Genomic DNA, 56,608 nt, shown 5'->3' with positions numbered 1-56,608 from the left:
GGATCGATCGCGAAGGTAATCGAGTTGAGCCACCCCGAACAAGCCGCGAATTTTCCGACGGATTCACAGACCCGGGAGTTCGAGGGAATTCCGGTCACCCTGCGTCCATTACCGGCCGCCAACAACCGCTCCGGCCGGGCCATTCGACTTCGGCGATCAGGCACTCACGGTCACCGTATGATCTGGCTCACGGGGCTGCGCCCGATCTCGCCTCCCGCTACGGCAAGTTGGTCTCAAGCAGCTTAATTCGGACATCCCACGACGACGCGGAGGAGTTCCCGTGACCCAGCAGATACCCCAGCCCCCGCGGACGGAGCCCGTGCCGGAGCCCGAGCTGGCCGGAGTGCGCAACTTCCGTGACGTGGGCGGCTTGCCGACGGTCGACGGGCGGAGAGTCAAGCCGGGAAAACTGTTCCGTAGCGGACATCTGGCACATGCCACCGAAACCGATGCAGAATTCCTCGCATCGCTCGGCCTCCACACGATTTTCGACTTCCGCAACGGCGCCGACCACGCCTTGGAGGGACTCGACGTCGAGCTTCCCGGCGTGCGGAACGTCAACATCCCGCTGTCGGATCCGGCCGCCGGGAGCGAATTCTGGAAGATGGTTCGCGCCGGCGACCTCGAACAGCTCCGCGGAATCCTGGGCGAGGGGAAGGGTGCCGCCCGGATGACCGACTCGTACCGCTCGATGGTCGAGCACCGCACCGCCGAGCACGGCCGGGTCGTGCGCGCCCTCGCCGAGGACAGCATTCCGGCGCTCATGCACTGCGCGGCCGGCAAGGACCGGGCCGGCCTTTCGATCGCCGTCACCCTGCTCGCGCTGGGCGTCGAGCGCGAGGCGATCGTGGCGGACTACCTGGAGTCCAACGCTCCGCACCGCCGCTACCGGGTACGCCGGACCAGCGACGCCCCCGAGGCCCGTTCCCCCGAGGTGATGGAGCTGCTCGCGCCGCTCTTCGACGCCCGCGCCGAATACCTCACGGCCGCCTTCGACACCATCGACGAGCACTGGGGCGGGGTCGACCGGTACCTCGCCGAGGGCCTCGGACTCGCGCCCGAGACCCTCGGCCGGCTGCGGGAGCAGCTGCTCGACTGACGGCCCGAACCGGCCGTGGAGCAGGCCGTCAGCCGCCGGCGACGGCCTGCTTCACCAGCGTCCTGCCGAAGTCCCACATCAGGGCGCCCCCGCCGTGCGCCTCGTCCATGACCGCGCGGAAGGCGCCGACGAACCGGTCGACGTCACCCTCGTCCACGATCAGCGGCGGGATGAGCTTGATGACCTCCAGATGGTCGCCGGAGACCTGCGTCAGGATCCGGTGCTTCTGCAGCAGCGGCACCACGACCATCTGTGCGAAGAGCCCCTTGCGGGCCGCCTGGAGCATGGCCCACCGGCTGCGCAGCCCCAGCGAGGACGGCCGCCCGAACTCGATGCCGATCATCAGGCCGCGCCCCCGTACCTCGTGGAGCAGCTCGTACTCGTCCACGAGCGCCGCGAGCCGCCCGCGCAGCCGGTCGCCCATCGCGCGGGCGTTGGCGACCACCGACTCGTCCTCCATGACGGAGAGCACCGCCAGCCCGGCGGCCATCGCCTGCGCGTTGGACCCGAAGCTGGCGGAGTGCACCAGCACCCGGTCCATGGACGAATAGACCTTCCGGAAGATCCATTCCTTGCCCAGGGTCGCTCCGACCGGCACATAGCCGCCCGAAAGGGCCTTGGCCACGCACACCAGGTCCGGCTCCACGCCCGGCTCGTTCTGGTACGCGTAGAAATCGCCCGTCCGGCCGAGCCCCGTCTGCACCTCGTCCGCGATCAGCAACGCCTTGTGCCGGTGCAGCAGCTCCTGCGCCGCGAGCAGGAACCCGGGCGGGGCCGCGAGCACGCCCTTGCCCTGGACCGGCTCGACGACGAAGGCCGCGACGTCGCCCCGCTTCAGCTCCCGCTCCAGGGCGGCCAGGTCCCCCAGCGCGATCTTCGTATCGGGCAGCAGCGGCGCGAAGCCGTCCCGGAACCCCCCCTCCCCGTTGACCGAGAGCGAACCCGTGGTCAGCCCGTGGAAGGCGTGGTCGCAGTAGAGGACCCTCGGTCGCCCGGTGGCGTACCGGGCGAACTTCAGGGCGGTCTCCACGGCCTCGGTGCCGCTGTTGCCGAAGAAGACCCGGTCCAGGTGCGGGCTGTACGTCAGCAGCTTCTCCGCCAGCAGCCCCGGCAGCGGCTGGCAGTCGAACCGGGTCAGGTCGGCGAGCTGCGCGTCCAGGACGTCGTGCAGGGCCCGGCGGACCACCGGGTGGTGGCGGCCCAGGCCCATGACGCCGAACCCGGCCAGCATGTCCAGGTAGTCGTTCCCGTCGGCGTCCCAGAAGTGCGCGCCCTCGGCCCGTACGTAGACCTTGTCGAAACCGATCGTGTGCAGCATCCGCGGCAGCTGGTGGTTGAGGTGCTTGGCGTGCAGTTCGTACCGTTCCCCGCCCCGCTCGTCCAGCAGGGCGCGGAGGTCGAACCCGGTCACTTCTTCTCCCGGTTCCCCGAGACGGTCTCCCGGGCCGCACGCAGGGACTCCTTCAGGGAGCCCATGGTGGCGAGTACGGCGGTGGGCTCGTAGCCGCAGTGCGCCATGCAATTCGCGCAGCGCGGGTCCTTTCCGCGGCCGTACTTGCTCCAGTCGGTCTCCTCGATCAGTTCCCGGTACGTCGGCACGTAGCCGTCGCTCATCAGGTAGCAGGGGCGCTGCCAGCCGAAGAGGGAGTAATTGGGAATGGCCCAGGCGGTGCAGGGGAAATCGACCTTGCCTTCCAGGAAGTCGAGGAAGAGAGGGGAGTGGTTGAGCCGCCAGCGTCCCCGGTTTCCACCGGCGAAGGCCTTCTTGAAGAGTTCCCTGGTCTGTTCGACGCCCAGGAAGTGCTCCTGGTCGGGCGCCTTTTCGTAGGCGTAGGCGGGCGAGATCATCATTTCGTCGACCTTGAGGTCGTCATTGAGGTAGTTGAGCACCTCGATGATCGTCTGCGGAGTGTCGGTGTTGAAGAAGGTGGAGTTGGTGGTGACCCGGAACCCGCGGCGCTTCGCCTCCTTGATGGCGGCGACCGCCTCGTCGAAGACGCCCTCCTTGGCGACCGACTCGTCGTGCCGTTCGCGCAGCCCGTCGATGTGCACGGCGAAGGCGAAGTACGGGGACGGGGTGAACTTCTCGATCTTCTTGCGCAGCAGCATCGCGTTGGTGCACAGGAAGACGTACTTCCGCTTGGCCACCAACTGACGCACGATCTCGTGGATCTGCGGGTGCATCAGGGGCTCGCCGCCCGCGATGGACACCATGGGCGCGCCCGACTCCAGGACGGCGCCGACGGCCTGGGCGACCGGCATGCGCTGCTTGAGCACGCCGGCCGGGTGCTGGATCTTCCCGCACCCCTCACAGGCCAGGTTGCAGGCGTAGAGCGGTTCCAGCTCGACGATCAGCGGGAACTTCTCACGCTTGCGGAGCTTCTGTTCGAGAAGATACGTCCCGACCCTGATGGACTGTCGCAGTGGCATGGCCATCTGGCTCACCTCCTGGGGAGCAGCAAAGAACGGTGCCAGTCATGAAACGCGGGCAGTAGGGCACGCAGTACGCGGAAGGCCGATATTCCACCGCGGAACGTGCCGATACGGACGAGCTCGTGCTCCGGAGCGTCCACGATCACCCGGACGGCCGCAACCGGACGGTTCCAGCCATCAGCGGCGGCCCGGGTGGCCGTCCACAGGGTGGCCGCGGACTCCATGTCGACCGCGACGGCGCCGGTGGCGCGCAGCTGGGCGCGTTCCTGGCCCCGGACGACATGGTCGGATCCGGTCAGTGCGCCGGTGTGCACGGTCCGGCCGGGAGCGGCCCGGGCCAGTGCCTCGGCGAGCAGGGCGGTGCCGGCGCAGCCGACGGTGCCCCGCGGATCCCGGGTCTCCTCGGCGACGACCAGGTCGCCGGGGCTCATGCCGGGGACCAGCCCGGCGCAGAACCCGGTGGCGAGCACGGGGGCCCGGCGCAGCCCCGGCTCGGCGAGCGCCCGGCCGACGGCCCGCTCGGCGGCGCGCGGACCCATGCCCGTACGCAGCACGGCGTAGCCCGGTTCGGGGCGGGCCGCCCCGCGGCCGCCGCCGCTGCGCAGCGCCGCCTGCTCGATGCGCAGCGCGCAGGCGACCAGCAGCGGGGCGTGCGGTTCGGCGGGCGGCGGCGCGGGCCCGTCGGCCCGGTCGGCGGCGGCCATCAGGCCTCCCCGGGCGCGAACGGTTCTCCGTACAGGTAGCGGCCGAGCGCGGTGAGCGGGAACACCTGCCGGTACAGGTGGTAGTTGATGGAGAAGTCCCAGGGGAAGCCGGTGCCGGTGAAGTACGGCTCGTCCCAGGAGCCGTCCTCGCGCTGGGTCTCCACCAGGTACCCGATGCCGCGCTCGACGGCCTTGCCGTCCCGCTCCCCCGCCGAGAGCAGCGCCATGAGCGCCCAGGCGGTCTGCGAGGCGGTCGAGGCCCCCTTCCCGGCCCACTCCGGGTCCTTGTAGGAGCGCTGGTCCTCTCCCCACCCGCCGTCCTCGTTCTGTACGGATTCCAGCCAGCGCACGGCCCGCCGGATCGCGGGATGCCCCGGGGCGAAGCCCGCGGCCGTCAGGGCCGGGACCACCGACCCGGTGCCGTACACGTAGTTGGTGCCCCAGCGGCCGAACCAGGCGCCGCCGGGCTCCTGTTCGGCGAGCAGCCAGGCGATGCCGCGCCGGGTCCGCGGATCGGCGGCCTTGCCCTCGACGGCGAGCATCTCCACCACGTGGGCGGTGACGTCGGCCGACGGCGGGTCGATGACCTCGCCGAAGTCGCAGAACGGCAGCCGGTTCGGTAAGGGACTGGTGTTGTCGGCGTCGAAGGCGCCCCAGGCCCCGTTCCCGGACTGCATGCCGAGGTTCCAGGAGACCCCGCGGGCGATGGCCGCCTCCACCCTGGCCGGCTCCGGGTGCCGGATCCGGCGCAGGGCGAGGACCACCTCGGCGGTGTCGTCGATGTCGGGGTAGGTGTCGTTGTGGAACTCGAACGCCCAGCCGCCGGGGGCGAGTCCGGGCCTGCGGACCGCCCAGTCGCCGGTGCGGACGATCTCCTCGCCGAGCATCCAGTCGGCGGCCTTCACCAGGGCGGGGTGGTCGGGCGCGAGGCCCGCGTCGGCCAGGGCGATGGCGGCGAGGCAGGTGTCCCAGACCGGGGACTGGCAGGCTTCGACCATCCGGGCGCCGTCCTCGCGCCACACCGCGAACCGGTCCAGGGACTCCAGGCCGGCCCGCATCACCGGGTGCGCGAGGTCGTAGCCGAGCAGGTGCAGGGCGATGACGGAGTACACGGCGGGCGGCTGGATCCCGCCCCAGCAGCCGTCGTTCTCCTGGCGTTCGATGATCCAGCGGGCGGCGGTGTCCATCGCGGCCTTGCGCAGCCGGCGCGGGGCGAACCGCCGGTAGACGTGCAGGGCCTTGTCCATCCGCTGGAACACGCCCTCCCAACTCATGAGCGGGGCCGGGCGGTTGACGGGGGGATACGGCCGGCGCGCATCGGTGTGGAGCTCGTCGAGTGCGAACGGGGCAGGGCGGACGGGGCGCTTGGCGGAGACCACGGTCAGCGGCACGATGGTCTGGCGGGCCCAGCAGCCGAAGTCGTAGATGTTCAGCGGCACCCACGGCGGCAGGAAGACCAGCTCGGGCGGGAGTTCGGGCAGGTGGTCCCAGCTCCACCAGCCGAACAGGGCCAGCCAGATCCGGGTGAAGACGCGGGCGGCGGCGATCCCGCCGTGGGCCCGGACCCAGGCCGAGGCGCGGGCCATGTGCGGGGCGTCGGGCGCATCGCCGGCGAGCCGCAGGGCGACGTACGCCTCGATGGTGGCGGAGAGTTCGGGCGGTCCGCCGTGGAAGGTGGCCCAGGTGCCGTCCTCGCGCTGCTCGCCCCGGATGAAGAGGGCGGCGGCCTGTGTGGTCGCCTCGTCGCGGATCCCGAGGAACTGCCGCAGCAGCAGGTCCTCGGCGTCCATGGTGACGTTGGTCTCCAGGTCGCCCTTCCACCACCCGGCCGCGTCCTGGCGCGCCAGCAGGTGCCGGGTGGCCCGCGCAGCGGCCTCCTGCGCACCCTGCACCGTGTCCGGCGTGGTGGAACCCGGGTCGGCGCCGAGGGTACCGGCGCCGTCGGTCGTCGCTGTCATGGCTTCCCCTTACGTGGCAGTTGTCCTCTGCTGTGCTGGGGTATGCCGTCGGCCGGGCGCTGCTGTCAGCGGGCGCCGGCCGGCGACTCGCGAGTCATATCCCTGCTCGGGTGGCGATCACCTCTTGCGCACGACGACGAAGTCGGCGAGGGCGACGAGCTGTTCGCGCACCCGCTGCGGCATGTCCACGTCGTCCAGCGCCCGGATGGCGATCGCGTGCTGGCGCCGCGCCTCCTCGGCGGTCCACTCGCGCCCGCCCGCGGCCTCGATGAGCGCGGCGCGGGCCGCGAACTCCTCCTCCGAGAAGTTCTCGAAATCGTTGCTCTTGGCGTCGGCGGCGAGCAGCTTCGCGAGCTCCTCGCACGCGGGTCCGCCCGCGGCGAGGGCGGCGACGACCGGCAGGGACTTCTTGCGCTGGCGCAGGTCGCTCCAGGTCTGCTTGCCGGTGGACTCCGGGTCGCCCCAGATGCCGAGGAGGTCGTCGACGGCCTGGAAGGCGAGGCCGAGGTGGTAGCCGTACTCCTCCAGCTTGTCGGCCGTACGGTCATCCGCGCCGCCGAGGACGGCGCCGATGGAGACCGCGCAGGCGAGCAGGGCGCCGGTCTTGTTGCCCTCCATCTCCAGGCACTCCTCGACGCTGACGCGCTCGCGGTGCTCGTAGGAGATGTCCTGGGCCTGGCCGTCGATGAGCTTGCGGCTGGCGGTGGTCAGCCGGCGCGCGGCGCGGCCCGCCTCGACGGTGCCGAGTTCCAGCAGGACCTCGTTGGCGAGGGCGAACAGTGCGTCGCCGACCAGGATCGCGAGGGCCGGGCCGTGCACCTTCCACACCGTGTCGCGGTGGCGGCGCTGCTCGTCGCCGTCCATCAGGTCGTCGTGCAGCAGCGAGAAGTTGTGGACGAGCTCGACGGCGACCGCGCCGGGGATGCCGACCTCGGCCGCGGCTCCCGCGGCTTCGGCGGAGAGCAGCGCGAGGGCGGGGCGCACGGCCTTGCCGCCGTCGCCGTCGGCCGCGTTGCCCTGGGCGTCGATCCAGCCGAAGTGGTACGCGGCGACGGTGTCCATGGGCGCCGCGAGCCGGTCCACCGCGGCGCGGAGCACGGGGGTCGACAGCGCGCGGCCGCGCTCCAGGAGTGCCAGCGTGTCCGCCTTCTCCACGCCCCCTCCGGCTGCGCCGTTGCCGGCATCCGTGTTCTCGACAGCCGGGTTCCCCGGGTTCACTGGCTCTCCTCTGGTTCCTGTACGTGCTGCTGCGGTCGTGCTGGTGGTCGTCATGCCGCCTCCTGCAGGGGGTGCTCCCGGTGGCGGCCGAGTGCGGCGAGCGCGGCGTGCGCCGCGCTCAGTCCACTGCGGACAGCGCCCTCCATGGTCGCGGGCCAGCCGGTGGCGGTCCACGCACCGGCGAGGTAGAGGCCCGGCGTGTCGGTCCGCGCACCGGGGCGCAGCCGGCCGACGCCGGGGCTGGGGGCGAACGTGGCCGTCCGCTCCCGGGTGACGAAGAAGTCCCGTACCTTGGCGCCCCGCGCGGCCGGCAGCAGCCGTTCCAGCTCGGGCAGGTACTTGGTGCGCAGCACCGAGACGGGCTCGTCGATGTCGTCCTGGGCTGCCGACTGGGACAGGGCCAGGTACTGGCCGCCGTCGGGCAGCCCGGAGGCGTCGGTGCGGTCGAAGACCCACTGGACCGGGGAGCCGAGCGCGGCGAAGAAGGGCTGCTTGAGCACCTTGCGGTCGTAGACGACGTGGACGTTGAGGATGGGCGCGGTGCCGATGTCGAGCAGCTTGTCCGGGTCGGCGAGCGCGCCGGGCGGCAGCAGTCCGTGGGCCTCGCGCTGCGGGACGGCGAGGACGACGGTGCCCGCGCCGAGGGACGCGCCCTCGGTGTCGACGCGCCAGTTCCCGTCCTGCGTACGGGAGATGGACGTCACGCGGGTGCGCAGTTCGGTGCGTACGCCGGCGGCGTCGAGCTGCTTGCGGGCGAGGGTGTCGTGCAGGTCGCCGAGCGGGACCGACGCCCAGCCGATGTCGGCGGCGCCGTTCTCGGAGAGCAGACCGGTCTTGAAGACCATGGCGGCCAGGCCCAGCGAGGACTGGCCGGCGGTGGCGTTGAGCGTGGCGATGCCGACGAGGTCCCACAGGGCCTCGATGGTGCGCGGGCTCTGGCCGTACCGGCCGAGCCAGGTCGCGAAGTCCAGGCCGTCCAGCGCCGGGTCGGCGGGGTCGAGCCGGCGCAGCGCGAGGGCGGCGCGGCCGACGCTCACGCGCTCGGCGAGCGAGAGGTGCGGGTAGCGGGCCAGGGAGCCCGCCAGGTGCAGGGGTACGGGCAGGGCGGTGCGGCGCAGCCGGCCCAGGCGCGGTCCGCCGGGGTGGGCGACGTCGAGCACGGGTACGTCGAGCCGGTCCTGCAGCGGTGCGAGGGCGGCGCCCTCGACGCGGTCGAGGAACCACCGGTAGGCGGTGCAGCAGCGCAGGTAGACGTGCTGGCCGTTGTCGACGGTGAGCTCGCCGCGCTTGAAGGAGAACGCCAGCCCGCCGAGCCGTGGCCGGCCTTCGAGCAGGGTGACCTGCACTCCCGCGTCGGCGAGTTCGAGGGCTGCCGTCACTCCGGCGAGGCCGCCGCCGATGACGACGGCGCGGTTGTCGCTGCCGTTCATGAGCCCTCCCCGGTGCCGTGGCCTGCGGTGCCCGCCCGGAGGGACGCGGCCGCCCGGACCGGGGTTGCGTCCGCGACGGGCGCGGCGGGCGAGGGCATCGGCCGGGTCACGCGCGCCTCCGCGTGCTCTGGCGCGAGATGGTCCGCGCGTCGAGGCCGGACAGGCCGCGCACGGCGACGTACGCCTTCTCGTGCGTGGGCAGCGAGACGCGGCCGCGGAGCACCGCGTCGGGCTCCCGCTCGATCCGGTCGAGGAGGCGCCGGTAGATGCCGGCCATGGCGGCGACGCAGGCGCCGCTGCGCCGGTCGAGCATGGGCAGCAGCCGGTAGCCCTCGACGAACAGGGCGCGGGCGCGCCGGACTTCGTGGTGGACGAGCCCGGCGAAGTCGGCCCCGGCGGGCATCCGGTCGCTCCCGAACCCCTCCGAGCAGCCGAACTTGGCGAGGTCCTCGGCGGGCAGGTAGGTGCGCCCGTTGGCGGCGTCCTCGCGGACGTCGCGCAGGATGTTGGTGAGCTGGAGGGCGAGGCCGAGGGTGTCGGCGTACTCGTCGGCGCGCGCCGCGTCGGCTGCGCCGGGGCCTGCGGTGTCCACCGTGCCGAACACGCCGAGCGAGAGCCGCCCGATGGCTCCGGCCACGCAACGGCAGTAGGCCTTGAGGTCGTCCCAGGTTTCGTACGTCTCGCCGCGGACGTCCATCAGGACGCCGTCGATGAGCTCGTCGAGGCCGCCGAGCGGGATCGGGAAGCGGCGTGCCGCGTGGGCGAGGGCCACGGCGACCGGGTCGGTGTCGTCCTCGTCGATCTCTTCGGCCCGGATCCGGCCGAGCAGCGCGCGGGTCTCCTCCAGCCGGACGAGCTTGGCCTCGGGGGCCAGCGCGCCGTCGCCGATGTCGTCGACCCGTCGGGAGAAGGCGTAGAGCGCGGACATCGCCTGCCGCTTGTCGGAGGGCAGCAGCCGGATGCCGTACGCGAAGTTGCGCGCCTGCGAACCGGTGACGGCCTCGCAGTAGCTGTAGGCCGCCAGGACCGGTGCGGACGGTGCGGACGTGTGTGTGGAACCCTCCACGGTCGGGCTCACCCCTTTCTCGGCGCTGTGCGCAGGACGGCGGCCACCTCGCGGAGCAGGCCGCTCCTGGTGGGCTTGGGCGGGCCGGGGAGTACGTCGAAGCCGGCGGCGGTGACGGCTCGCAGGGCGGCACGCCCTCCTCCCACGAAGCCCGCGAGCAACAGCCGGAGCCTGCCGTGCACGCTACCCACGAGCGGGGTGCCTTCATTCAGGAGGCCGAGGGCGCGTTCGGCTTCGAACGCGACCAGGGACCGTACGGACGCCCCGGCGTGGTGGGCCTTGAGGTCGGCCTCGGCCACGTGGAAGCGGCGCATGTCCTCGGCCGGGAGGTAGATCCTGCCCCGGCCGAGGTCTTCCGCGACGTCCTGTACGTGTTCGACGATCTGCAGGGCGGTGCAGATCGCGTCGGAGCGGCGGATCCGCTCGGGGGTGCTGGTGCCGGTGAGGGACAGCACGAGGCGGCCGACCGGGTTCGCGGAGAGCTCGCAGTACGCGAGCAGGTCGCCGTACGTCTCGTAGCGCGTGACGTGCTGGTCCTGGCGGTTGGCCTCGATGAGCCCGAGGAAGGGCTCCGGGGTGAGGCCGTGGGCGCGGACCACGGGCCGCAGGCCCTGCAGCAGGGGGTGGCGCGGCGGGCCGTCGGAGCCGCCGAAGACGCGCCGCAGGTCCGCCTCGAAGGCGTCGAGCATCGCGAGCCGGTCGTCCGCCGCGGCCGGGTCGAGGCCGAGGAGCACGGCGTCGTGGCCGCCGGGGGCGAGGTCGCCGTCGCCGATGTCGTCGACCAGGCGGGCGTACCCGTACACCGCCGTCAGGCCGTCGCGCCAGGCGCGCGGGAGGAAGGACGGGGCGACGGGGAAGTTCTCCGTCCGTGCCTTGCCGAGGGTGGCGCGCGCGTGGGCGTCGAGGGCTGTGGGGGCCGCGTCCCGCCGTGGCCGGATACCGTGCCCGCGGGTCACCGCCCGCCGCCCGCGCGGGAGACGGCCGTAATGCCTGGGGGCCGGAGAATTCCCGTAGCCATTGCCGTCACATCTCCCGTTCTACACTGCCGACCCAATACATCCTATTTCGGACACGCCGCCGGACTTTCCCCGGGGTACCCCAGGCCGTTCACCTGCGGGGAATCGTCCCCTCTGACCGCGATTGAGGCCTGCTCCAGCTTACGCTGTACAACGCCGCGGCAGCCTCTCGGGTATTCACTCCGCTACCGAATGTCGGCTTCCGGCTTCCCGGACATGCCGAAGCCCCCGCCGCTGTGGGCGACGGGGGCCGGCGAAGAGCACGGTCAGGCGCTGGTCGCCTTCTCGTAGGCCGAGACGACTTCCTCCGTGGGCCCGTCCATCAGCAGTTCACCCTTCTCCAGCCACAGCACACGGCTGCAGGTGTCGCGGATGGACTTGTTGTTGTGGCTCACCAGGAAAACGGTTCCGGCGTGCTGGCGCAGTTCGCGGATGCGGTCCTCGGAACGCACCTGGAACTTGCGGTCACCGGTGGCCAGGGCCTCGTCGATCATCAGAACGTCGTGGTCCTTCGCCGCCGCAATGGAAAAGCGGAGGCGCGCGGCCATACCGGAGGAGTACGTGCGCATCGGAAGGGAGATGAAATCGCCCTTGTCGTTGATGCCCGAGAAGTCGACGATGTCGTCGTACCGCTCCCGGATCTGCTCGCGGCTCATTCCCATCGCGAGACCGCCGAGGACCACGTTGCGCTCACCGGTGAGGTCGTTCATCAGTGCGGCGTTGACACCCAGCAGCGAGGGCTGGCCGTCGGTGTAGACCTTGCCGGACTCGCAGGGCAGCAGGCCCGCGATGGCACGCAGCAGGGTGGACTTGCCGGAGCCGTTGGAGCCGATGACGCCGATGGCCTCGCCGCGGTACGCGGTGAAGCTGACGCCGCGCACGGCGTGCACCCGGCGGACGCCCGGCGCATCGCCCTTGCCCCGGCGCATTATCTTGCTCAGCGCCGCAGTGGCACTGCCCTTGCCGGCGCTGCCGGTGTTGACGCGGTAGACGATGTGCACGTCGTCGGCGATGACGGTGGGGACGCTGCCCCGGTTGATCTCAGCCACGGCCGTAACGCTCCTCAGCCTTCCAGAAGTACACGAAACCGCCGAGGCCGATCACGACGGCCCAGCCGACGGCGAAGGCCCAGACGTGCGGCGGCAGGTTCTCCCGCCCGTAGTCGTCGATCAGCGCGAACCGGACCAGGTCCATGTAGATCGCTGCCGGGTTCCACTGGAGCACGTCCGTGACCCACGCGGGCACGTGCCTGTCCTCGAGCGCCCCGCTGATCGAGAACATGACGCCCGAGGCGTACATCCACGTACGCGTGATGAACGGCATCAGCTGCGCGAGGTCGGGGGTCTTGGAACCCATCCGCCCGAAGACCAGCGCGAGGCCGGTGTTGAAGACGAACTGGAGCGCCAGGGTCGGGATGACCAGCAGCCACGAAAGCCTCGGGTAGTTGCCGAAGCCGACCGTGACGACCAGCACCACGATCATCGAGTACAGCAGCTGCTGGAGCTGCTGCATCGAGAAGGAGATCGGCAGGGAGGCGCGCGGGAAGTGCAGCGCGCGGACCAGGCCGAGGTTGCCGGGGATGGCCCGGACTCCCGCCATCAGCGAGCTCTGGGTGAAGGTGAAGACGAAGATGCCCGTCACCAGGAAGGGGATGTAGACCCCCTTCTCCATGCCCCGGCCCGCGTTCATGATCAGACCGAAGATCAGGTAGTACACCAGCGCGTTGAGCAGCGGGGTCGCAACCTGCCAGATCTGGCCGAGCCTGGCCTCGCTGTACTGGGCCATCAGCTTGGCCCGGGAGAACGCCATGATGAAGTGGCGCCGGTCCCAGAGCTGCCGCACGTACTCGACCAGGGACGGCCGGGCACCGCTGACGGACAGGCCGTACTTCCTGGCGAGCTCCGCCGGGGTCAGCCCCGCGTCTTCGGACGGCGGCTTGCTCGTGGCGAGGGCGCCATCCTGGGTTGTGTCACTCACAAGTTGAAACTTTCCGTCTTCAAGATGCGGCAGAAGGTGGCATCGGGCCTGGGGCGCTCGGCCCGTGATCATGCATGTTCCGGGGGCACGCGTGTTCCGTGACCACGTATGTTCTCAGACGCGAGCGCGTCAGATGACAGGCGGTCGGCCCAGCCGGGTCAGCCGCCAGACCGTACGCCACTTCATGGGGCGCCGGGGGCCGCAGGGGGTGGTCCATCCCTCCTTGAACCCACCGAACCAGGCCTTGAGCGCCGGCACCGACGGTCTGCGCAGGAGCGTCAGCAGGAGCCAGACGCCCAGGTAGACCGGTACCAGCGGGGCAGGCAGGTTACGGCGGGCGAGCCACACCCGGTTACGGGCCACCATACGGTGGTAGACCGCGTGCCGGGAGGGGGCGGTCGTCGGATGCAGGAGCACCATGTCCGCCCGGTAGTCGATCAGCCACCCTGCGTCGAGTGCCCGCCAGGCGAGATCGGTCTCCTCGTGCGCGTAGAAGAACTCGTCCGGCAGCGCCCCGACCTGCTCGAACACCTCCGTGCGGACGGCGTTGGCGCCGCCCAGGAAGGTGGTCACCCGGGAGGAGCGCATCGGGTCCGCGGCGCGCAGCCGGGGCACGTGCCGGCGCTGGGTCTCGCCGGATTCCGGATCGGCGATCCGGAAGCTGATGATCCCGAGCTTCGGGTCCTCGGCGAAGGCCTGGCGGCACAGCTCGGCGGTGTCGGTGCGCTCCAGCAGCCCGTCGTCGTCGAGGAAGAGCAGGGCGTCGACCTCGCGGCCGCCGGGGCCGAAGGCCTCGATGCCGACGTTGCGGCCGCCGGGGATGCCCAGGTTCTCGGGCAGGTCCACGGTGCGTACGCCCGGCGGCAGGTCGGCCAGCCCGGTGACCCGGACGCCCTGGCCCACGACGACGACCTCGATCGGGTCGCCCTCCTGGCGGGCCACCGAGTCGAGGAGCGCCTTCAGCTCGTCGGGCCGGTTGCCCATGGTGATGATCACGGCGCCCAGCCGCATCGGCGTCGTCACTTGAGCCTGCTGGAGGCCAGGATCGACACCAGGTGCAGCACCGTCTGGAGCATGGCGATGCCGGCGAGCACGGCGACGCCGAGCCGGGAGAAGAACAGGTCGCCCCGCATCTGGTCCAGGACGGCCAGCACCAGGATGAGCAGCGAGGCCTCGATGCCGAGGACGAGCCGGTGGAACTTCAGCGCGGACGCCGCCCGGCGGGCGAGCGCCATGCCGGAGGAGCGCGGCTCGGCGGCGGCTTCCGCGACGGGCTCCTTGCCGGTCTGGTGGCGGGCGACGCCGACCAGGTCGGTCTCGGCCTTGATCAGGATGGCGCCGAGGGCCGCGAGGGTGCCCAGGAAGGCCCACAGCCAGTCGATCCGTCCGGTGCCCCACAGGTCGCTGGCGCGCAGGCCGAAGCCGACGAGGACCGCTGCGTCGCAGAGGTACGCGCCCACCCGGTCCAGGTAGACCCCGGAGAGCGAGAACTGCTTCTTCCAGCGGGCGACCTCGCCGTCGACGCAGTCGAGCAGCAGGTACATCTGGACGCAGACCACGCCGAGGACGGCGCCCCAGATGCCCGGCACGAGCAGCGCCGGGGCGGCCAGGACACCGGCGAGGGTCATCACGTAGGTCAGCTGGTTGGGCGTGACCTTGGTGTTCACCAGGACGCGGGTGATGCGCAGGGAGATCTCCCGCATGTACAGGCGACCGCCCCAGTGCTCGCCACTGCGCCGGTCCTTGACGCCCGGCGGGTGAACGACGGGCCGGAGTTCAGCTACGGATGGTCTTGGCATAGTCGGCGTAAGCGTCCCTGATCTCGGCTGCGGACAGATTGAGGTGCTCCAGGATCGTGAAGCGTCCCGGACGGGTCTGGGGGGCGTACTCGACGGCCGCGACGAACTCGTCCACGCTGAACCCGATCTCGGCGGGCAGCACGGGCAGCCCGTGGCGGCGCATCGAGTCGACGAAGAGCCCGGACTGCTCCTTGGCGCCGCGCAGGTACATCGCGAAGGCGGCGCCGATGCCGACCTGCTCGCCGTGCAGCGCGGAGCGCCCGGGGTAGAGCAGGTCGAAGGCGTGGCTGATCTCGTGGCAGGCGCCGGACGCCGGCCGGGTGTCGCCGCTGATCGACATGGCGATGCCGGTGAGCACCAGGGACTCGGCGAGGACCGTGAGGAAGTCGTCGTCGCCGCAGCCGCCGGGGTGGCGCAGGACGGCCTCGCCGGCCGTACGGGCCATGGCGGCGGCCAGGCCGTCCACGGGTTCCCCGGTGATCTTGTGCGAGAGCTCCCAGTCGGCGATGGCCGAGATGTTGGAGAGCGCGTCGCCGATGCCGGAGCGGACGAACCGCACCGGGGCGTCGCGGATCACGTCGAGGTCGATGACCATCGCGATCGGCGTGGGCACGCCGTAGGAGCCGCGGCCGTTGTCGTTGTCGAGCGTGGCCACCGGCGAGCAGATGCCGTCGTGGGCCAGGTTGGTGGCGACGGCCACCATGGGCAGCCCGACCCGCGCCGCGGCGTACTTGGCCACATCGATGATCTTGCCGCCGCCCAGGCCGACGACGGCGTCGTAGCGACGGCCCTTTATGTCGTCGGCGAGCTTGACGGCGGAATCGATGGTGCCGTCGACGACCGGGTACCAGTCGGCGTGCGGCAGTACGGGTTCCAGCTTGGTGCGCAGCACCTGGCCGGAGCCGCCGCTGATCGCGATCGCCAGCTTCCCGGACGCCGAGATCCGCTGGTCGGCCAAGAGGCCGGCCAGGTCGTCCATGGCGCCGCGGGTGATGTCGACGACGACCGGGGAGGGGATGAGCCTCGTCAGTACTGGCATGCGATCGTCCGGCCCTTGGCGAGGTCGTCGTGGTTGTCGATCTCGACCCACTTGACGTCGCCGATGGGGGCCACGTCGATGACGAAGCCGTCGTTGACGAGCTGCTGGTAGCCGTCCTCGTAGTACAGGTCGGGGTCGCGCTCGAAGGTGGTCTTCAGCGCCTCGGCCAGCGCCTCGGCGGCCTCCGGCTCGATGAGCGTGACGCCGATGTACTCGCCGGTGGCGTCGGACGGCTCCATGAGCTTGGTGATCTTCTGCACGCCCTCGGCGCCGTCGACGACGACCTTCATCTCCTCGTCGGCCAGGTTCTTGACCGTGTCGAGGGCGAGGATGATCTTCTGGCCGTTGCCGCGGGCGTCGAGCAGGGTCCGCTCGACGGAGACCGGGTGGACGGTGTCGCCGTTGGCGAGGATCACGCCCTGCTTCAGGACGTCACGCGCGCACCACAGGGAGTAGGCGTTGTTCCACTCCTCGGCCTTGTCGTTGTCGATCAGCGTGATCTTGACGCCGTACTTGGCCTCCAGGGCCTCCCGGCGCGCGTAGACGGCTTCCTTGCGGTAGCCGACGACGATCGCGACCTCGGTGAGGCCGACCTCGGCGAAGTTGCCGAGGGTGAGGTCCAGCACGGTCAGGCTTTCCTCGTCGCCTTCGGGGCCGACGGGCACGAGGGCCTTGGGCAGGGTGTCGGTGTAGGGACGCAGGCGGCGTCCGGCACCGGCAGCGAGTACAAGGCCGATCATGCTGGTTCTCCTTCGTCATGTACGGCGGGTGCCCCGGAGGAGACCCAGAAGCGGATGCTCTCCACGAGCACCACGAGTGCCACGAACACGGCCAGGGCCGTGAGCGCGACGGGGAACGCGTCACGGGGCAGGACGGCGGCCAGGACCACGGTCAGCAGGACCCGGCCCTCATGTCCGCCGATCGTCCACACCAGCCACCTCGGCGGTGCGCCGGAGCCGCCGCGGATGCGGTAGACCGTGTCGTAGTGATGGTAGGCGACCGCCGCGACCAGTCCGAATGCAGCCGGAAGGGCTCCGGGGACGTCCGCCTTGACAGCGAGCACCAGGACGGTCACGTACTCGGCGCACCGCAGCAGCGGCGGGACGAGCCAGTCCAGTGCCCCCTTGAGGGGGCGGGAGACGGCCGCACCGGTGGCTATGGCGTAGAACACCGCGGTCCCGGCGAGCCAGGGCGCGCCGAACCCGCTGCGCAGGGCGCCGCCGACGATCAGCACGGTGCCGGCGAGGGTCATCAGCAGCGGGGCGACGGGACGTCCCTTGGCCAGCGCTGCGGCGACCGAGGCCAGCGGGCCGGAGTCGGCGAGGTCGGCCAGCGCCTGGGCGGCCCGGTCGGTGCGCCTGGCCTTGCGGGTCAGCGAGCGGAGCACCCGGCCGGCGGTGGTGTAGAGGGCGCCGAAGGCGCAGCCGACGAGCAGGGCGTAGAACACGATGCGGGGGCTGGTGGCCGCGGTGAGCACCGCGATCATGGCCCAGCGCTCACCGATCGGCAGGATGATCATCCGCCGGACCCAGACCGTCCAGCCGACGCTGTCGAGCTTGTCGGACAGGGCCGCGGTGGGGCTCGTATTGGCCGTGGCGTCGTGGTTGGCCTCGTTGAAGGAGAAGTCCACGACATGGCGGCAGGTCATGAGGATCATCGCGCCGAGCGCGAGGGCCCAGACGTCGTCGCCGTTCCTGGCCGCGCCGAGGGCGAGGCCCGCGTAGAAGGAGTACTCCTTCGCGCGGTCGAAGGTCGCGTCGAGCCAGGCGCCCATCGTCGAGTACTGCAGCGAGTAGCGGGCGAGCTGCCCGTCCGTGCAGTCCAGGACGAAGGAGACGAGGAGGAGCACGCCGGCGGCGACGTAGCCCCAGCGCTCGCCGGTGGCGGCGCAGCCGGCCGCGATCAGCGCGGTGATCAGGGAGGCGGTGGTGACCTGGTTCGGGGTCAGACCGCGGCGCGCGCACCAGCGGGCGATGTAGCGCGAGTACGGGCTGATGAAGAAGGTGGTGAAGAACCCGTCGCGGGACTTCACGGCGGTGCGCAGGCGCACGGCCTCGTCGTCGACGGCGGCGACGGCGGCGTCCGCCGCGGCGCGCTCCGCCCCGGTGGCGGGGACGGCGGCGACCAGGGTGCCGAGCTCGGGGCGCTGGACGGTGGTCCCGGCGGCCTCGACGGCGGCGGCGAGCCGGTCCGCGTACGGGCCGTCGCCCTCCGCCGGGAGGGCCGCGGCCTTGTCCAGGGCCGCACGGGCGCCCGGCTGGACGGCGAGGGCGCCGGTCACGGCGCAGGCGTCGAAGCGCGGGTCGGTCAGCGCGAGCCGCAGCGCGTGGACGTGCCCGACGAAGGCGCTGTCGACGACGGCGACGCGCTGGTCGGCGGGTACGCCGGCCAGCACCGCGGCGGTGTCTTCAGGGCCGGCCGCCGGGCGGACGTCGAAGCCGAGGGAGCGCAGCTCGTCCGTGAGCGGTGATCCGGGGACCGGCAGGCCGGTGAGGATGACGGTCGACAGACGAACTCACTCCTTGCAGCGAACACTGGACGGCCGCCTGGTGGGGGCGGCGGCACGTCGGCAGAGGCTATCGGATGAGAGGAAGCCGGGGTTCACCACCCGTTTACTCCCCGATAAGCCGAATATTCCGGGGCCCGGGGCCCTGGCGCGATCATCATTGACGATCACGTCCGGATACCACAAACCGCCGGGCGTCCGGCCAGGCCTGATCACACCGATCCGCCGCGTCTGCCGGAGCCCCTCCCCCAAGGGTTCACGTTGACCGACACCACTGGTGACAAGAACAACGGTGACAAGAACAACACCGGCAGCACCGACAGCGTCTGGCGCACCCGGCCCGAGACCCCCGCCGACGCGGCCGCCGTACGCTCCGTCAACCTGGCGGCGTTCGCGACCCCGCTGGAGGCGGATCTCGTGGACGCGCTGCGCACGGACGCCTCCTGGCTGCCGGGACTCTCGTACGTGGCCGAGGGCCCGGACGGCTCGGTGGCGGCGCACGCCCTGCTGACCCGCTGCGAGGTCGACGGGGTCCCGGCCCTCGCCCTGGCTCCGGTCGCGACCCGTCCCGAGCACCAGCGCTCGGGCGCCGGCAGCTCCGTCGTCCGGGCGCTGCTCGCGGCGGCGAAGGAGCAGGGAGAGGCGCTGGTCCTGGTCCTCGGGCACCCCGCGTACTACCCGCGCTTCGGCTTCGTACCGGCTTCGCGGTACGGGATCCGGGCGCCGTTCGAGGTTCCCGGCGAGGCGATGACGGCGCTGGTGCTGGACGCATCCGCGCCCGTCCCGGAGGGCACGATCGCCTACCCGGCGCCCTTCGGGATCTGACCGCAGGTGTGATCTGCCTCTCGCCGCTTACCACGCGGCGGGGGCAGACATGCGCGGATCGCCGAAGTGGGGACAAGCCTCTTTTGTACGGCAGACTGAAGGCCGAAGTCCGAAGCGAAGGATGGGTATGCCGACCACACCAGCCACCGCCGCGAACACCGCGTCCCCCGGCACCGGCACTCAGGAACCGATCATGCTCGAACTGGTCGATGAGTCCGGCAACACCATCGGCACGGCGGAGAAGCTCTCCGCCCACCAGGCGCCCGGCCTGCTGCACCGGGCCTTCTCCGTGTTCCTCTTCGACGAGCAGGGCCGCCTGCTGCTCCAGCAGCGCGCCCTCGGGAAGTACCACTCCCCCGGCGTCTGGTCGAACACCTGTTGCGGCCACCCCTACCCCGGGGAGTCGCCGTTCGCGGCGGCGGCCCGGCGGACCCACGAGGAGCTGGGCCTGTCGCCCTCGCTGCTCGCGGAGGCGGGGACCGTCCGCTACAACCACCCGGACCCCGCGTCCGGTCTCGTGGAGCAGGAGTACAACCACCTGTTCGTGGGACTGGCGCAGGCGCAGCTGCAGCCGGACCCCGAGGAGGTCGGCGACACCGCTTTCGTCACCGCCGAGGAGCTGGCCAAGCGGCACGCCGAAGCACCCTTCTCCGCCTGGTTCATGACCGTGCTGGATGCGGCCCGGCCCGCGATCCGGGAACTGACCGGTGACGCCGCGGGCTGGTAGCCCGTACGCGGCGACGGCCGGCCCCGGACCTCGGGGTCCCGGCCTCGGGATCCCGGCCTCGGGATCCCGGCCTCGGGATCCCGGCCTCGGGATCCCGGCCTCGGGATCCCGGCCTCGGGGCGGCTCAGACCGAGGGGGTCCGCGCGGCCGGCGTGGTCGGCGTGGTGAGCGGCAGGGCCGCCCAGATGACCTTGCCGCCCGTCGAGGTGTGCTCGACGTCGCAGACCCCGCCGGACTCCCGCGTGACCTCGCGCACCAGGAGCAGGCCCCGGCCGCCGGTCTGGCCGAAATCCGCCTCCAGCGCCTTGGGGCGGTACGGGTGGTTGTCCTCGACGGCCACCCGTACCCACTCCCGGCCGATGGCGACCTCGACCGCGACCTCCGGCGACAGCAGAGCCGCGTGCCGGACCGAGTTCGTCACCAGTTCGGAGACGATCAGCAGCAGGGAGTACACCAGGTCCCGGTGGGCCGGGACGCCCTGGCGGCCGAGCAGGTCGCGGACGGCGCGGCGGGCCTGGGGAACGGATTCTTCTACAGCGGGCACGGTGAACCGCCACACGCCTTCGTACGCGAGGGGGCCGGCCGGGGCCTCCGGCTCACCCTCCCTGGCTGGCGGGACGCTCCCGCTGACATCCATCTTCCGGCCCCCGTCTTCACGCTCGATCGTCTCCACGCGTCCAGAGTGGGGAACGGGCTGGTCCGGACCGGACCCCTGACCAGAAGTCAGCGTCAATCGGACGCTTTCTGACCGTTGGCGTATGACAGCGTCAGTTGTGCGACTGTTCCTGATCTTCTGCGGGACCCTTCTCGGCCGCGACACCCGCCCTGCCGGAGGCCGCCGGGACCTCGTCTTCCCTGACCAAGCCCGGAATGGCCGGGCGCTCATGCCCAGCGCCGGCAGGCCCAGCCCGTCGAACAGGAAGGCGAGGGAGATGAACGTTCCGATCATCCCTTGATCAGAGTTTCAGCCCGCCGGGATAGCATCCGGCGCATGGACGCAGCGCTCTTGCACACGGTCGCCGACGGGGTCGCCACGGTCGTCATCTCGCATCCCGCCAAGCGCAACGCCATGACCGCGGCGATGTGGCGGGCCCTCCCCGAGCTGCTGGACGGGCTCGCGGCCGACCCGGCCGTACGGGTGCTCGTCCTGACCGGGGCCGGCCCGACCTTCTGCGCGGGGGCCGACATCTCCTCACTGGCCGGGGACGAGGACCCGCAGGCGCTGGCCGTGGCGGCGGAGGAGGCCCTGGCCGCCTTCCCGAAGCCGACGCTCGCGGCGATCCGCGGATTCTGCGTGGGCGGCGGCAGCCAGCTGGCTGCGGCCTGCGATCTGCGCTTCGCCGAGGAAGGCGCGTCGTTCGGGGTGACCCCGGCGAGGCTGGGCATCGTCTACCCCGCCTCCTCGACCCGCCGGCTGGCTGCGCTCGTCGGCCCGGCGGTGGCCAAGTACCTGCTCTTCTCGGCGGAGTTGATCGACGCCGAGCACGCGTTGCGCGCGGGCTTCCTGAACGAGCTGCTGCCGTCCGGGCAACTGGACAAGCGCGTCGCGGACTTCGCCCGCATCCTGACCACCCGCTCGCAGCTGACCCAGGCCGCGGCCAAGGAGTTCGCGGACGGGCGGACGGACCGGGACGCGTACTGGGCGGAGCAGGCGGCCGGAAGCGGCGACACCGCGGAGGGCGTCGCCGCGTTCCTGGAACGCCGTACCCCGTCGTTCGGCTGGACTACCGGGGGTAGAGCGGGTTGACCGCGCGCAGCCGGGCCACGATCTCGGCCGGGGCCTTGTCCGGGGAGCCGGCGTCGTAGGGCGGCTGGGGGTCGTACTCGGTCATGAGCTGGACGGTCTGGGCGTACTCGTCCCCGGCGATGCGGCCGAGGAGGCCGAGGCCCATGTCGATGCCGGAAGACACCCCGGCGGCGGTGACGTACTTCCCGTCGTACACGACGCGCTCGCCGGTGGGTTCGGCGCCGAAGGCGGGCAGCCGGTCCAGGTAGAGCCAGTGGCCTGCGGCCCGCCGCCCCTCGAGCAGCCCGGCGGCGGCCAGCAGGAGCGAGCCGGTGCAGACGGAGGTCGTCCAGGTGGTGGTGGCGTCGACGGTGCGCAGCCAGTCGACGACGGCCGGGTTCTCCATCTGCAGCTCGGGGTGGGGCCCGCCGGGCACGATGACGATGTCGGGCCGGGTCACCTCGTCGAGCGCCTTGTCGGCGACGAGCGCGAGCGCCCCGTTGTCGGTCCGCACCGGTCCGGGCCGCTCGGATACGAACACGACCTCGGCGTCGGGATGCCTCCCGAGGGTGTCGAAGGGCCCGATGGCGTCGAGCGCGGTGAACCGGTCGTAGAGCAGGACTGCGATCTGCATGTTTCCTCCTGAGTGGTGGTGTACCTGCTGCGTGGTGCCGTAGCTGCTGAGCGGTGCCCGTACCTGCTGAGCGGTGATCTAGGTGGGGTCGGGACCGAAGCGGCGGCGGTATTCGGCCGGGGGCTGGCCCATGGCTTTCACGAAAGCCCGGCGGAGCGCCTCCGGGGTGCCGTAGCCGCAGGCGCGGGAGATCTGGGCCACCCCGTCCCCCGTGTCCTCCAGGAGGCGCCGCGCGTGCTCCACGCGTACCCGCTCCACGTAGCGGCCGGGCGTGACCCCCGTCTCCGCCTGGAAGGCCCGCGCGAAGTGCCGCGGCGAGAGCCGCGCCCGCGCCGCCAGGGACTCCACGCTCAGGTCCGCGCCCGGATGCTCCGTGATCCACTGCTGCACCTCCCGCAACGGATCCCGCTGCGCGGTCTGCGCCGCCAGCTGCGCGCTGAACTGCGCCTGGTTCCCGGGCCTGCGCAGGAACACCACCAGGTGCCGCGCGATGTCCAGCGCGAGCTCCCGGCCGTGGTCCTCCTCCACCAGCGCCAGCGCGAGGTCGATCCCCGCCGTGACCCCGGCCGAGGTGGCCACGCGGCCGTCCCGTACGTAGATCGGATCCGGTTCGACCGTCACCTTCGGGTAGTCCCGGGCCATCTGCTCGCACACGTACCAGTGCGTCGTGGCCCGCAGCCCGTCCAGCAGCCCGGCCTCGGCCAGCAGCAGCCCGCCCGTACAGACGGAGACCAGCCGCTGCGCGCCTCCCCCGTGCGCGCGCAGCCATGCGGTGAGCCGCGGCTCGAAATCCCCCCGGTACTGGCCTCCCGGCACCAGCACGGTGGTCTCCGGCCCCGGCCTCGCGCTCGCCAGGTCCCCGTCCGCCACCAGCGTGAGCCCACTGCTCGTCCGTACGGGCGCCCCATCCGGGGACACCGTGCGGATCGCATACCCCTCACCCGCCCGCCCCGGGAAGCGGGCGACGGCGGCGAACACCTCCACGGGCCCGGTCACGTCCAGGCTCTGCACGCCGTCGTAGAGGACGACGAGCACGTTTCGCAACGACATGACCCCATGGTGTGACGCGCGGTCGATGGCCGCAATGACGTCCATCCCACCTTTACGGCCACGGTCCGGCGGCGCGGAGGGGCGCGGATAGGATCGACGGACCATGACTGCAACCCTCGTCGCCAAGAACCTCACCGCCGCGCACGGTGAGCGCACGCTCTTCGCCGATCTCGACCTCGTCGTCGCGCCCGGCGACGTCATCGGCCTCGTCGGCGTCAACGGCGCCGGGAAGTCCACCCTGCTGCGCCTGCTCGCCGGACTGGACACGCCCGAGACCGGTGAGCTGCGGCTCTCCCCGCCCACCGCCGCCGTCGGCCACCTGCCCCAGGAGCCGGAACGGCGCCCCGAGGAGTCCGTCCGGGATTTCCTGGCCCGGCGTACCGGCGTCGCCGCCGCCCAGGCGGCGCTGGACGCGGCGACCCAGGGGCTGGTCGACGGGACCCCGGGCGCGGACGACGCGTACGCGACGACGCTGGACCAATGGCTGGACCTCGGCGGCGCCGACCTCGACGAGCGGGCCCAGGAGGTCGCCGACGAGCTCGGGCTGGCCGTCAGCCTCGACCTGCCGATGACCGCGCTGTCCGGCGGCCAGGCGGCCCGCGCGGGCCTCGCCTCGCTGCTGCTCTCCCGCTACGACGTCTTCCTGCTCGACGAGCCGACGAACGACCTGGACCTGGAGGGTCTCGAGCGCCTCGAGCAGTTCGTGAAGGGCCTGCGCGCCGGCACGGTCGTGATCAGCCACGACCGCGAGTTCCTGGCCCGGACCGTCACCAAGGTCCTCGAACTGGACCTGGTCCAGCAGCAGATCAACCTCTACGGCGGCGGCTACGACGCGTACCTGGAGGAGCGCGAGCGGGCCCGTACGCACGCCCGCGAGGACTACGACGAGTACGCGGGCAGGAAGGCGGCCCTGGAGGGCCGCGCCCAGATGCAGCGCAACTGGATGGACAAGGGCGTCCGCAACGCCCGCCGCAAGGCGAGCGACAACGACAAGATCGGCAAGAACCTGCGCGGCGAGTCCAGCGAGAAGCAGGCTGCCAAGGCCCGCCAGACGCAGCGCGCCATCGAGCGGCTCGAGGTCGTCGACGAGCCCCGCAAGGAGTGGGAGCTGCGCATGGAGATCGCGGCGGCTCCGCGCTCCGGCTCGGTCGTCGCCACGCTGAACGAGGCGGCCGTCCGGCGCGGGGACTTCACCTTCGGCCCGGCCAGCCTGCAGATCGACTGGGCGGACCGGGTGGCGATCACCGGCGCCAACGGCGCGGGCAAGTCCACGCTGCTCGCCGTCCTGCTCGGCCGGCTGGCGCCCGACTCGGGTGCGGCCACGCTCGGTTCGGGTGTGCTGATCGGCGAGGTGGACCAGGCGCGCGGGCTCTTCCTCGGGGACGAGCCGCTGCTGGAGGCCTTCTGTGCGGCCGTACCGGACACCGAGCCGGCCGAAGTACGGACCCTGCTGGCCAAGTTCGGCCTGAAGGCCGTGCACGTGCTGCGCCCGGCGGCGACGCTGTCCCCCGGCGAGCGCACCCGGGCGGCCCTGGCGCTGCTCCAGGGCCGCGGGGTGAACCTGCTGGTGCTGGACGAGCCCACGAACCACCTCGACCTTCCGGCGATCGAACAGCTGGAGTCGGCCCTGGAGGCGTACGAGGGCACCCTGCTGCTGGTCACGCACGACCGCCGGATGCTGGATGCGGTGCACGTGACCCGCCGCCTGGAGGTCGTGGACGGCAAGGTCACCGAGCTCTAGGCCGTCTCTACTGCTGCGGCGCCCGGCGCTTTCGGGGCAGCCTCTCGGCCACGAAGCCGCGCGGCAGGTGCCGGGCGGCGAGCGCGTACGCCCGGTAGCGGCGGCCGGTGATGCTCACCGGCCGGCGCAGGGCCAGGTCCCGCAGGGCCTTGGCCACCACGGCCTCGGGCTCGAGCCACACCGCCTCGCGCAGGGCGCTGACGTCCATCCCGGCCCGCGCCTGGAACTCGGTGCGGGTGAACCCGGGGACCACCGCGAGCACCCGGACCCCGTAGGGCGCCATGTCCACCCGCAGGGATTCGCTGAACGCGGTGACCCAGGCCTTGGCGGCCCCGTACGTCCCGGTCGGCAGCAGTCCGGCCACCGAGGAGACGTTCACCACCGCACCCCGGCGGCGCTCGCGCAGCCGCGGCAGCACGGCGTGGGTGAGCCGCAGCGGGACCTTCACCAGCAGGTCGAGCATCCGCTCCTCGTCCTCGACCGGGCTGTACGGGAACGGCGCGGGGAGCCCGAAGCCCGCGTTGTTGACCAGGATGTCCACGGGCCGGTCCCGGTCGGCCAGCCGCTCGGCGACGGCCGTGCAGTGCGCCTCGTCCAGCAGATCGGCGGGAAGCACCTCGCTGTCCGTGCCGAACTCCCGGCCGAGCTCGCGGGCCACGGCTTCGAGGCGGTCCTTGTCGCGGGCGACCAGGACGAGGTCGCAGCCCTTGGCCGCGAATCCGCGGGCGAAGGCGGCGCCGAGTCCGGCACTGGCCCCGGTGATCAGAACGGTGGTCAAGAGAACGTCACTTCCTACGGTTGTTCAGGGTCCAGGGTCCGGCTGCTCCTCAAGTCCCCAGCCCCTTCGCGGCGTTCAGGCGTTCCGCGGTGAAGTCCGTGGTCGCCGGCGAGCCGTAGGCCTGCGCCACGTCGACCAGGAACCGGGCCTCGTCGTCCAGGTCGCCGCCCTCGGCGGAGGTCTGCATCGCGGCCGGCAGCTCCCAGTCCGCCTCCTGCCCCGGCTGTCCGGGCCGTCCGGCGAGCTTCGCCTGCCGCGCCTCCTTCAGTACGCAGGCCAGCGCGGCCGCGGTGCGCCGCTGCTCGGGGATCCCGTGCCCGGTGACATGGCTGCGGGCGAGCTCCGGGACGCCGGGGGCGACGTACTCGCCGAGGATCAGGATCGCGTCGCGGGTCTCGATCACCTTGCGGTACACCAGCAGGTTGCGCGGGACCGGCGGCCACAGCAGCTCCACGACCCGGCCGGCCCGCGGCTTGGTGAGGGCGACGTGCGGGACGGCCTGGACCAGGTCGTGCCACAGCGGCCACAGCCGCCAGGCGGTGGCGATGTCGGCGCTCGTGCGGCGCAGGACGAACAGGGTCGGCACGAGGATCGCGGCGGCGCGCAGCAGGCCGTGCAGGTTCATCATCAGCGGCAGGGCGGGCATCGCCCAGGTGCTGCCGAACAGGGCCTTCAGGAGGTACACGAACCAGAACAGGCCGGCGAGCGCGGTGCCGAGGCCGAACAGCCGCAGCCCGGCGGCGAGTCCCCTGCTCTCGCTGCGGCGGCTGTAGCGCCAGCAGAGGGAGACGCAGGTGGTGTTGGCGAGGAGGTGCGCGGAGATCAGGAACAGCCAGTACGCCAGGGAGGGGACGGGATCGCCCTGCGGCGGAATGGTGTGCGTGCCGTGCGCGGGCGCGGCGGTGTCCAGCACCACGAGGACGGTCAGCCAGGCCGCCGTGCCCGTCCCGGCGGCGAGTTGGAGGACCCGGCCGCGGGTGGCGGCGGCGACGAAGTAGAGCACGGTGCCCGCCGAGAGCACGCCGATGAGGTTGCGGACGAGGCCGACGGTGTGCGCGTAGTGCGGGTCGCGCATCGCGTACGTGACGACGTCCGGGAGGTTCAGGGTCATCGCCGCGGCGGCGGTGGCGACGGCGAGCCACAGGCCGCGCTGCTGCGGGGAGCGCAGGGCGGCCGGGGCGCGCAGCAGGACCGCGATCCACAGGCAGACCACGCTGGGTACGGCGAGCCAGTCGCCGACGGCGGTGAGTTCAGCGGCGTCCACGGTCCCCCCGCCCGTAGCCCATGGCGGATTCCAGCCGGGCGAGGGTGCCGCGGGGGGCGGCTGCGGACTGCGGGCAGGGGCCCGTCGTGCGGATGCGGATCATGCTGGCGAGCATCTCCGCCTCCTGCTCCTGGCTGGTGGTGTAGTTGGTGCGGCCGAGGACGACCGGGGCCTGCCCGTCGGTGTCCTCCGCCTCCAGGGAGTGGTGGCCGAACAGGATGTGCCCGAGCTCGTGGAGCACGATGTGCTCGCGGTGGAGCGGGGTGGTCTGGGCCTCGTAGAAGACGTAGTCGACGGTGGCGGTGCCCACCCACAGCCCGCAGACCCCGGATTCCGCCGCCTCCTTGGGGAGCGGGTGCAGACGGATGGGGCGGCCCCGCTGCTCGGCGATCCGGTTGCACAGCCCCTCGAGGGAGAACGGATGCGTCAGATCCAGATGGCCGAGAATCTTCTCGCACCGTTTACGGAGGCTGGGTTGCGAGTGGGGCATGTGATCCCTCTTCGGACCCTTTCGCGGGCAGCGTCGGTAGGCGTGCGTGGGCATGGGCATGGCGTCCTGTGCCTTCAAGGCGGCCTCTGGGAGTGGGGTCCTGAGGGGAGAGACGGAAGCCCGCTCACCAGTCGGCGAACGGGCGTTCCACCATGCCTACAGATCTTGTACGGGAGTTCGCAAGGCAGCTGCCCGGCCGGGGTTCCGATTCGGCCACCCCGGAAGCCGGTCCGGCGCCCGCCGTTGGCTGCAAGACACTTCCTAGGGCCGGTCCTGCGTGCCGGTGCGGAGCACCAGCAGGGCGTAGCGCAGGGCCAGCAGGAACGCCGGTACGAGCAGGGCCAGGGGCAGGATGCTCCACTGCCCGAAGCCCGTGGCGAACAGGGCGACGGCGATGACGCCGAACACGACCGACGCGACGGCGGTGACGCCGAGGTTCGACAGGTTGCGCTCGCGCGGACGGGCCAGTTCGGCCTCCACGTGACGGCGTGCCGCGGCGAGGGCGGCCCGGCGGACGCGCTCGTTCTCCAGCAGCCGATGCCAGTTCTCGGGACCGACGCCCTCCAGGTGCGGGGGCATGGGGTGTTCGTCGGACCGTCCGGGTGCCGGTGTCGGCGGCGGGCGGGATTCGCCTGGATCCGGCGAGACCATCGGAAGCCTCCCTTACTTCAGTGCGTAGGAGGCGGCGAGGATGCGGGCGAGCGATTCCATGAGCGTCACGTGCGGATCGATGAAGTCCGCGAAGCGGGGTGCGTCGACCGAGAGTACGCCTATCTCCCGGGTGCCGTGAATGACGGGCACGGCGATGACCGCTTCGTATCCCGTGCCTGCGGGGATGAGGTAGGACCGCGTCACCTGGTCGCCGTCGATCCTGAAGGTCTTGCCGCCGCCCCCGAGGATCTCGTTCTTCATGTGCGCGGCCCCGACCGGGTCGATGACGTTCCTGGGCGGCCGGTACCCGGGATAGCTGGCCTCCAGCGTGAAACCGCCCGTGGCGGCGTCGTACAGGTAGAAACTGCACCGCGCGCGGGGGAGGTAGCTCGGCCCCAGCGGAGGAGCCGTGAGGTCGACCGCTCCGGCCAGGACCTCATCGAGGACGTCCTTGCGCAGGTCGTCCAGGTCGGAGACCGTCTGCGCGGGCAGCGAGGACGGGAGCGGGGCCGCGTCCGCGTACGACTCCGCGAGTGCCTTGATCTTCTCGCTCAAGGGGCGCAGCGTCGTCGTGTACAGCTGCGCCATCCCCGCCTCCGCCCGGATGGCCCGGTCCTCGGCCCTCTTCTTGCCCTTCTCCACCAGGCGCTTCTCGAAGTGGGTGATCAGGACGACGCCGAAGGCGGAGACGCCGGCTATGAGGGCCCACTGCCGCTTGTCGGCCCCTTGGGCCCCATCCGCCCATACGGAGACGACGGCGACAGCCACACCGAGGACGGCGGAGAAGAGCAGGAACAGGTAGTGGACGCCCCGCTCGGCCAGCCATTGCTTCATCCGTCCGTGCCACTCCCCGCTCGCGGATGGTCTGGGATCGCAGAATCCCATATTTCCCGCGTGGTGGCTGGGAGTTGACGTTCTGCGGGAAGTCCGCACCGCGGCTCCCCCGGCGCAACAGCCGGGGGAGCCGCGCGCCGGCCTACCGCTTGCGGCGGTCCTCCGGGGCGCCGGTGAGGCCGGCGCGGCGCAGGGCGTCCGCCATCGCGCTGTTGGCCGGGGCCGGGGAGCCACTGCCGCCCTGACGCTGGCCGGCCTGGCGCTGGCCGCCCTGGCCGCCGCCTTGGCCGCCACCCTGGCGCTGGCCGCCGCCCTGGCCGCCTCCGCGCTGCTGCGGGGGACGGCCGCCGCCGCGCCGGTCCTGCCGGTCCTCGCGCTGCCGGGGTGCGCCCGCCGAGCGGTCGGCCTCGTCCTCCAGCCGCAGGGTCAGCGAGATCCGCTTGCGCGGGATGTCCACGTCCAGGACCTTCACGCGGACGATGTCGCCCGGCTTGACCACGTCCCGCGGGTCCTTGACGAAGTTCTTCGACAGCGCCGAGACGTGGGCCAGCCCGTCCTGGTGGACGCCGATGTCGATGAACGCGCCGAACGCCGCCACGTTCGTGACCACGCCCTCCAGGATCATCCCGGGCGCCAGGTCGCCGATCTTCTCGACGCCCTCCTTGAAGGTGGCCGTCCTGAAGGCCGGCCGGGGGTCGCGGCCCGGCTTCTCCAGCTCGCGCAGGATGTCCGTCACGGTCGGCAGGCCGAAGGCCTCGGTGACGAACTGCTCCGGCCGCAGCGAGCGCAGTACGCCGGTGTTGCCGATCAGGGACGCCACCTCGCTGCCGGCCGTCTTGGCCATGCCCCGGACCAGCGGGTACGACTCGGGGTGCACGCTGGAGAAGTCCAGCGGGTCGTCCCCGCCCCGGATCCGCAGGAAGCCCGCGCACTGTTCGTACGCCTTCGGGCCGAGCCGGGCCACGTCCTTGAGCGCCTTGCGGCTGCGGAAGGGCCCGTTGGCGTCGCGGTGGGCCACGATGTTCTCGGCGAGTCCGCCGCTGATGCCGGACACCCGCGAGAGCAGGGGCGCCGAGGCGGTGTTGACGTCCACGCCGACGCCGTTCACGCAGTCCTCGACGACCGCGTCGAGCGAGCGCGAGAGCTTCACCTCGGAGAGGTCGTGCTGGTACTGGCCGACGCCGATCGACTTGGGGTCGATCTTGACGAGCTCGGCGAGCGGGTCCTGGAGGCGGCGGGCGATGGAGACCGCGCCGCGCAGCGACACGTCCATGCCGGGCAGTTCCTGCGAGGCGAAGGCGGAGGCCGAGTACACGGAGGCGCCCGCCTCGGACACCATCACCTTGGTGAGCTTCAGCTCGGGGTGGCGGGTGATCAGGTCCCCCGCGAGCTTGTCGGTCTCGCGCGAGGCGGTGCCGTTGCCGATGGCGATCAGCTCGACCGCGTGCTCCTTCGCGAGGCGGGCCAGCTTGGCGAGGGACTCGTCCCACTTGTTGGCGGGAACGTGCGGGTAGATCACGTCCGTGGCCACGACCTTGCCGGTGGCGTCCACGACGGCGACCTTCACGCCGGTACGGAAACCCGGGTCGAGGCCGAGCGTGGCCCGCGTGCCGGCCGGGGCCGCGAGCAGCAGGTCGCGCAGGTTGGCGGCGAAGACCCGGACCGCCTCGTCCTCGGCGGCGGCGCGCAGCCGCATCCGCAGGTCGATGCCGAGGTGCACCTGGATCTTCGTACGCCAGGCCCAGCGGACGGTGTCGGCCAGCCACTTGTCGCCGGGGCGGCCGCGGTCGGCAACCCCGAAGCGACGCGCGACCATGCCCTCGTACGTGGACGGTCCGGGCGTCTCGCTCGGCTCCTCGGGCTCCAGCGTGAGATCGAGGACGTCCTCCTTCTCGCCGCGCAGCATGGCGAGGACGCGGTGCGAGGGCAGCGCGGTGAAGGGCTCGGCGAAGTCGAAGTAGTCGGCGAACTTCGCGCCCGCCTCCTCCTTGCCCTCGCGGACCTTCGCGGCGAGCCGGCCGCGGCCCCACATGCGTTCGCGCAGCTCGCCGATCAGGTCGGCGTCCTCGGCGAACCGCTCGGTGAGGATGGCGCGGGCGCCCTCCAGGGCGGCGGCCGGGTCCGCGACGCCCTTGCCGGCGTCCACGAACGCGGCCGCGGCCACGGCCGGCTCCACCGACGGGTCGGCCAGCAGGCCCTCGGCGAGCGGCTCGAGGCCCGCCTCGCGGGCGATCTGCGCCTTGGTGCGCCGCTTGGGCTTGAACGGGAGGTAGATGTCCTCCAGCCGCGCCTTGGTGTCGGCCGCGTTGATCCGGGCCTCCAGCTCGGCGTCGAGCTTGCCCTGCTCCCGTACGGAGTCCAGGACCGCCGCGCGCCGGTCCTCGAGCTCGCGCAGATACCGCAGCCGCTCCTCGAGGGTGCGCAGCTGGGCGTCGTCGAGCATCTCGGTCGCTTCCTTGCGGTAGCGCGCGATGAACGGCACGGTGGAGCCGCCGTCGAGCAGCTCGACGGCGGCCTTGACCTGCCGCTCCCGTACGCCGAGCTCCTCGGCGATCCTGCCTTCGATGGACATCGTCACGATCGGGTCCCGCCTGCCTTCGTTTGCACTGGAAGGCTGCCAATTGTGGCAGGTGGCGGTGACGGGGTCCGGGAGCCCCGCGCCCGGGCCCGCGCCCCGCTTCCTCAGGCCTTGCCGAAGGCGTCGGCGGGGAAGGCGCCGGCGGCGAAGGCCTTCATGACGAATCCGCCGCCGAGTTCGGCGAGCCGGGCGAGGCCGTCCGCGCCGAGGTGCTCGTACGGGGCTGCGTCGAGGCGATCGGTGTCGGTCTCGAGGCGCTCGCGTACGGCCTTGCCCTCCTCGGTGAGCTCACCGCCGGCGTCGAGGATCCCGCGCTCGCGCAGCCGGTCGGCGGCGGCGTCGAGGTCGGCCTGCTCCCAGCCGCGGATCGCCTTGATCCACTTCGGGGTCATGCCGCGGCCGGTGGCGGTGTGGCTGACCAGGGCCTCCAGCGGGTCCAGCCCGGCGAGCAGCAGGGCGGCGAGGTGGCCGTCGCCGCGGTGCTCGCGCAGCAGGGTGGTGGCGTGCCACAGGCGCAGGTGCGGCTCCTCGGGTACGGGGAGGTCGGCGTGGGCGGCGTAGAGGGTCCGGGCGTGCCGGCTGCAGCCCTCGGTGGCGCGCAGGGCGAGGTCGGCGGCCTCGGCGATCTCGGGGGACTCGACGGTCTCGTCGCCGAGCAGCCGGCGCAGGGTGCTGTCGGCGGCGCGCAGCCGGGCGTCGAGAGCCTGCTCGGGGGTGATCGTGTCCCAGACGGCGGGCAGGTGCCGGGCGACGAAGTCGTGGCGGTAGTTGTAGAAGGTGGCGGTGACCGTCCCGGCCCCGACGGCGCCCATGGCGGCGGACCGCGAGGCGAGGTTCACGGCGGGCCGCTCGGTGACCCCGAGGGCGGCGAACTCCTTGCCCAGGTCGGGCGAGAAGTAGATGGTCGCGTGCAGCGGGTTGATCGCCGCATGCCAACAGTTGCGGGCGGCGCGCGCAGGAATCGTCATACGGGTCAGGTTACCGACCGCTCAGTATGTCGGGTAGTCCGGGTCGCTCGCCGGACCGTGAAGGAAACGTGCGGGCGGAGAGGGACGCATGGCCGGCGCACAGCTGCCGTGCATAAGATCGAGCCGATGCCCACGGGGAGGCGTGAACATGTCAGATGATCAGGTGGCGGACCTTCAGGTCGGCATGCGGTTGAACCAGGTACCGGTCGAGCCGGGAACGTCGGCGGGTCCGACCGGGCCGGCCGCACCGAAGGGGCCGATGGGGCCGTTCGTTCCGGGCGGGTCCGGGGACTTCGCTTCGACGCCGGCCCAGAAGAAGGCCGCGGCGGGCACGATCGAGACCGAGCTGGAGCCGAACACCAAGAAGGCCGCCGAGCACGCGGACGCGGACACCGGCACCGCCCAGAAGGGTTTCGAGGGCTGGGAGACGGCCGCCGGCCTGAAGAAGGTGGCGGACACCTGGGACCAGCAGGTGAAGAACCTGATGGGCCGCCTGGCAGCGGAGAAGACCGCACTGCGCGGCGCCTCGGGTCTGTTCGCCCGCAACGACACCGGCATCGGCAACCAGTTCCTCGCGACACCGTCGAAGCTGCACGGAATATAGGGGCCGAACGGCCTCCGGCCGCGAGCACTTTCTGGCCTTTCTTCGGCACTTCGGCGCCCCGCGAACCGGCGGTACGCGCACCCTGATCCGGCTCTTCGGAGACGGTGGGCCCCGGCTGTGCCGCAGCCCGGGCCCGGTGCGGCCGCCGGTCCGTGACGGCCGAATGGCGATCGTGTGACAGCAGGGGCCATGGACATGACGTGGGGGGTCAGGCGTGAATACGGTCGGACGACAAGGCCTTGATCGGAACTGACTCCCTACCACTTGGAGCCCTTCGTGCACCGCAAAGTCATCGCCCCGAGCGTGCTCGCCGCTTCCCTCCTGCTGGTGATCCCGGCGTCGGCGGCGAGTTCGGTCCAAGGGGCCCCGGGTATCGGTGATCCCTACTACCCGGCCAGCGGCAACAGCGGATACGACGTGTCCCACTACGACCTGCGCCTGCAGTACCAGCCGAAGACGGACCTGCTGGAGGGCACCGCCACCCTGCTGACCACCGCCAGGCAGGACCTCTCCCGCTTCAACCTGGACTTCGGCCTGAAGGTCAGCGAGATCCGGGTCAACGGCGCCAAGGCGAAGTTCGCCACCTCCGGGGACCACGAGCTGGAGGTGACCCCCGCCCAGCCGCTGCAGAAGGACAAGCCGGCGAGCGTCGTCGTCAAGTACGCAGGAAAGCCCTCGGAGTTCAAGATCGACGGCTGGTCGGCCTGGCAGCGCACCCCGGACGGCGGTGTCGCGGCGCAGGAGCCCGACTCGGCCGTCTGGTGGTTCCCGAGCAACGACCACCCGCTCGACAAGGCCACGTTCGACATCTCGGTCAACGTCCCCGACGGCACCCAGGCCATCAGCAACGGCGTGCTCCAGTCGCAGAGTTCCCGGCTCGGCTGGACCCGGTACAACTGGCGCTCGAACAAGCCGCAGGCCACGTACCTCGCCACCCTCGCCATCGGCAAGTTCGACGTCACCACCGACAAGACGGCGAGCGGCCTGCCCGTCCTCAACGCGTACAGCAAGGACCTCGGCGACAACGCGGGCGCGGCGCGCGCGAGCGTGGAGCGGACCGGCGAGGTGGCCGAGTGGCTGGAGGGGGTCTTCGGGCCGTACCCCTTCAACGCGCTGGGCGGCTACGTGCCGAACGTGCCGTCGGGCTTCGCGCTGGAGACGCAGACCCGGCCGTTCTACAGCCCGAAGCAGTTCTCGAACGGCGCCAACGTCTCGGTGGTCGTGCACGAGCTGGCCCACCAGTGGTACGGCGACAGCGTGTCGGTCGACGGCTGGAAGGACATCTGGATCAACGAGGGCTTCGCCCGCTACAGCCAGTGGCTGTGGTCGGAGAAGGAGGGCGAGGGCACCGCGCAGGAGCTCGCCGACTGGGCGTACGGCCTGCGCGCGGCGGACGACCCGTTCTGGCAGGTCAAGCCGGGCGACCCGGGCCCGGACAACCAGTTCCACGGAGCCGTCTACGACCGCGGCGCGATCGCCCTGCAGGCGCTGCGCAACGAGATCGGCGACGAGAAGTTCTTCCGGATCCTCAAGGGCTGGCCGACCGAGCGGGCCTACGGCAACGCCAAGGTCGGGGACTTCGTCCGGTACGCGGAGAAGGTGTCGGACAAGCCGCTGGCCCAGCTGTTCGAGACCTGGCTGTACACCCCGGGCAAGCCGGCGTTCACCGCGCCCGCGGCCGCCTCGTCCTCGACCGCCCGGTCCCTCAAGGCCCCCGCCGCGAAGCCGGTGGAGCCGAAGTCCTGGAAGAAGATCGCCGAGACGAACACGATCCACGAGCACTGATTCCAGGCCGTACGGCGGTTTCCGGTCGTAACGACGCTTCCGGGTCGTACGAGGACCCGCGCGCCGGTACCCGTCACAGGGTGCCGGCGCGCCACCGCTCCCGCGCCGCCCGCGCGATGGGCAGGTACCGCAGCCGTTCCGGCAGCAGCGGCACGAGGAGCCGTACGGCCGTGCTGAACCGCCGGAGCCTGCGCTCCTGGGCCGGGCTCCACTCCAGCCCGATGGCGGCGCGCGCGTCGGGCGGCATGTACCCGGCGGTGACGAAGGCCCGGAAGTGCAGGAACGCCGCCCGGAGTACCGGCCAGGTGAGCCGCAGCAGCAGCCGCACCGGCAGGGAGCCGCCCGTGGGCCGGGGCAGCGGCACGTCCGTGGCGACCAGCTCGCGGGCGACCTTGGTCGGCTCGATCTCCTCGGCCAGCATCCGGCGGTAGTAGACCCAGTACTCCTCGATGCTCTGCGGCATATCCCGGTCACGGACGCCGAGGATCCGGCCCACCTGGAGCCACTCCCGGTACAGCTGCCGCTCCTGGGCGGGGGTGAAGCGGCGCAGCAGGTAGCGCCCCGCGTACAGGTAGACCGGGAAACCGGTGGCGTGCACCCAGGAGTAACAAGCGGGGTCGAGGGAGTGGTAGCGCCGGCCCCGGGTGTCGGTGCCCTGGATCTCCTTGTGCAGGCGGCGTACCCGGCGGCCCTCCTCGGCGGCCTCCTGCCCGCCGTACACCCACAGCTGGACGGAGCGCAGCGAGCGCTCGCCGCGCCCCCAGGGGTCGGTACGGAAGACCGAGTGTTCGTCGACGCCGGCCCCGATCGCGGGGTGGGCGACCTGCATGGTGAAGGCGGCGGGCAGCATCAGCAGGGCCCGGATGTCGCCGGAGATGGTCCAGAGCACCCCGCCGGGCGCCGGCGGCTCGGGGTCGGTGCGGCGCGCGGCCGTCGGTCCCGCCGGTCCCGTCGACCCCGTCGGTCCGGGTGCGGGAAGCCCTGTTTCGCTCATGGTTCCAGTATGCGAGGCCAGACGTCGGCTCCCGGACAGAAAGTCTTGTCACGGGTGTTACCCAGAGGTAACCGCGGCTGCTTGGATGACGGAGTCGATCTCCCCCCTGCAGGAATGATGGAGACCTCATGCTGCACACCAAGCTCCGCCTGGGCCGGGCCGCCGCCGCGGCCGTTGCGGCGATCGCCGTCGGCGCGCCGGCCGCCACCAGCGCGCCGGCCGCCTCGGCCGCGGAGAGCACCGCGGCCCCGCGGCTCAGCGTCCTGACGTACAACGTGTTCCTGATGAGCAAGAACCTCTACCCCAACTGGGGTCAGGACCACCGCGCTTCGGAGATCCCCAAGGCGTCCTACTTCCAGGGCCACGACGTGGTCGTGCTCCAGGAGGCCTTCGACAACGGCGCCTCGGACGCCCTGAAGTCCAACGCCTCGGCGCAGTACCCGTACCAGACCCCGGTCGTCGGCCGCAGCAAGAGCGGCTGGGACGCCACGGGCGGCGCGTACTCCTCCACCACCCCCGAGGACGGCGGCGTCACGGTCCTGAGCAAGTGGCCGATCATCCGCAAGGAACAGGTCGTCTACAAGGACGCCTGCGGCGCCGACTGGTGGTCCAACAAGGGCTTCGCCTACGTCGTGCTGGACGTCAACGGCACCAAGGTCCACGTGGTCGGCACCCACGCGCAGTCCACCGACCCGGGCTGCGGCGCGGGTGAGGCGGCGGACATGCGCGCCCGCCAGTTCAAGGCGATGGACGCCTTCCTGGACGGCAAGAACATCCCGGCGAACGAGCAGGTCATCGTCGCCGGTGACATGAACGTCGACTCCCGCACCCCCGAGTTCGCGTCGATGCTCGCCCATGCCGACCTGGCGAACTCCGACTCGCGCACGGGTCACCCGTACTCCTTCGACACCGCGCTGAACTCCATCGCGAACTACCGCTACCCGGCCGACCCGCGCGAGGACCTGGACTACGTCCTCTACCGCAAGGGCAACGCCCGCCCGGCGGGCTGGGAGAACAACGTGGTCAAGGAGCAGTCGGCGCCCTGGACGGTGTCCAGCTGGGGCACCTCGTACACGTACACCAACCTCTCCGACCACTACCCGCTGATCGGCCGGTAGTCCGCGCTCCGCGGGTGCCCCCGCGCGACGGGCATCCGCGGGTCCGCCTCCGTACGCAGGAAGTCGGCGACGTCCTTGCCGTGGACGCGCTCCGCCTCGGCCGGCAGGCCGAGTTCACTCCTCACGGCTGAAACGGGGCTCCGGCATCCTCCCGCCCTCGTCCGGCGGGCGGCGCTGCGCCCACCGGACGGGGTCATCCGGGCTAGGGGGTGTCCGGCGAGCCCGCGTACGGGCCCTCCTGCGCGTCCGGGTAAGGCTCCTCGTACGGCTCCTCGTACAGCCCGTCGATCAGGGCGCCGTACTTCTCCCGGACCACTCGGCGGCGCAGCTTCAGCGACGGGGTGAGCTCCCCGGACCCGGGGCCCCACTCCTCCGTCAGGAGCCGGTACCGCTTGATCTGCTCGGTCCGGTTGAGCCGGGCGTTGGCGGCCTCGACCGCGCGGGCGATCTCCTCCCGTACGGCCGGGTGGGCCGCGAGATCGGCGAGCGAGCCGGCCTCGATGCCGCGGGCCGCCGCCCACGCCGGGGCCAGCTCCCCGTCAAGCACCAGCAGGGCGACGAGGTAGGAGCGCCCGTCGCCGTGCACCAGGGCCTGGCCGATCAGCGGATGCTCCTTGACGGTGTTCTCCACCAGCGCCGGCGAGACGTTCTTGCCGTTCGAGGTGATGATGAGTTCCTTCTTGCGGTCGGTCAGCCAGAGGAACCCCTCCTCGTCGAGCCGGCCGATGTCCCCGGTGGGGAACCAGCCCTCGGCGTCGTGCGCGCTCTCCACCGAACCGTCGGGCCGCAGGTAGCCGCCGAAGACGGTCCCGCCCCGCGTGAGGATCTCCCCGTCCTCCGCGAGCCGCAGCTCCAGCCCCTCGATCGGGCGTCCCACCGAGCCCAGCCGGAACCCGTCCGGGCTGTTGACCGTGCACACGCCCGAGGTCTCGGTGAGCCCCCAGGCGTCCATGATGGTGATCCCCCAGCCCGCCCAGAACCGCACCACGTCGATCGGCATCGGCGCGGTGGCGCTGGCCGTCCACTGCAGCCGGTCCAGCCCGGCCAGGCCCAGCAGCGGGTCCAGCACCTGCTCCTTGGCCCGGGCGTACGAGGCTTCGAGCGCGGCCGGGATCTGCTCGCCGCGCTCGCGGTGGCCGGCCCGGGCGCGGGCGAGGTCGTTCGCGGCCTCGATGGCGTCCCGCTGCGCGGCCGGAAGCTGCGCGAGCACGGCCCGTACGGACGCGGCGAGCTTCTCCCACACCCGGGGCACGCCGAAGAACTGCACCGGGTGCAGCTCGCGGACGGCACTGCCCACGGCGGCGGGGTCGGCGACGAGCCGGACGTGGGCGGCCCGCAGCAGCGGGAGGTAGATGCCGAGGATCCGCTCGGCGATGTGCGCGAACGGCAGGTAGCAGATGTGCTCGGCGTGCTCGGGCAGGTCCACGCGCCGGTCGAGGCGGACGGACTGGAGCATGATGTTGCGGTGGGTCAGCCGGACGCCCTTGGGGTCTCCGGTGGTGCCGGAGGTGTAGACGACGGTCAGCGGGTCCTCGGGGCGGGTCTCCTGCCAGGACTTCTCGAAGGCGTCGGGGCGGTGCGTACGGGCGCCGCTCGCGTGCAGGGAGCCGTACGTGTGGTGCGTACCCGCATCGGCGGCCTCGGCCACGACCAGCCGCTCCAGCGGCACCCGCCCGTCGGCGAGCAGCGGTTCCCACCGGGCCAGCTCGCGGGCGCCCTCGAGGACGGCGACCCGGGCGCGGCTGTGACGGGCGATGTGGGCGATCTGCTCGGGTGCGGAGGTCCCGTACACGGTGACGGGGACGGCGCCGAGGTGGACGAGGGCGAGGTCGCTGAGCCAGTGCTCGGGGCGGTTCCCCATCATGATCAGGACGTGTTCGCCGCGTTCGACGCCGAGGGCGGCGTATCCGGAGGCGAGGACGGCGACCTTGCGGCGGACCTCGGTCCAGCTGAGGGTCGTCCAGCCGTCGCCCCCGCGCCAGGAGAGGGCGGGGAGATCCCCGTACTCGGCGGCGTTGCGCGCCAGCAGCGCGGGGAGGGTGAGCTCTTCGGGTCGTCCGGGCAGTCGCAGTTTCGTGGTCATGGGCAGCTCCTGGCCGTTTCACATCGTTGGTGCGACAGCAATACTGTTGAACCCAAGCTGTGGAGCAGAGAGCGAGGCGCAGACGATGGCCGACCAGGCACCCGAGCCGATGCTCACAGTGGACGAGCTGGCGGCCAGGGCGGGCGTCACCGTGCGCACCGTTCGTTTCTACAGCACGCGCGGGCTTTTGCCCCCTCCCGTGATCGGCCCTCGTCGGGTGGGGCACTACGGGCCGGAACACCTGTCCCGGCTGGCGCTGATCGAGGAACTGCAGCACCAGGGCATGACCTTGTCCGCCATCGAGCGCTATCTCGACGCGCTGCCCGACGACCTGAGCGCTCACGACCTGGCCATCCACCGCGCGATGGTGTCCAGTTGGGCTCCGGACGCGCCCCAGGAGGTGTCGCGGGAGGAGCTGGAGAAGCGGGCCGGGCGCACCCTGACGGACACGGACGTCCGGCGGCTGACGGCGATGAACGTGCTGGCGCCGGCCCCGGAGGGATTCCGGGTGGACGTGGGGCTGCTGCGGCTGGGGGTCGCGCTGCTCGACGTACCGATCTCGCACGAGACGATCCTGGTGGCGCGCAAGGTACTGCTGGAGCACGCCCGGACGGCGGCACACCAGCTGACGGCGCTGTTCCGGGACGAGGTGTGGGGGCCGTTCACGGAGGGCGAGAGCGATCCGGAGCGGGTGGAGTCGATGAAGGCGCTGTCGGCGCACATGCAGCCGATGGTGGTGCAGGCGCTGGTGACCGCGTTCCAGCGGTCGCTGAAGGAGGAACTGCGGGCGGCGTTCGTCTCGCAAGAGCAGCCCCGCGCGTAGTGCACCCCGGAGGGACCGGTCCCCGCCGAGCGGGGCCGGTCCGTTCTGGGTACGGTGAAAAGAGAAGCTTCGTGCCGGGCCGGTCCACCCGTGAGCAGTTCACGATCGTCTTCGTGAGGGAGCTCTGTTCCCGTGGACCTCAACACCATCACCGAAGTCGTGCGGCGGCCGGCCGACCAGCCGGGTTCCGACTGGCGCGACGGGGACGCCTGGCTCGCGGGCGGCACCTGGCTGTACTCGGCGGAGCAGCCCGACCTGCGCCGCCTGATCGACCTGACGTCGCTGCCCTGGGACCCCCTCGTCCCGAGCGACGCCGGCCTCGAGATCGGTGCCACGTGCACCATCCGCGACCTGTACGCCTTCGCACCGCCGGCCGAGTGGACCGCCGGCACCCTCATCCCGACGGCCTGCGAGGCGTTCCTGTCCTCGTTCAAAATCTGGAACGCGGCGACCGTGGGCGGAAACATCTGCATGTCACTGCCGGCCGGTCCGATGATCACGCTCACGGTGGCGCTGGAGGCACGGTACGAGTTGTGGGCTCCCGACGGGTCCGTACGCACGGTCGACGCCCTCGACTTCGTGACCGGGAACAACCGCAACGTCCTCGCGCCCGGGGAGATACTGCGCCGGATCGACGTTCCGGCGCACGCCTTGCGCAAACGGCCCGCGCACCGCCGTTTCACACTGACCCGCCTCGGCCGTTCGACCGTGTTCCTCATCGGCACGCACACGCCCGGAAGGAGCGATCTGCTGCTCACCGTCACCGCGGGCACCACGCGGCCGGTGCGGTTCGCCTTCGACGCCATGCCCGACGCCCACACCCTGCGGCAGAGCATCGACGCCGTCCCCGCCGACGTGTGGTTCGCCGACCCCAACGGGACACCCGACCACCGCCGCCACCTGACACGTCACTTCGCCGAAGAGATCCGCGGTGAACTCATCGCCGGGGGCCCGGCATGACCTACCTCGTGAACGGACGGAGCTTCGAGGCCGAACCGGAGCCCGGCCAGTGCCTGCGCACCTTCCTTCGCGCGCTCGGCCACTTCGGCGTCAAGAAGGGGTGCGACGCGGGCGACTGCGGTGCGTGCACCGTATGGCTGGACGGCACTCCGGTGCACAGCTGCATCACCCCGGCCTTCCGCGCCGAAGGCCACGAGGTGACCACGATCGAGGGTCTCGGATCCCCCGGCGACCTGCATCCCGTGCAACGCCGGTTCCGGGACGCCCCCGGCTTCCAGTGCGGCTTCTGCACCGCAGGAATGATCATGACATCGGCAACCTTCACGGAGGAGCAGAAGGCGGACCTGCCCCGGGCGCTGAAGGGCAACCTCTGCCGCTGCACCGGCTATCGGGGGATCGAGGACGCCGTCAAGGGCGTCAGCAACGTGCAGACGGCCGCTCCGGGCAAGGCCGTGGGAACGAGCGTCGGCGCGCCCGCGGCCGAGGACGTGGTGACCGGCCGGGCCGAGTTCACCATGGACACCCCCATGGAAGGGATGCTGCACCTCAAGGTGCTGCACTCGCCCCACGCCCACGCCCGGATCGTCTCGATCGACAAGACCGCGGCGCTCGCGGTCCCCGGCGTGCAACGCGTCTACACCTGGCAGGACGTACCGCGCAGACGGTTCACCACGGCGATCCACACCGATCACCTCGTCGATCCGGACGACACCTACCTCCTCGACGACACCGTCCGCTTCGCCGGACAGCGCGTCGCAGTCGTCCTCGCCGACACGGTCGGGGCGGCGGAGGAGGGCTGCCGCAAGCTGGACGTCGAGTACGAGGTGCTGCCCGCGGTCTTCGACCCCGAGGAGGCCATGGCCGACGGGGCGCCCCAACTGCACGGCTCGGAGGATCCGTTCGTCCGGGATTCCGTGCACAACCTCCTGCTGGAGATCCACTCGCACATCGGTGACGTCGATGCCGGGTTCGCGGCGGCCGACGTGATCCACGAGGGCACCTACTTCTCACCGCGCGTGCAGCACGCGCACCTGGAGACCCACGGCTCGATCGCCTGGTTGGAGGACGGCCGGCTGAACGTCCGCACCAGTTCGCAGTCGCCGTCGATCGCGAAGGTCAAACTGGCCTACCTGTTCGCGCTGCGACCGGACCAGCTCCGCGTGTTCTGCAAGCGCGTCGGCGGTGGTTTCGGCGGCAAGCAGGAGGTCATCTCCGAGGACCTGGTCGCCCTCGCCACCCTGGACACCGGGCGGCCCTCCTGTTTCGAGTTCACGCGCGAGGAGGAGTTCACCACGGCCTCGCCCCGGCACCCGATGAAGCTGACGGTCAAGCTCGGCGCGAAGAACGACGGCACGCTCACCGCGCTCCAGGTCCGCAACGTGTCCGATACGGGCGCCTACGGCAACCACGGCGGGGAGACCCTGTACGCGGGCGGCTCCGCCGTCATGATCTACCGCTGCCCCAACAAGAAGTACGACGCCTTCTCCGTCTACACCAACACCGTGCCGAGCGGCGCCCTGCGCGGGTACGGAATGACCCAGCCGGCCTTCGCCGTGGAGTGCGCGATGGACGAACTGGCCATCGCCCTGCACATGGATCCGCTCGAACTGCGCCGTCGCAACATCGTGCGCCCCGGCGATCCGCTCGTCGCCATGCACGACGGCCCCGACGACGTCATGTTCAACGAGGACGGGCTCGCCAAGTGCATCGACCTCGTGGCGGGCGCGCTCGCCCGCACGGCCGACCGGCCCTCCCCCGGCGCCGGGTGGCTCGTGGGGACCGGCGTGGCGAGTTCCCTGCACGAGACCGCCCCTCCGACCGAGCACATCTCCGAGGCCTGGCTCACGCTCGGTGACGACCTGGTCTACGAACTCGCCATCGGCACCGTCGAGTTCGGCGAGGGCACCTCGACCGCGCACGTCCAGATCGCAGCCAACCAGCTGGGTACCACACCGTCGCGGATCCGCCTGGTGCAGTCGGACACCGACCGCACGGGATTCGACACCGGTGCCTTCGCGAGCGCGGGACTGTTCGTGGCGGGCAACGCCGTCCTGCGGGCGGCCAACGCCGTGCGCGACCGCATCCTGGAGTTCGCCGCCGCGCACACGGGTGTCCACGTCGTGATGTGCTCGATGGACGACGAGCACGTCGTCTGCGGGGACGACCGCGTCCCCCTGGCCGAGCTCGTCGCCCTGGCCCGGGCCCGCGGCATCCGGTTCACCGCCGCCCGGAAGGCCTACGGGTCACCGCGCAGCGTCACCTCCAACACCCACGGGTTCCGCATCGCCGTCCACCGGGTGACGGGTGAGATCCGCATCCTCTACAGCGTCCACGCGGCCGACGCCGGCGTACTCATCAACCCCGAGCAGGTACGCGGCCAGGTGGAAGGGGGTGTCGCCCAGGGCATCGGATTCGCCCTGACGGAGAACTTCCGCATCGACGCGGACGGGGTCATGGTCAACCCGAACCTGCGCAACTACCGGATCCCCGCCTATGCCGACGTACCGCGCACCGACCTGCTCCTGGTGAGCTCCGCCGACTCCGTCGGGGCCATGCACTCGAAGGGCATGGCGGAGTGCTGCATCAACCCGGTGGCGCCCGCACTGGCGAACGCGCTCCGGGATGCCACGGGCGTCCGCTACCGCGAACTGCCCCTCACCCCGGAGCGGATCTACAGCCGGCTCGGTGAGAGCCAGTCGGCCCGGCCGGCCCCGAGACGATGACCACCGGACAGCAGGCGGAGGCCGCGGCCACGGTCATCATCGGCCACAAGGTCCGGCCCGGCATGGACCAGGAGTACGAAAAGTGGCAGGAGGGCGTCAACGCCGTCGCCTCACGGTACGCCGGGCACCTGGGCGCGGAGGTGACCCCGCCGACGGACCTGCAGCCCGACTGGGTCGTCGTCTACCGGTTCGACTCGGTGGCCCATCTGCAAGCGTGGATCAACGGCGCGACCCGGCAACGACTCCTCGACGTCGGCCGGAAGTTCTTCGACGGCCCCGGGACCCAGCAGGTGATCAGCGGCGGCACCCAGGCCACGGACCAGCTCGTGACCGTCGTGGTGACCCACCGGGTCCACCCGGACCATGTCGAGGACTTCCTCCGGTGGCAGCGCGCCATGAACGAGGAGGAGGGCAAGTTCCCGGGCTTCCGCGGCACGGAGCTCTTCCGCCCGATCGAGGGCCTTCAGGACGAATGGACCACGCTGTACCGGTACGACACCGCCGCACACCTCGAAGCCTGGCTGACGTCGCAGGAGCGGCGGCAGATGCTCGCCGAAGGGGAGAAGTTCAGCGACTTCAGACTGCGCACGATCGAGAACTCGTTCGGCAGCTGGTTCGCCTTCGAGGAGAACGGCAGGGAAGCGCCCCCACCCTCGGAGACGAAGACCGCCATAGCGGTCTGGGTGGGCCTCTACCCCACCGTCGTGCTGCTGGCGCTCGCCCTGTCCCCGCTGAAACTGCCGATCTGGCTCGGGCTGCTCGTGGGCAACCTGCTGTCGAGCATCGCCATGAGCTTCTTCACGATGCCCCACTACGTGAACCGGCTGCTGAAGCGGTGGCTGTGGCCCGCACCTGACGCACCGCCGCTGCGGACCAACCTCGTCGGCCTCGGCACCGTCGCGGCGGCGCTCGGTTTCTGGGCCGTCGTCTTCTACCTCGTGACGCGGCAGTTCTGGACCCTGCCCTGAACCGCTGCCGCGGCGGGGAAGGCGGGCCGGGAAGGAACCGGCCCGCCTTCCGCGTCACCGCGCTAGTCGGTGTACGTCTCGCCGCGCTCGGCCTTCTCGACCAGGGAGGCCGGCGGGGTGAAGCGCTCGCCGTACTGGGCGGCCAGCTCGCGGGAGCGGGCGACGAAGCCCGGCAGGCCGCCCTCATAGCCGTTGATGTACTGGATCACGCCGCCGGTCCAGGCCGGGAAGCCGATGCCCATGACGGAGCCGATGTTGGCGTCGGCGATCGAGGTCAGGACGCCCTCGTCGAGGCAGCGGACGGTGTCCAGGGCCTCGGAGAAGAGCATCCGCTCCTTCATGTCCTCGAACGGGATCTCCGCGTCCGGCTTGGCGAAGTGCTCGCGCAGGCCCGGCCAGATGCCGGCGCGCTTGCCGCTCTCGTCGTACTCGTAGAAGCCCGCCCCGCCGCTGCGGCCCGGGCGGCCGAACTCGTCGACCATCCGGTCGATGACCGTGTCCGCGGGGTGCGCGGTCCAGGTGCGGCCCTCGGCCTCGAAGGCCTTGCGGGTCTCGTTGCGGATCTTGCGCGGGAGGGTGAGGGTCAGCTCGTCCATCAGGGACAGCACCTTCGCCGGGTACCCTGCCTGGGCCGCGGCCTGCTCTACGGAGGCGGGCTCGACGCCCTCGCCGACCATCGCCACGCCCTCGTTGATGAACTGGCCGATGACGCGCGAGGTGAAGAAGCCGCGCGAGTCGTTGACGACGATCGGGGTCTTGTTGATCTGCCGTACGAGGTCGAAGGCGCGGGCGATCGCCTCGTCGCCGGTGCGCTCACCCTTGATGATCTCCACCAGCGGCATCTTGTCGACGGGCGAGAAGAAGTGCAGTCCGATGAAGTCCTCGGGCCGCGAAACCCCCTGCGCCAGGCCCGTGATGGGCAGCGTGGAGGTGTTGGAGCAGAGCAGCGCGTCGGGGGCGATGACGTCCTGGATCTCCTGGAACACCTTGTGCTTGAGGGAGGTGTCCTCGAAGACGGCCTCGATGACGGCGTCGCAGCCGGCCAGGTCGGCCGCATCGGCGGTCGGGGTGATCCGGGCGAGCAGCTCGGCGCGCTGGGCCTCGGTGCTGCGGCCGCGGGAGACGGCCTTGTCGAGCAGCTTCTCGGAGTACGCCTTGCCCTTCGCGGCGGCCTCGGCGGTGACGTCCTTCAGCACCACGTCGATGCCCGCGCGGGCGCAGGAGTACGCGATGCCCGCGCCCATCATGCCGGCGCCGAGGACGGCGACCTTGGTGACCTTGCGGGGCGCGATGCCCTGCGGGCGGCTGCGGCCGGCGTTGACGGCCTGGAGGTCGAAGAAGAACGCCTGGATCATGTTCTTGGCGGTCTGTCCGGTGACCAGCTCGGTGAAGTAGCGGGCCTCGATCGTCAGCGCGGTCTCGAAGTCCACCTGGGCGCCCTCGACGGCGCAGGCCAGGATGTTGCGCGGGGCCGGGTACGGGGCCCCGTTCAGCTGCTTCCTGAGGTTCGCGGGGAACGCCGGCAGGTTGGCGGCGAAGCGCGGGTTGGACGGCGTACCGCCCGGGATCTTGTAGCCGGGCTGGTCCCACGGCTGCTTCGACTCGGGGTTGGCGTCGATGAAGGCGCGGGCCTTGGCCAGCATCTCCTCGGGGGTGGCGGCCAGTTCGTGGACGAGGCCGTTGTCCAGGGCGCGCTGCGGGTTGTACTGGGTGCCCTGGAGCAGGACCTTGAGCAGCGCGTCGGCGATGCCCATCAGGCGCACGGTGCGGGTGACGCCGCCGCCGGCCGGGAGCAGGCCGAGGGTGACCTCGGGCAGGCCGATCTTGGAGCCCGGGGCGTCGAGGGCGACGCGGTGGTGGGAGGCGAGGCAGATCTCGTAACCGCCGCCGAGGGCCGCGCCGTTGATGGCGGCGACGACGGGCTTGCCGAGGGTCTCGATGCGGCGCAGCGAGCGCTTGATCTCGGTGCCGGTGTCGAAGGCGATCTGCGCGTCGGCGGGACGCAGCCGGATCATGTCCTTGAGGTCGCCGCCCGCGAAGAAGGTCTTCTTGGCGGAGGTGTAGATGATGCCGCGGATCGAGTCCTTCTCGGCCTCGGCGCGGTCGGCGATCGCCGCGATGGAGTCCTTGAAGGCCTGGTTCATCGTGTTGGCGGACTGGTTCGGGTCGTCGAGGGTCAGGGTGACGACGCCGGTCTCGTCCTGTTCCCAGCGGATCGTGGTGGACTCGCTCATTTTTCTCGCTGCTTCCGTGTCGGGGAGGAGGTCTGGGGGAGACAGGACGGGTTCAGAGACGCTCGACGATGGTGGCGACGCCCATGCCGCCGCCGACGCAGAGGGTGACGAGGCCGTAGCGCTTGTCCTGGCGCTCCAGTTCGTCGATGACGGTGCCGAGCAGCATGGCGCCGGTGGCGCCGAGCGGGTGGCCGAGCGCGATGGCGCCGCCGTTGACGTTGACCTTGTCGAGGGAGATGCCCATGTCCTTGACGAAACGGAGCACGACGCCGGCGAAGGCCTCGTTCATCTCGATCAGGTCGATGTCGTCGATGGTCAGGCCGGCCTTGGCGAGGGCCTTGCGGGTGGCCGGGGCGGGGCCGGTGAGCATGATGGTGGGCTCGGATCCGGAGACGGCGGCGGAGACGATCCGGGCGCGGGGCGCCAGGCCGGCCCGCTCGCCCGCCTCGCGGGTGCCGATGGCGACGAGCGAGGCGCCGTCGACGATGCCGGAGGAGTTGCCCGCGTGGTGGACGTGGTCGATCTTCTCGACCCAGTGGTACTTCTGCAGGGCGACGGCGTCGAAGCCGCCGAGGTCCCCGATGTCGGCGAAGGACGGCTTGAGCTTGGCCAGGGTGTCGGCGGTGGTGCCCGGGCGGACGAACTCCTCGTGGTCCAGGACGACCAGGCCGTTGCGGTCGGTCACCGGGACGACGGACTTCGCGAAGCGGCCCTCCTTGATGGCGGTGGCCGCGCGCTCCTGGGAGAGGGCGGCGTACTCGTCGACGTCGCGCCGGGAGAAGCCCTCGATGGTGGCGATCAGGTCGGCGCCGATGCCCTGCGGGACGAAGCCGGTGTCCCAGTTGGTCATCGGGTCGTTGAACCAGGCGCCGCCGTCGGAGGCCATCGGCACCCGGGACATGGACTCCACGCCACCCGCGAGGACCAGGTCCTCCCAACCGGAGCGGACCTTGGCGGCGGCCATGTTGACGGCCTCCAGGCCGGAGGCGCAGAAGCGGTTCTCCTGTACGCCGGCCACCGTGTCCGGGAGTCCTGCGGCGATGGCCGCGATCCGGGCGATGTCGGAGCCCTGGTCGCCGACCGGGCCGACGACGCCGAGGACGATGTCGTCGATGGTGGCCGGGTCCAGGCCGGGGTTGCGCTCGCGCAGGGCGTGGATGAGGCCGACGACCAGGTCGATCGGCTTGGTGCCGTGCAGGGCGCCGTTGGCCTTGCCGCGGCCGCGCGGGGTGCGGATCGCGTCGTATACGTAAGCTTCGGTGCTCACTGGTCAAGCCTTTCGGGGAGAGGTCCGTGCATTAGCCGAGGAGGGAGCGGCCGATGATCTCTTTCATGATCTCGGTCGTGCCGCCGTAGATGGTCTGGATGCGGCCGTCGGTGAAGGCCCGGGCGACCCGGTATTCGCTCATGTAGCCGTATCCGCCGTGCAGTTGCAGACACCGGTCGGCGACCCGCTTCTGGAGCTCGGTCGCCCACCACTTGGCCATCGAGGCGTGGACGTGGTCCAGCTCGCCGTTGGAGTGGTCGACTATGCAGCGGTCCAGGAAGGTGCGGGTGACGGCGCACTCGGTGGCCATCTCCGCGATCTCGAAGCGGATGTGCTGGAGCTTGGAGAGCGGCCGCCCGAAGGCTTCGCGCTCCTTCACGTACGCAGTGGTGATCTCCAGCAGGTGCTCGGCGGCGGCGATGCCGGCCATCGCGATGCCCATCCGCTCCTGCGCGAGGTTGGTCATCAGGTGGCCGAACGCGCCGTTGAGCTCGCCGAGCAGGTTCTCCTTGGGGACGCGTACGTCATGGAAGAACAGCTCGGCGGTGTCCTGCGCCTTCTGGCCGATCTTGTCGAGGTTGCGGCCGCGCTCGAAGCCCTCCATGCCGCGCTCGACCACCAGCAGCGACAGTCCGTGCGCCCCGCCCTCGGGGGTGGTCTTGGCGACCACGACCACCAGGTCGGCCAGGATGCCGTTGGAGATGAAGGTCTTGGAACCGTTGAGCACCCAGTGGTCGCCCCGGTCCTCGGCGCCGGTCCGGATCCCCTGCAGGTCGGAGCCCGCGCCGGGCTCGGTCATCGCGATCGCCGTGACCGTCTCGCCGGAGCAGAAGCCGGGCAGCCAGCGCCGCTTCTGCTCCTCCGTGGCCAGCGAGGTCAGGTACGGGCCGATGATGTCGTTGTGCAGTCCGATCGCGAGCCCCGCCGCCCCGGCCCGGGTGAACTCCTCGGCGATCACGGCCGCGTAGCGGAAGTCGGTGTTCCCACCGCCCCCGTACTCCTCCGGGACGGCCAGGCCCAGCAGGCCCTGCCGGCCGGCGGCCCGCCAGGCCTCACGGCTGACGATGCCGTCCTTCTCCCACTGCTCGTAGTGCGGCAGCACCTCCTTGGTGAGGAAGGTGCGGACCGTTTCGCGGAACGCCTCGTGGTCGGCGTCGAAGATGCGGCGTTGCATCGGGGCCCCCTAGAGCCAGCTCTTGACGGTTTCGATCAGCCGGGCCGGCTCGGCACCGACGGGTGTGACGTTGAGCATCGTGACGCCCGCCTCCCGGAAGGCCTCGACCCGCTCGCGTACGTAGCTCTCCGGCCCGCACAACGTCATGAGCTCGCAGAACTCGTCCGGGACGGCGGCCGCCGCATCGCGCTTGCGGCCGGAGAGGTAGAGCTCCTGGATCTTGCGGGCCTCCTCCTCGTAGCCGTAGGCGACGGCGAGGTCGTTGTAGAAGTTCTTGCCCACCGCGCCCATACCGCCGACGTACAGCGCGATCTGCGGGCGCGCCAGGTCCCGTACGGCGGCCGCGTCCTCGCCGATCGCGAGCAGCCCGCCCGCCACGGTCTGCAGCGGGCCGAGCTCCGGGGCGCGCAGGGCCGCGCCCCCGGCGAGGGCGCTCCCCCACACGGCGTGGGCCTTCTCCGGGATGAACAGGGTCGGCAGCCAGCCGTCGGCGATCTCGGCGGTCATCCGTACGTTCGCGGGGCCGAGCGAGGCGATGTACACGGGGATCGCGTCGCGGACCGGCCGGGTGAGGATCTTCAGCGGCTTGCCGTGCCGGCCGCCCTTCTCGGGCGGCAGCGGCATGTCGGTGATGCCGTGGTGGTCGATCGTCTCGCGGCGCCAGATCCGCCGGCACAGCTCGACGGTCTCGCGGGTCCGGCCGAGCGGCTTGTCGTACGGCTTGCCGTGCCAGCCCTCGACGACCTGCGGGCCGGAGGCGCCGAGGCCCAGCAGCGCCCGGCCGCCCGACATGGCGTCGAGCCCCGCCGCCGTCTGGGCGACGAGGGCGGGGGTGCGGGAGTAGACGTTCAGGATGGCGGAGCCGATCTTCATCCGCTCGGTGCGGGCCGCCAGATAGCCCATGATCGTCGGGGAGTCGAAGCCCCAGGCCTCGGCGACCCACACGGCGTCGAGCCCGGCCGCCTCCAGCGCCGCCGCCTCATCGGCTGCCCGGCGCGGGTCCCCGGAGTAGTCGAGCATCATGGAGAGTTCCATCAGGCGCCCTCGTCCTTCGCGGTCAGGCCCGGCACGTCCCAGTCGCGGGCCACGGATTCGGTGTCGGCCCCCGGCTGCGCCGGGCCCGAGGCCACCTCGACCGGCGTTGCCGAGAACCGGGGCGCGGGGGCGGGCTGGGTGATCCCGCCGAAGTCCGTGAAGGTGGCGCGGGCGGCGAGGTGCGGGTGCTGCGGGGCCTCGCGCAGGGACAGTACGGGCGCGACGCAGGCGTCGGATCCCTCGAAGACGGCCGTCCACTCTTCCCGCGTACGGGACTTGAAGCGGGCGGCGACGGTCTCGCGGAGCTCGGCCCAGCGGGCCATGTCCTTGCGGGCCGGGGCCCCGTCCTCGATGCCGAGCAGTTCCACGAAGGTGTCGTAGAACTGCTGCTCGAGCGCGCCGACCGCCATGTACTGGCCGTCGGAGGTCTCGTACGTGCCGTAGAAGGGGCACCCGCCGTCGAGGAGGTTGGCCCCGCGCCGGTCCTGCCAGCCGCCGGCCGCCATCATCCCGTGGATCATGGCGGTGAGGTGGGCGGTGCCGTCGACGATGGCCGCGTCCACGACCTGACCGGTGCCGCCCGGGGTGCGGGCGTGCTGCAGGGCCGCGAGGACCCCGATGACGAGGTAGAGCGAGCCGCCCGCGTAGTCCCCGACGAGGTTGGCGGGGACGGCAGGGGGCTCGCCCGGGTTCCCGATCATGCCGAGGGCGCCGGTGACGGCGATGTACGCGATGTCGTGCCCGGCGGTGTGCGCGAGCGGGCCGTCCTGGCCCCAGCCGGTCATCCGGCCGTAGACGAGCTTCGGATTGCGGGCGTGGCAGTCGGCGGGGCCGACGCCGAGCCGCTCGGCGACCCCGGGGCGGAAGCCCTCGATGAGCACGTCGGCCCGCTCGACCAGGTCCAGCACGCGGGCGGGGCCCCCGGCGGACTTCAGGTCGACCAGGACGGACCGCTTGCCGCGGTTGGTGATGTCGTACGCGGGGTTGACCGCGAGCCCGCCGCCGCCGGGACGGTCCACCCGCACGACGTCGGCACCGAGATCGGCGAGGAGCATGGCGGCGAACGGGCCGGGGCCGATGCCCGCCAGTTCGACGACCCGCACGCCCGCGAGCGGGCCGTTGCCGGGCACGTTCCCTGTCACTGCCATCGAGCCCCCAGCATCCCTGGCGCCACTGCCGCCACTGCCGCCAACTGTGTGACACAACTGATGTAACACCGGTGATGCTAGGAACGCGTTCCACTCAGCACAAGAGCAAGCGCTTAGCCGGTTGACTCGTTTCGCGCGTCGAGCTCCTTCAGATGCCGCTTCAGGGCGACCGTCCGGTAGCTCTCCTCCACCCATTCGCACAGCACCTCGAGCGACGGCGCCCCCTTCTCCCCCAGCGGCAGGGAGACCCAGCCCGCCTTCCCCAGCCCGTACCCGGTCGGCTCCGCCCCGGGCGCGGTCATGGCGTGTCCGTGCAGCGCCTCGTCCTTGAGCTTCACGGAGAGCCCGGGCGGCTGCGGACCGTCCGCGTTGCCCAGGAAGACGAAGATCTTCTTGTTGACCTTCACCACACAGTCCTCCGGACCCCAAGGAAACTCCTCCACGGCCTCCGGCAGCCCGCGGGCAAACTCCCGCACCGCCACCCACTTGCGCACCGCAGTCTTCATCGACGCCTCCCGTCACCGCAGCCGCCCGCTCGCACGGACACTCGGCCCTCACGCTAGCGCCGCCCCCCGGCACGGACCGGGAAGTGGACCACGGCCTTCGCGCAGGCGCTACGGACCCCCCGTCGGCGCCATCGGTTACCGGAACCGGAATGACGACGACATCAGCCCCGCCGTCGGCCTTTTCGGGGCCTACCCGGACAACTGGCCGGAGAACACAAAACGCCTGATCACGGCGGCCAAATGCGCCTTCCGTGCCGCTTTCGAGACGCTTGCCGCAGGCGCGAGAAGACGAGGGCGGGGGGCGTTAAGCGGAAGCTCAAGAGCTATGTAATCTGAGCGAGCTTTCAGCCCTGGCCAAGGGCTCACGGAACATAGGGGGCTCGGTGTCCTACCGCCGACTCGCAGCATCCGCCGCCGTCTTCGCGGCCGGCATTTCTCTCATACCGGGCATGGCCCACGCCGCCGGCACCGACTCCGGCGACACCCAGGGCATCAGCAAGCCCGACCTGGCGCAGGCCGGCCTGCAGAACACCGCCAAGTTCTCCAGCCCGGCCGACCGGTCGATCCGGCAGAGCGCCCCGATGCCAGCGAGCAAGCTCGCGGCCGCTCCCATGGCGGAGACCGCCGACGCCGCCAACCCGACCCTCGCGGTCGGCCTGGACGCGTTCGCCACCTCCGCGCACGCGATCGAGCTGGACAGCTCCGTCACCAGCGCCGCCACGCCGCTCGACATCACCATCGCCTGGGGCGACGGGGCCACCACCACCGCCTCGGCCTCCGGCACCCAGCTCGTGACCTCCGAACACACCTACGCGGAGCTCGGCACCTACACCGTCAAGGTCACCGTGACGGACAAGGCAGCCAACACCTCGGTCACCAACGAGGTGGCGTTCACGACCGCGGGCTCGGACTACACCCCGTACGGCCCGACCCGTCTGCTGGACACCCGCAACGGCACCGGCGCCGCGAAGGCCGCCAAGGTCGCCCCGTACACCTCCGCCCATCTTAAGATCGGCGGGAACGGCTCCATCCCCGCCGGCGTCACCGCGGTGGTCCTCAACGTCACCGTCACCGGCACCACGAGCGGCGGCCACGTCACCGCCTTCGCCGACGGCGACGAGAAGCCGAGCACCTCGAACGTCAACTTCGTCCCCGGCCAGACGGTCCCGAACCTGGTCATCGTGCCGGTCGGCGAGAACGGCTACGTCAACCTGTACAACGGCGGCTGGGAGCCGGTCGACCTCATCGCCGACGTCACCGGCTACTTCACGCAGACCGCCTCCAGCGGCTACACCCCGCTGGCGCCGCAGCGCTTCGTCGACACCCGCACCGGCACCGGCACCGCCAAGGGCCAGCTCGCCGGATACGGGTCCTTCGGCACCCAGATCACCGGCCTGGGCAAGGTGCCGGCCTCCGGCGTCACCGCCGTGGCGCTCAACGTGACCGTCACCAACCCGCGCAGCGACGGCCACCTGACCGTCTACCCGAGCGGCCAGCAGGCCCCGACCGCGTCCAACGTGAACTTCACGACCGGTCAGACCATCGCCAACTCGGTGATCGTCCCGGTCGGCCCCGACGGCAGGATCAACGTCCGCAACGGCGGCTGGAACCCGGCCGACGTCATCGTCGACGTCGTCGGCTACTACAGCCCGCAGAGCAAGGGCTCCTACCTGCCCTTCGCTCCGGAGCGGATGATCGACACCCGCGACCCCCAGGACCCCGTCCACGGCCCCCTGGCCGGCCGCGACTACATCTACACGGCCATGTCCGACCCCGGTTCCGGCGTCACCGGCTTCGTGCTGAACGCCACGGTGACCAACACCAGGGACAGCGGCTTCCTCGCCGTCGCCCCGGACCCGAACACCCTGGACGAGTACGACAACAACGCGGCGGGCCCGCCGCCCGCGCCCACCTCCTCGACCCTGAACTGGACGACCGGCAAGACCGTCCCGAACCTGGTCCAGGCGAGCACCGGGGGCACTGGCGTCGTCGACTTCTGGAACCAGAGCGACGGCGACATCGACCTCATCGTCGACGTCTTCGGTATGTACCAGGACAACTGACCCAGCGTTCGTGCGCCGGGTGCAGCGCCCCGGGAACGGCCGTCCAGGCCGCCCCGGGGCATTGTTCTTCTTACGGTCGCCGCGCGCTAGCCTCAGCCACCGACACGAGCGGGGAACGGAGAGGAGCCGTGATGAACGAAGTGGTTCGGCAGCCCGACGAGGCCGCCGGGAGTGAGCGCCGGCGCGACCGGGCCTATGACGTGGTGCTCTTCGGTGCGACCGGGTTCGTCGGGGCCCTGACCGCCGAGTACCTGGCCGCGCACGCCCCCGCCGGCTGCCGGTGGGCCCTCGCGGGCCGCGATCTCGGCAAGCTGGAGCGGCTGCGCGAGCGGCTGACCGCGCTCGACCCGGGGTGCGCGTCGCTGCCGCTGCTGCGCGCGGACGCCGGGGACGCACGGGCCGTACGCGAACTGGCCGCCTCCACGCGGGTCCTGGCCACGACGGTCGGACCGTACGTCCTGTACGGGGCGGAGCTGGTCGCCGCCTGCGCCGCGGCGGGCACGGACTACGTGGACCTCACCGGCGAGCCGGAGTTCGTGGACCGGACGTACGTCGAGCACGACGCCCGGGCCCGGGAGACCGGTGCGCGGCTGGTGCACGCCTGCGGCTTCGACTCGATCCCGGCCGACCTCGGCGCGTACTTCACGGTGGGACAGCTCCCGGAGGGCGTGCCGCTGCGGGTGGACGGGTTCATGCGGTCCAACGCGGTCTTCTCCGGCGGGACCCTGGCCTCGGCGCTCACCGTGATGGGCCGCGGGCCGCAGACCCTGGCCGCGGCGCACCAGCGTCGGCTGCACGAGCCCCGGCTGCTGGAACGGCGCGTACGGGGGCCCCTGGGCGCCCCGCGGTTCAGCCGGGAGACCGGGGCGTGGGCGCTGCCGCTGCCGACCCTGGACCCCCGGATCGTGACCCGCTCGGCGGCCGCGCTGGAGCGGTACGGGCCGGACTTCCGCTACCGGCAGTACGCCTCGGTGAAGCACCTCCCGGTCGCCGTGGGCGGTACGGCGGCGATCGGCGCGACGGCGGCCCTGGCGCAGCTCCCGGCGGCGCGGCGGTGGCTGATGAGCCGCTGGGAGCCGGGCCGCGGCCCGGACGCGGAGCGCCGGGCGCGCAGCTGGTTCACGGTCCGCTTCGTGGGCGAGGGCGGCGGCCGCCGCGTGTTCACCGAGGTATCGGGCGGCGACCCGGGCTACGGCGAGACCGCCAAGATGCTGGCGGAGTCGGCGCTGTGCCTCGCGTACGACGCCCTGCCCGAACGGGCCGGCCAGCTCACCACGGCGGTGGCGATGGGCGACGCCCTGCTGGACCGGCTCCAGAAGGCGGGGATCCGGTTCCGGGTGGCCGCGGTGCGCTGATCCGGCCGGGGGCGGGGCGAGGTCGGGGTGGTGTCGGGGGTCAGGCGGCTTCGCGCAGGGCCCGTCGGCAGAGGGAGTCGGCGTGGCGGGTGGACTCCGGGATCCGGAAGCGGGGGCTCAACGCGAGGGCGTGGGCACAGGCGTTGTCCAGCGAGACCCGGTGGCCGACGGAAACGTACACCGGCTTGATCCGGTCCTGCGTACGCAGCGCCCGCCCGACGACGGCGCCGTCGGCCGCGAGCAGCGGCGCGGCGTCGCCGCGCAGGGCGCCCGGCTCCTCGTAGGTGAAGGTGAACGGGTTTTTCGCGACGCCCATGCTCGGCAGCCCGGTGACCACCCCGAGGTGGCAGGCGAGGCCGAAGCCGCGGGGGTGGGCGAGCCCGTAGCCGTCGCAGACGACGAGGTCGGGGGCGGCGGTGAGGGCGTCCAGCGCGGCCAGCACGGTGGGCAGCTCCCGGAAGGCGAGGAGCCCGGGCACGTAGGGGAAGCTGACGTGCCCGACGGCGGTCGCCTCCTCGACGACCTCGAGGGTGGCGGCGTCGAGGACGACGGCCGCAGCGGCGACCAGGTCGCGCTCGTCGTCGTAGGCGACGTCCACGCCTGCGACGAGCCCGCGTCCGGGCAGCGGGCCGGGCTCGTCGAGCACGACGTGATGGCGGAGTTCGTCTTGTATCGCCCGGGCCTCGGCCTCGTCGGCGGGGGTATTCACGCTCGTCATGATGGTGCGAGAGTAGCCTGGCGATCATGTTCGTCATGGAGCTCACCTACACCGCACCCGTCGAAGCCGTCGAGGAGGAGATGGACGCGCACATCGCCTGGCTGGACGGTTACTACGCATCGGGCGTCTTCCTCGCCTCGGGCCGCAAGGTCCCGCGCGACGGCGGCATCATCCTGGCAGCCGGGGTCTCCCGCGCGGAGATCGAACGCATCGCGGCAGAGGACCCCTTCACGCTGGCCGGCGTCTGCGAGTACAGCATCACGGAGTTCATCGCGACGAAGACGTCGGGGGATCTGGCGGGGGTTCGGGAGACGGTGGTTTAGGGGGGCGGCGCCTGGTCGGCGTCATAGGGCCGATCGGGAGCGAGGTCCGGCGGGATCTGCGTGCTCGGCATCCGGAGAGTGGATCGGGGGGCGGGGGGCGGGGTCTGTGTACTCGGCGTCGGAGGTGTGTCCGGGGGTGTCCCGTCAGTCCACTGTCCTTCCGTGTCGTGCCGGGCCGTCAAGGGCGCTCCTCCTTCGTCGTCGCGTCGCTTCGCG

The 56,608-nt window shown here is 71.6% G+C and carries 50 protein-coding genes and 1 riboswitch (1 of these 51 cut by a window edge); of the genes, 15 read left to right on the top strand and 35 right to left on the bottom strand.

Going from position 1 to position 56,608, the window contains the following annotated elements:
* Positions 1–2: riboswitch (cyclic di-AMP (ydaO/yuaA leader) on the bottom strand (it extends 206 nt beyond the left edge of the window).
* A 278-nt stretch (positions 3–280) separates the two neighbouring features.
* Positions 281–1,099: a tyrosine-protein phosphatase gene (locus tag IF09_RS0119770; protein ID WP_030297481.1), complete on the top strand. Its 819-nt coding sequence runs from the start codon at positions 281–283 to the stop codon at positions 1,097–1,099.
* Positions 1,100–1,127: 28 nt separating this feature from the next.
* On the opposite strand, the gene IF09_RS0119765 is transcribed toward IF09_RS0119770, so the two are convergent.
* The 15 genes from IF09_RS0119765 to IF09_RS0119695 all read right to left on the bottom strand — a co-directional run bounded on the left by IF09_RS0119765 (position 1,128) and on the right by IF09_RS0119695 (position 18,248).
* Positions 1,128–2,510: an aspartate aminotransferase family protein gene (locus IF09_RS0119765; protein WP_030297480.1), complete on the bottom strand. Its 1,383-nt coding sequence runs from the start codon at positions 2,508–2,510 to the stop codon at positions 1,128–1,130.
* Entirely contained in the window at positions 2,507–3,535 is a 1,029-nt protein-coding gene (gene hpnH, locus IF09_RS0119760) for an adenosyl-hopene transferase HpnH (RefSeq protein WP_030297478.1), read from the bottom strand. The genes IF09_RS0119765 and hpnH overlap by 4 nt, the downstream gene beginning before the upstream one ends.
* A 5-nt stretch (positions 3,536–3,540) precedes the next feature.
* Entirely contained in the window at positions 3,541–4,236 is a 696-nt protein-coding gene (locus tag IF09_RS0119755) for a 1-hydroxy-2-methyl-2-butenyl 4-diphosphate reductase (protein WP_037635443.1), read from the bottom strand.
* Positions 4,236–6,194, bottom strand: coding sequence for a squalene--hopene cyclase (gene shc, locus IF09_RS0119750; protein ID WP_030297475.1), 1,959 nt, complete (start codon positions 6,192–6,194; stop codon positions 4,236–4,238). Before shc ends, IF09_RS0119755 begins: the two co-directional genes overlap by 1 nt.
* 117 nt (positions 6,195–6,311) lie before the next feature.
* A complete protein-coding gene (locus IF09_RS0119745) occupies positions 6,312–7,412 on the bottom strand; it encodes a polyprenyl synthetase family protein (protein WP_418953062.1) in 1,101 nt (366 codons plus the stop codon).
* Positions 7,413–7,462: 50 nt separating this feature from the next.
* The gene (gene hpnE / locus IF09_RS0119740; RefSeq protein ID WP_030297472.1) at positions 7,463–8,842 is read right to left on the bottom strand and encodes a hydroxysqualene dehydroxylase HpnE; all 1,380 of its coding nucleotides are present in this window, start codon (positions 8,840–8,842) and stop codon (positions 7,463–7,465) included.
* A 106-nt stretch (positions 8,843–8,948) separates the two neighbouring features.
* Positions 8,949–9,920 (bottom strand): presqualene diphosphate synthase HpnD, encoded by a 972-nt coding sequence (gene hpnD / locus IF09_RS0119735; protein ID WP_418953061.1) that lies wholly within the window; start codon positions 9,918–9,920, stop codon positions 8,949–8,951.
* Positions 9,917–10,864, bottom strand: coding sequence for a squalene synthase HpnC (gene hpnC / locus IF09_RS0119730; RefSeq protein WP_078613349.1), 948 nt, complete (start codon positions 10,862–10,864; stop codon positions 9,917–9,919). Before hpnC ends, hpnD begins: the two co-directional genes overlap by 4 nt.
* Before the next feature lie 326 nt (positions 10,865–11,190).
* Entirely contained in the window at positions 11,191–11,973 is a 783-nt protein-coding gene (locus IF09_RS0119725) for an ABC transporter ATP-binding protein (protein ID WP_030297465.1), read from the bottom strand.
* Complete coding sequence (locus tag IF09_RS0119720; RefSeq protein ID WP_030297464.1) at positions 11,966–12,901, bottom strand: ABC transporter permease; 936 nt, start codon at positions 12,899–12,901, stop codon at positions 11,966–11,968. The genes IF09_RS0119725 and IF09_RS0119720 overlap by 8 nt, the downstream gene beginning before the upstream one ends.
* A 129-nt stretch (positions 12,902–13,030) precedes the next feature.
* Positions 13,031–13,912, bottom strand: coding sequence for a glycosyltransferase family 2 protein (locus tag IF09_RS0119715; protein WP_418953064.1), 882 nt, complete (start codon positions 13,910–13,912; stop codon positions 13,031–13,033).
* A gap of 8 nt (positions 13,913–13,920) precedes the next feature.
* Positions 13,921–14,700, bottom strand: a complete 780-nt coding sequence (locus tag IF09_RS0119710) for a CDP-alcohol phosphatidyltransferase family protein (protein ID WP_030297459.1) — start codon at positions 14,698–14,700, stop codon at positions 13,921–13,923.
* Entirely contained in the window at positions 14,678–15,739 is a 1,062-nt protein-coding gene (locus IF09_RS0119705) for an iron-containing alcohol dehydrogenase family protein (RefSeq protein WP_030297457.1), read from the bottom strand. Before IF09_RS0119705 ends, IF09_RS0119710 begins: the two co-directional genes overlap by 23 nt.
* Positions 15,727–16,479 (bottom strand): sugar phosphate nucleotidyltransferase, encoded by a 753-nt coding sequence (locus tag IF09_RS0119700; RefSeq protein WP_030297455.1) that lies wholly within the window; start codon positions 16,477–16,479, stop codon positions 15,727–15,729. Before IF09_RS0119700 ends, IF09_RS0119705 begins: the two co-directional genes overlap by 13 nt.
* The gene (locus IF09_RS0119695; protein WP_030297453.1) at positions 16,476–18,248 is read right to left on the bottom strand and encodes a DUF5941 domain-containing protein; all 1,773 of its coding nucleotides are present in this window, start codon (positions 18,246–18,248) and stop codon (positions 16,476–16,478) included. Before IF09_RS0119695 ends, IF09_RS0119700 begins: the two co-directional genes overlap by 4 nt.
* A 258-nt stretch (positions 18,249–18,506) precedes the next feature.
* Between IF09_RS0119695 and IF09_RS0119690 the strand changes: the two genes are divergently transcribed.
* Positions 18,507–19,070 (top strand): GNAT family N-acetyltransferase, encoded by a 564-nt coding sequence (locus IF09_RS0119690; protein WP_051832653.1) that lies wholly within the window; start codon positions 18,507–18,509, stop codon positions 19,068–19,070.
* A 127-nt stretch (positions 19,071–19,197) separates the two neighbouring features.
* Positions 19,198–19,797: an isopentenyl-diphosphate Delta-isomerase gene (idi, locus tag IF09_RS0119685; RefSeq protein ID WP_030297450.1), complete on the top strand. Its 600-nt coding sequence runs from the start codon at positions 19,198–19,200 to the stop codon at positions 19,795–19,797.
* 124 nt (positions 19,798–19,921) lie between these two features.
* Here the strand turns inward: idi and IF09_RS0119680 are convergent, their stop codons facing one another.
* The gene (locus IF09_RS0119680) at positions 19,922–20,470 is read right to left on the bottom strand and encodes an ATP-binding protein (RefSeq protein WP_037635436.1); all 549 of its coding nucleotides are present in this window, start codon (positions 20,468–20,470) and stop codon (positions 19,922–19,924) included.
* 318 nt (positions 20,471–20,788) lie between these two features.
* Between IF09_RS0119680 and IF09_RS0119675 the strand changes: the two genes are divergently transcribed.
* On the top strand, positions 20,789–21,544 hold the full coding sequence (locus IF09_RS0119675; protein WP_030297446.1) for an enoyl-CoA hydratase/isomerase family protein: 756 nt from the start codon (positions 20,789–20,791) through the stop codon (positions 21,542–21,544).
* Here the strand turns inward: IF09_RS0119675 and IF09_RS0119670 are convergent.
* Together IF09_RS0119670 and IF09_RS0119665 are read right to left on the bottom strand one after the other, a co-directional pair.
* A complete protein-coding gene (locus IF09_RS0119670; RefSeq protein WP_030297445.1) occupies positions 21,522–22,157 on the bottom strand; it encodes a DJ-1/PfpI family protein in 636 nt (211 codons plus the stop codon). The two genes, IF09_RS0119675 and IF09_RS0119670, sit on opposite strands and share 23 nt — an antisense overlap.
* A 78-nt stretch (positions 22,158–22,235) precedes the next feature.
* The gene (locus tag IF09_RS0119665; protein ID WP_030297443.1) at positions 22,236–23,207 is read right to left on the bottom strand and encodes a GlxA family transcriptional regulator; all 972 of its coding nucleotides are present in this window, start codon (positions 23,205–23,207) and stop codon (positions 22,236–22,238) included.
* A gap of 103 nt (positions 23,208–23,310) precedes the next feature.
* On the opposite strand from IF09_RS0119665, the gene IF09_RS0119660 reads away from it, so the two are divergent.
* On the top strand, positions 23,311–24,948 hold the full coding sequence (locus tag IF09_RS0119660) for an ABC-F family ATP-binding cassette domain-containing protein (protein WP_030297441.1): 1,638 nt from the start codon (positions 23,311–23,313) through the stop codon (positions 24,946–24,948).
* Between the two features lie 7 nt (positions 24,949–24,955).
* On the opposite strand, the gene IF09_RS0119655 is transcribed toward IF09_RS0119660, so the two are convergent.
* From IF09_RS0119655 to IF09_RS0119625, 7 genes are all read right to left on the bottom strand, one after another.
* Complete coding sequence (locus tag IF09_RS0119655) at positions 24,956–25,726, bottom strand: SDR family NAD(P)-dependent oxidoreductase (RefSeq protein ID WP_030297439.1); 771 nt, start codon at positions 25,724–25,726, stop codon at positions 24,956–24,958.
* Between the two features lie 49 nt (positions 25,727–25,775).
* Positions 25,776–26,990 (bottom strand): MAB_1171c family putative transporter, encoded by a 1,215-nt coding sequence (locus tag IF09_RS0119650; protein WP_051832651.1) that lies wholly within the window; start codon positions 26,988–26,990, stop codon positions 25,776–25,778.
* Positions 26,977–27,480 (bottom strand): ImmA/IrrE family metallo-endopeptidase, encoded by a 504-nt coding sequence (locus IF09_RS40400; protein WP_037635433.1) that lies wholly within the window; start codon positions 27,478–27,480, stop codon positions 26,977–26,979. The genes IF09_RS0119650 and IF09_RS40400 overlap by 14 nt, the downstream gene beginning before the upstream one ends.
* Before the next feature lie 261 nt (positions 27,481–27,741).
* On the bottom strand, positions 27,742–28,059 hold the full coding sequence (locus IF09_RS0119640) for a hypothetical protein (RefSeq protein ID WP_030297431.1): 318 nt from the start codon (positions 28,057–28,059) through the stop codon (positions 27,742–27,744).
* 84 nt (positions 28,060–28,143) lie between these two features.
* Complete coding sequence (locus IF09_RS0119635; protein WP_030297425.1) at positions 28,144–28,965, bottom strand: GAF domain-containing protein; 822 nt, start codon at positions 28,963–28,965, stop codon at positions 28,144–28,146.
* 142 nt (positions 28,966–29,107) lie between these two features.
* Positions 29,108–31,543 (bottom strand): Tex family protein, encoded by a 2,436-nt coding sequence (locus IF09_RS0119630; RefSeq protein WP_030297423.1) that lies wholly within the window; start codon positions 31,541–31,543, stop codon positions 29,108–29,110.
* Between the two features lie 104 nt (positions 31,544–31,647).
* Positions 31,648–32,511 carry an SCO6745 family protein gene (locus IF09_RS0119625; protein ID WP_030297422.1) on the bottom strand — a complete coding sequence of 288 codons (864 nt, stop codon included), beginning with the start codon at positions 32,509–32,511 and terminating at the stop codon, positions 31,648–31,650.
* A 148-nt stretch (positions 32,512–32,659) separates the two neighbouring features.
* Here IF09_RS0119625 and IF09_RS0119620 point away from each other — a divergent pair, with 148 nt between their 5' ends.
* Positions 32,660–33,115, top strand: coding sequence for a hypothetical protein (locus IF09_RS0119620; protein WP_030297421.1), 456 nt, complete (start codon positions 32,660–32,662; stop codon positions 33,113–33,115).
* A gap of 276 nt (positions 33,116–33,391) precedes the next feature.
* Entirely contained in the window at positions 33,392–34,900 is a 1,509-nt protein-coding gene (locus IF09_RS0119615) for a M1 family metallopeptidase (protein WP_030297419.1), read from the top strand.
* Between the two features lie 73 nt (positions 34,901–34,973).
* Here IF09_RS0119615 and IF09_RS0119610 read toward each other — a convergent pair whose 3' ends face one another.
* Positions 34,974–35,894 carry an oxygenase MpaB family protein gene (locus IF09_RS0119610; protein WP_030297417.1) on the bottom strand — a complete coding sequence of 307 codons (921 nt, stop codon included), beginning with the start codon at positions 35,892–35,894 and terminating at the stop codon, positions 34,974–34,976.
* Positions 35,895–36,022: 128 nt separating this feature from the next.
* Here IF09_RS0119610 and sph point away from each other — a divergent pair, with 128 nt between their 5' ends.
* A complete protein-coding gene (gene sph / locus IF09_RS0119605) occupies positions 36,023–37,012 on the top strand; it encodes a sphingomyelin phosphodiesterase (RefSeq protein WP_030297415.1) in 990 nt (329 codons plus the stop codon).
* Here sph and IF09_RS45695 read toward each other — a convergent pair.
* Positions 36,991–37,137, bottom strand: a complete 147-nt coding sequence (locus IF09_RS45695; RefSeq protein WP_158710008.1) for a hypothetical protein — start codon at positions 37,135–37,137, stop codon at positions 36,991–36,993. The two genes, sph and IF09_RS45695, sit on opposite strands and share 22 nt — an antisense overlap.
* Positions 37,138–37,214: 77 nt before the next feature.
* A complete protein-coding gene (locus tag IF09_RS0119595) occupies positions 37,215–39,095 on the bottom strand; it encodes an AMP-dependent synthetase/ligase (protein ID WP_234321070.1) in 1,881 nt (626 codons plus the stop codon).
* 85 nt (positions 39,096–39,180) lie between these two features.
* Between IF09_RS0119595 and IF09_RS0119590 the strand changes: the two genes are divergently transcribed.
* From IF09_RS0119590 to IF09_RS0119575, 4 genes are all read left to right on the top strand, one after another.
* The gene (locus tag IF09_RS0119590; RefSeq protein WP_030297407.1) at positions 39,181–39,918 is read left to right on the top strand and encodes a MerR family transcriptional regulator; all 738 of its coding nucleotides are present in this window, start codon (positions 39,181–39,183) and stop codon (positions 39,916–39,918) included.
* 132 nt (positions 39,919–40,050) lie between these two features.
* A complete protein-coding gene (locus IF09_RS0119585; RefSeq protein WP_030297406.1) occupies positions 40,051–40,878 on the top strand; it encodes an FAD binding domain-containing protein in 828 nt (275 codons plus the stop codon).
* A complete protein-coding gene (locus IF09_RS0119580) occupies positions 40,875–43,601 on the top strand; it encodes a molybdopterin-dependent oxidoreductase (protein ID WP_030297403.1) in 2,727 nt (908 codons plus the stop codon). The genes IF09_RS0119585 and IF09_RS0119580 overlap by 4 nt, the downstream gene beginning before the upstream one ends.
* Positions 43,598–44,569, top strand: coding sequence for an antibiotic biosynthesis monooxygenase (locus tag IF09_RS0119575; protein ID WP_030297402.1), 972 nt, complete (start codon positions 43,598–43,600; stop codon positions 44,567–44,569). Before IF09_RS0119580 ends, IF09_RS0119575 begins: the two co-directional genes overlap by 4 nt.
* Before the next feature lie 62 nt (positions 44,570–44,631).
* Here IF09_RS0119575 and IF09_RS0119570 read toward each other — a convergent pair whose 3' ends face one another.
* The 6 genes from IF09_RS0119570 to IF09_RS0119545 form a co-directional block, all read right to left on the bottom strand.
* The gene (locus IF09_RS0119570) at positions 44,632–46,803 is read right to left on the bottom strand and encodes a 3-hydroxyacyl-CoA dehydrogenase NAD-binding domain-containing protein (protein ID WP_030297401.1); all 2,172 of its coding nucleotides are present in this window, start codon (positions 46,801–46,803) and stop codon (positions 44,632–44,634) included.
* 52 nt (positions 46,804–46,855) lie between these two features.
* Positions 46,856–48,070, bottom strand: a complete 1,215-nt coding sequence (locus IF09_RS0119565) for an acetyl-CoA C-acetyltransferase (protein ID WP_030297400.1) — start codon at positions 48,068–48,070, stop codon at positions 46,856–46,858.
* 31 nt (positions 48,071–48,101) lie between these two features.
* Positions 48,102–49,244 (bottom strand): acyl-CoA dehydrogenase family protein, encoded by a 1,143-nt coding sequence (locus IF09_RS0119560; protein ID WP_030297399.1) that lies wholly within the window; start codon positions 49,242–49,244, stop codon positions 48,102–48,104.
* A 9-nt stretch (positions 49,245–49,253) separates the two neighbouring features.
* The gene (locus IF09_RS0119555) at positions 49,254–50,279 is read right to left on the bottom strand and encodes an LLM class F420-dependent oxidoreductase (RefSeq protein ID WP_030297397.1); all 1,026 of its coding nucleotides are present in this window, start codon (positions 50,277–50,279) and stop codon (positions 49,254–49,256) included.
* Positions 50,279–51,427, bottom strand: a complete 1,149-nt coding sequence (locus IF09_RS0119550; RefSeq protein ID WP_037635421.1) for a CaiB/BaiF CoA transferase family protein — start codon at positions 51,425–51,427, stop codon at positions 50,279–50,281. The genes IF09_RS0119555 and IF09_RS0119550 overlap by 1 nt, the downstream gene beginning before the upstream one ends.
* Positions 51,428–51,540: 113 nt before the next feature.
* Positions 51,541–51,933 (bottom strand): MmcQ/YjbR family DNA-binding protein, encoded by a 393-nt coding sequence (locus tag IF09_RS0119545; RefSeq protein ID WP_030297394.1) that lies wholly within the window; start codon positions 51,931–51,933, stop codon positions 51,541–51,543.
* Positions 51,934–52,382: 449 nt separating this feature from the next.
* On the opposite strand from IF09_RS0119545, the gene IF09_RS42385 reads away from it, so the two are divergent.
* Positions 52,383–53,996, top strand: coding sequence for a PKD domain-containing protein (locus tag IF09_RS42385; protein ID WP_158710007.1), 1,614 nt, complete (start codon positions 52,383–52,385; stop codon positions 53,994–53,996).
* Between the two features lie 131 nt (positions 53,997–54,127).
* Positions 54,128–55,351, top strand: coding sequence for a saccharopine dehydrogenase family protein (locus IF09_RS0119535; RefSeq protein WP_051832649.1), 1,224 nt, complete (start codon positions 54,128–54,130; stop codon positions 55,349–55,351).
* Positions 55,352–55,391: 40 nt separating this feature from the next.
* On the opposite strand, the gene IF09_RS0119530 is transcribed toward IF09_RS0119535, so the two are convergent.
* Positions 55,392–56,069: an endonuclease V gene (locus IF09_RS0119530; protein WP_030297390.1), complete on the bottom strand. Its 678-nt coding sequence runs from the start codon at positions 56,067–56,069 to the stop codon at positions 55,392–55,394.
* A 26-nt stretch (positions 56,070–56,095) separates the two neighbouring features.
* Here IF09_RS0119530 and IF09_RS0119525 point away from each other — a divergent pair, with 26 nt between their 5' ends.
* A complete protein-coding gene (locus IF09_RS0119525) occupies positions 56,096–56,392 on the top strand; it encodes a YciI family protein (protein ID WP_030297389.1) in 297 nt (98 codons plus the stop codon).
* Positions 56,393–56,608 lie beyond the last annotated feature (216 nt).

Origin of the sequence: Streptomyces katrae (genome assembly GCF_000717655.1) — a bacterium.
Taxonomy (GTDB): Bacteria; Actinomycetota; Actinomycetes; order Streptomycetales; family Streptomycetaceae; genus Streptomyces; species Streptomyces katrae_B.
The sequence above is the reverse complement of the archived record's forward strand: the minus strand, read 5'-3'. Positions and strand labels throughout refer to the sequence as shown.

Excerpts from the sequence above, each read along its gene's own strand:
- IF09_RS0119560 (WP_030297399.1), bottom strand. The coding sequence starts at position 49,244 with ATGCAACGCCGCATCTTCGACGCCGACCACGAGGCGTTCCGCGAAACG.
- IF09_RS0119705 (WP_030297457.1), bottom strand. The coding sequence starts at position 15,739 with ATGCCAGTACTGACGAGGCTCATCCCCTCCCCGGTCGTCGTCGACATC.
- IF09_RS0119660 (WP_030297441.1), top strand. The coding sequence starts at position 23,311 with ATGACTGCAACCCTCGTCGCCAAGAACCTCACCGCCGCGCACGGTGAG.
- IF09_RS0119670 (WP_030297445.1), bottom strand. The coding sequence starts at position 22,157 with ATGCAGATCGCAGTCCTGCTCTACGACCGGTTCACCGCGCTCGACGCC.
- hpnE (WP_030297472.1), bottom strand. The coding sequence starts at position 8,842 with ATGAACGGCAGCGACAACCGCGCCGTCGTCATCGGCGGCGGCCTCGCC.
- IF09_RS0119575 (WP_030297402.1), top strand. The coding sequence starts at position 43,598 with ATGACCACCGGACAGCAGGCGGAGGCCGCGGCCACGGTCATCATCGGC.
- IF09_RS42385 (WP_158710007.1), top strand. The coding sequence starts at position 52,383 with ATGGCCCACGCCGCCGGCACCGACTCCGGCGACACCCAGGGCATCAGC.
- IF09_RS0119675 (WP_030297446.1), top strand. The coding sequence starts at position 20,789 with ATGGACGCAGCGCTCTTGCACACGGTCGCCGACGGGGTCGCCACGGTC.
- IF09_RS0119755 (WP_037635443.1), bottom strand. The coding sequence starts at position 4,236 with ATGGCCGCCGCCGACCGGGCCGACGGGCCCGCGCCGCCGCCCGCCGAA.
- hpnH (WP_030297478.1), bottom strand. The coding sequence starts at position 3,535 with ATGGCCATGCCACTGCGACAGTCCATCAGGGTCGGGACGTATCTTCTC.
- IF09_RS0119595 (WP_234321070.1), bottom strand. The coding sequence starts at position 39,095 with ATGACCACGAAACTGCGACTGCCCGGACGACCCGAAGAGCTCACCCTC.
- sph (WP_030297415.1), top strand. The coding sequence starts at position 36,023 with ATGCTGCACACCAAGCTCCGCCTGGGCCGGGCCGCCGCCGCGGCCGTT.
- IF09_RS0119635 (WP_030297425.1), bottom strand. The coding sequence starts at position 28,965 with ATGAAGCAATGGCTGGCCGAGCGGGGCGTCCACTACCTGTTCCTGCTC.
- IF09_RS0119550 (WP_037635421.1), bottom strand. The coding sequence starts at position 51,427 with ATGGCAGTGACAGGGAACGTGCCCGGCAACGGCCCGCTCGCGGGCGTG.
- IF09_RS0119610 (WP_030297417.1), bottom strand. The coding sequence starts at position 35,894 with ATGAGCGAAACAGGGCTTCCCGCACCCGGACCGACGGGGTCGACGGGA.
- IF09_RS0119535 (WP_051832649.1), top strand. The coding sequence starts at position 54,128 with ATGAACGAAGTGGTTCGGCAGCCCGACGAGGCCGCCGGGAGTGAGCGC.
- IF09_RS0119570 (WP_030297401.1), bottom strand. The coding sequence starts at position 46,803 with ATGAGCGAGTCCACCACGATCCGCTGGGAACAGGACGAGACCGGCGTC.
- IF09_RS0119710 (WP_030297459.1), bottom strand. The coding sequence starts at position 14,700 with ATGCCAAGACCATCCGTAGCTGAACTCCGGCCCGTCGTTCACCCGCCG.
- IF09_RS0119590 (WP_030297407.1), top strand. The coding sequence starts at position 39,181 with ATGGCCGACCAGGCACCCGAGCCGATGCTCACAGTGGACGAGCTGGCG.
- IF09_RS0119555 (WP_030297397.1), bottom strand. The coding sequence starts at position 50,279 with ATGGAACTCTCCATGATGCTCGACTACTCCGGGGACCCGCGCCGGGCA.
- IF09_RS0119625 (WP_030297422.1), bottom strand. The coding sequence starts at position 32,511 with ATGACGATTCCTGCGCGCGCCGCCCGCAACTGTTGGCATGCGGCGATC.
- shc (WP_030297475.1), bottom strand. The coding sequence starts at position 6,194 with ATGACAGCGACGACCGACGGCGCCGGTACCCTCGGCGCCGACCCGGGT.
- IF09_RS0119525 (WP_030297389.1), top strand. The coding sequence starts at position 56,096 with ATGTTCGTCATGGAGCTCACCTACACCGCACCCGTCGAAGCCGTCGAG.
- IF09_RS0119640 (WP_030297431.1), bottom strand. The coding sequence starts at position 28,059 with ATGCCCCCGCACCTGGAGGGCGTCGGTCCCGAGAACTGGCATCGGCTG.
- IF09_RS0119530 (WP_030297390.1), bottom strand. The coding sequence starts at position 56,069 with ATGACGAGCGTGAATACCCCCGCCGACGAGGCCGAGGCCCGGGCGATA.
- IF09_RS0119545 (WP_030297394.1), bottom strand. The coding sequence starts at position 51,933 with ATGAAGACTGCGGTGCGCAAGTGGGTGGCGGTGCGGGAGTTTGCCCGC.
- IF09_RS0119580 (WP_030297403.1), top strand. The coding sequence starts at position 40,875 with ATGACCTACCTCGTGAACGGACGGAGCTTCGAGGCCGAACCGGAGCCC.
- IF09_RS0119665 (WP_030297443.1), bottom strand. The coding sequence starts at position 23,207 with ATGTCGTTGCGAAACGTGCTCGTCGTCCTCTACGACGGCGTGCAGAGC.
- IF09_RS0119620 (WP_030297421.1), top strand. The coding sequence starts at position 32,660 with ATGTCAGATGATCAGGTGGCGGACCTTCAGGTCGGCATGCGGTTGAAC.
- idi (WP_030297450.1), top strand. The coding sequence starts at position 19,198 with ATGCCGACCACACCAGCCACCGCCGCGAACACCGCGTCCCCCGGCACC.
- IF09_RS40400 (WP_037635433.1), bottom strand. The coding sequence starts at position 27,480 with ATGCCCCACTCGCAACCCAGCCTCCGTAAACGGTGCGAGAAGATTCTC.
- IF09_RS0119700 (WP_030297455.1), bottom strand. The coding sequence starts at position 16,479 with ATGATCGGCCTTGTACTCGCTGCCGGTGCCGGACGCCGCCTGCGTCCC.
- IF09_RS0119715 (WP_418953064.1), bottom strand. The coding sequence starts at position 13,912 with ATGCGGCTGGGCGCCGTGATCATCACCATGGGCAACCGGCCCGACGAG.